58 protein-coding genes (1 of these 58 only partly in view) are annotated in these 55,196 nt (G+C 50.7%); 47 read left to right on the plus strand and 11 right to left on the minus strand.

Features of this window, described 5'->3' with window-relative positions:
- From AC0YOA_RS32905 to AC0YOA_RS32915, 3 genes are all read left to right on the plus strand, one after another.
- On the plus strand, positions 1-730 hold the final stretch of the coding sequence (locus tag AC0YOA_RS32905) for a proline--tRNA ligase (protein WP_475790186.1). 992 nt of this gene lie to the left of the window's left edge; the window shows 730 of its 1,722 coding nt (coding positions 993-1,722); the start codon falls outside the window, past its left edge; the stop codon is at positions 728-730.
- 45 nt (positions 731-775) lie between these two features.
- A complete protein-coding gene (locus AC0YOA_RS32910; protein WP_475790187.1) occupies positions 776-1,141 on the plus strand; it encodes a VOC family protein in 366 nt (121 codons plus the stop codon).
- A gap of 64 nt (positions 1,142-1,205) precedes the next feature.
- Positions 1,206-1,952 carry an SDR family NAD(P)-dependent oxidoreductase gene (locus AC0YOA_RS32915; protein WP_475790188.1) on the plus strand — a complete coding sequence of 249 codons (747 nt, stop codon included), beginning with the start codon at positions 1,206-1,208 and terminating at the stop codon, positions 1,950-1,952.
- Positions 1,953-1,974: 22 nt separating this feature from the next.
- On the opposite strand, the gene AC0YOA_RS32920 is transcribed toward AC0YOA_RS32915, so the two are convergent.
- Complete coding sequence (locus tag AC0YOA_RS32920) at positions 1,975-2,265, minus strand: DUF3817 domain-containing protein (RefSeq protein WP_475767556.1); 291 nt, start codon at positions 2,263-2,265, stop codon at positions 1,975-1,977.
- Positions 2,266-2,371: 106 nt separating this feature from the next.
- On the opposite strand from AC0YOA_RS32920, the gene AC0YOA_RS32925 reads away from it, so the two are divergent.
- The gene (locus AC0YOA_RS32925; protein ID WP_475790189.1) at positions 2,372-2,989 is read left to right on the plus strand and encodes a hypothetical protein; all 618 of its coding nucleotides are present in this window, start codon (positions 2,372-2,374) and stop codon (positions 2,987-2,989) included.
- A 4-nt stretch (positions 2,990-2,993) separates the two neighbouring features.
- Here the strand turns inward: AC0YOA_RS32925 and xerS are convergent, their stop codons facing one another.
- The gene (xerS, locus tag AC0YOA_RS32930; RefSeq protein WP_210039719.1) at positions 2,994-4,079 is read right to left on the minus strand and encodes a tyrosine recombinase XerS; all 1,086 of its coding nucleotides are present in this window, start codon (positions 4,077-4,079) and stop codon (positions 2,994-2,996) included.
- A gap of 219 nt (positions 4,080-4,298) precedes the next feature.
- Here xerS and AC0YOA_RS32935 point away from each other — a divergent pair, with 219 nt between their 5' ends.
- From AC0YOA_RS32935 to AC0YOA_RS32975, 9 genes are all read left to right on the plus strand, one after another.
- Positions 4,299-5,522 (plus strand): FAD-dependent monooxygenase, encoded by a 1,224-nt coding sequence (locus tag AC0YOA_RS32935; RefSeq protein ID WP_475790190.1) that lies wholly within the window; start codon positions 4,299-4,301, stop codon positions 5,520-5,522.
- Between the two features lie 123 nt (positions 5,523-5,645).
- Entirely contained in the window at positions 5,646-6,293 is a 648-nt protein-coding gene (locus AC0YOA_RS32940) for a cell wall hydrolase (RefSeq protein ID WP_475790191.1), read from the plus strand.
- A gap of 155 nt (positions 6,294-6,448) precedes the next feature.
- A complete protein-coding gene (locus AC0YOA_RS32945) occupies positions 6,449-7,006 on the plus strand; it encodes an NUDIX domain-containing protein (protein ID WP_475767547.1) in 558 nt (185 codons plus the stop codon).
- A 38-nt stretch (positions 7,007-7,044) separates the two neighbouring features.
- A complete protein-coding gene (msrA, locus tag AC0YOA_RS32950; protein ID WP_475790192.1) occupies positions 7,045-8,034 on the plus strand; it encodes a peptide-methionine (S)-S-oxide reductase MsrA in 990 nt (329 codons plus the stop codon).
- Between the two features lie 221 nt (positions 8,035-8,255).
- Positions 8,256-9,227, plus strand: a complete 972-nt coding sequence (locus AC0YOA_RS32955) for an aldo/keto reductase (protein ID WP_475790193.1) — start codon at positions 8,256-8,258, stop codon at positions 9,225-9,227.
- Positions 9,228-9,436: 209 nt separating this feature from the next.
- A complete protein-coding gene (locus AC0YOA_RS32960) occupies positions 9,437-10,594 on the plus strand; it encodes a peptidylprolyl isomerase (RefSeq protein WP_475790194.1) in 1,158 nt (385 codons plus the stop codon).
- Between the two features lie 258 nt (positions 10,595-10,852).
- Positions 10,853-12,448 (plus strand): spore germination protein, encoded by a 1,596-nt coding sequence (locus AC0YOA_RS32965; protein WP_475790195.1) that lies wholly within the window; start codon positions 10,853-10,855, stop codon positions 12,446-12,448.
- A gap of 33 nt (positions 12,449-12,481) precedes the next feature.
- Positions 12,482-13,663, plus strand: coding sequence for a Ger(x)C family spore germination protein (locus AC0YOA_RS32970; RefSeq protein WP_475790196.1), 1,182 nt, complete (start codon positions 12,482-12,484; stop codon positions 13,661-13,663).
- Entirely contained in the window at positions 13,660-13,890 is a 231-nt protein-coding gene (locus AC0YOA_RS32975; protein WP_475790197.1) for a hypothetical protein, read from the plus strand. Before AC0YOA_RS32970 ends, AC0YOA_RS32975 begins: the two co-directional genes overlap by 4 nt.
- On the opposite strand, the gene AC0YOA_RS32980 is transcribed toward AC0YOA_RS32975, so the two are convergent.
- Positions 13,879-14,979, minus strand: a complete 1,101-nt coding sequence (locus AC0YOA_RS32980) for a GerAB/ArcD/ProY family transporter (RefSeq protein WP_475790198.1) — start codon at positions 14,977-14,979, stop codon at positions 13,879-13,881. The two genes, AC0YOA_RS32975 and AC0YOA_RS32980, sit on opposite strands and share 12 nt — an antisense overlap.
- A gap of 195 nt (positions 14,980-15,174) precedes the next feature.
- Between AC0YOA_RS32980 and AC0YOA_RS32985 the strand changes: the two genes are divergently transcribed.
- The 9 genes from AC0YOA_RS32985 (at position 15,175) to AC0YOA_RS33025 (ending at position 20,856) form a co-directional block, all read left to right on the plus strand.
- On the plus strand, positions 15,175-15,744 hold the full coding sequence (locus tag AC0YOA_RS32985) for a TetR/AcrR family transcriptional regulator (protein ID WP_475790199.1): 570 nt from the start codon (positions 15,175-15,177) through the stop codon (positions 15,742-15,744).
- 76 nt (positions 15,745-15,820) lie between these two features.
- Complete coding sequence (locus tag AC0YOA_RS32990) at positions 15,821-16,144, plus strand: NIPSNAP family protein (protein WP_475790200.1); 324 nt, start codon at positions 15,821-15,823, stop codon at positions 16,142-16,144.
- 65 nt (positions 16,145-16,209) lie between these two features.
- The gene (gene wrbA / locus AC0YOA_RS32995) at positions 16,210-16,875 is read left to right on the plus strand and encodes an NAD(P)H:quinone oxidoreductase (RefSeq protein ID WP_475790201.1); all 666 of its coding nucleotides are present in this window, start codon (positions 16,210-16,212) and stop codon (positions 16,873-16,875) included.
- Positions 16,876-16,956: 81 nt separating this feature from the next.
- Positions 16,957-17,694 carry an SDR family NAD(P)-dependent oxidoreductase gene (locus AC0YOA_RS33000; protein WP_475790202.1) on the plus strand — a complete coding sequence of 246 codons (738 nt, stop codon included), beginning with the start codon at positions 16,957-16,959 and terminating at the stop codon, positions 17,692-17,694.
- Positions 17,695-17,732: 38 nt separating this feature from the next.
- The gene (locus AC0YOA_RS33005) at positions 17,733-17,969 is read left to right on the plus strand and encodes a tautomerase family protein (RefSeq protein WP_475790203.1); all 237 of its coding nucleotides are present in this window, start codon (positions 17,733-17,735) and stop codon (positions 17,967-17,969) included.
- 409 nt (positions 17,970-18,378) lie between these two features.
- The gene (locus AC0YOA_RS33010; RefSeq protein ID WP_475790204.1) at positions 18,379-18,561 is read left to right on the plus strand and encodes a hypothetical protein; all 183 of its coding nucleotides are present in this window, start codon (positions 18,379-18,381) and stop codon (positions 18,559-18,561) included.
- 117 nt (positions 18,562-18,678) lie between these two features.
- The gene (locus AC0YOA_RS33015; protein ID WP_475790205.1) at positions 18,679-19,242 is read left to right on the plus strand and encodes a TraR/DksA C4-type zinc finger protein; all 564 of its coding nucleotides are present in this window, start codon (positions 18,679-18,681) and stop codon (positions 19,240-19,242) included.
- Between the two features lie 55 nt (positions 19,243-19,297).
- Positions 19,298-19,555 (plus strand): hypothetical protein, encoded by a 258-nt coding sequence (locus AC0YOA_RS33020; protein ID WP_475767520.1) that lies wholly within the window; start codon positions 19,298-19,300, stop codon positions 19,553-19,555.
- Between the two features lie 155 nt (positions 19,556-19,710).
- Entirely contained in the window at positions 19,711-20,856 is a 1,146-nt protein-coding gene (locus tag AC0YOA_RS33025) for a Gfo/Idh/MocA family protein (protein WP_475790206.1), read from the plus strand.
- An 81-nt stretch (positions 20,857-20,937) separates the two neighbouring features.
- Here the strand turns inward: AC0YOA_RS33025 and AC0YOA_RS33030 are convergent, their stop codons facing one another.
- The gene (locus AC0YOA_RS33030; RefSeq protein WP_475790207.1) at positions 20,938-21,873 is read right to left on the minus strand and encodes a DNA-3-methyladenine glycosylase family protein; all 936 of its coding nucleotides are present in this window, start codon (positions 21,871-21,873) and stop codon (positions 20,938-20,940) included.
- Positions 21,874-22,228: 355 nt separating this feature from the next.
- On the opposite strand from AC0YOA_RS33030, the gene AC0YOA_RS33035 reads away from it, so the two are divergent.
- The 11 genes from AC0YOA_RS33035 to AC0YOA_RS33085 all read left to right on the plus strand — a co-directional run bounded on the left by AC0YOA_RS33035 (position 22,229) and on the right by AC0YOA_RS33085 (position 36,318).
- Complete coding sequence (locus AC0YOA_RS33035; protein ID WP_475790208.1) at positions 22,229-24,007, plus strand: sensor histidine kinase; 1,779 nt, start codon at positions 22,229-22,231, stop codon at positions 24,005-24,007.
- 2 nt (positions 24,008-24,009) lie between these two features.
- Positions 24,010-25,611, plus strand: a complete 1,602-nt coding sequence (locus tag AC0YOA_RS33040) for a helix-turn-helix domain-containing protein (protein WP_475790209.1) — start codon at positions 24,010-24,012, stop codon at positions 25,609-25,611.
- A 128-nt stretch (positions 25,612-25,739) separates the two neighbouring features.
- A complete protein-coding gene (locus AC0YOA_RS33045) occupies positions 25,740-27,083 on the plus strand; it encodes an ABC transporter substrate-binding protein (RefSeq protein WP_210039740.1) in 1,344 nt (447 codons plus the stop codon).
- 74 nt (positions 27,084-27,157) lie between these two features.
- Positions 27,158-28,036 carry a carbohydrate ABC transporter permease gene (locus AC0YOA_RS33050; RefSeq protein WP_475790210.1) on the plus strand — a complete coding sequence of 293 codons (879 nt, stop codon included), beginning with the start codon at positions 27,158-27,160 and terminating at the stop codon, positions 28,034-28,036.
- Between the two features lies 1 nt (position 28,037).
- A complete protein-coding gene (locus tag AC0YOA_RS33055) occupies positions 28,038-28,856 on the plus strand; it encodes a carbohydrate ABC transporter permease (RefSeq protein WP_210039742.1) in 819 nt (272 codons plus the stop codon).
- 270 nt (positions 28,857-29,126) lie between these two features.
- Entirely contained in the window at positions 29,127-31,220 is a 2,094-nt protein-coding gene (locus AC0YOA_RS33060) for a transglycosylase domain-containing protein (protein ID WP_475790211.1), read from the plus strand.
- Positions 31,221-31,536: 316 nt separating this feature from the next.
- Positions 31,537-32,487: an alpha/beta fold hydrolase gene (locus tag AC0YOA_RS33065; RefSeq protein WP_475790212.1), complete on the plus strand. Its 951-nt coding sequence runs from the start codon at positions 31,537-31,539 to the stop codon at positions 32,485-32,487.
- A 120-nt stretch (positions 32,488-32,607) separates the two neighbouring features.
- Positions 32,608-33,540: a manganese-dependent inorganic pyrophosphatase gene (locus tag AC0YOA_RS33070; RefSeq protein WP_475790213.1), complete on the plus strand. Its 933-nt coding sequence runs from the start codon at positions 32,608-32,610 to the stop codon at positions 33,538-33,540.
- A gap of 153 nt (positions 33,541-33,693) precedes the next feature.
- Positions 33,694-33,972, plus strand: coding sequence for a hypothetical protein (locus AC0YOA_RS33075; protein ID WP_475790214.1), 279 nt, complete (start codon positions 33,694-33,696; stop codon positions 33,970-33,972).
- Between the two features lie 351 nt (positions 33,973-34,323).
- Positions 34,324-35,349 (plus strand): THUMP domain-containing class I SAM-dependent methyltransferase, encoded by a 1,026-nt coding sequence (locus AC0YOA_RS33080; protein ID WP_475790215.1) that lies wholly within the window; start codon positions 34,324-34,326, stop codon positions 35,347-35,349.
- Positions 35,350-35,382: 33 nt separating this feature from the next.
- On the plus strand, positions 35,383-36,318 hold the full coding sequence (locus AC0YOA_RS33085) for a phosphotransferase family protein (RefSeq protein ID WP_475790216.1): 936 nt from the start codon (positions 35,383-35,385) through the stop codon (positions 36,316-36,318).
- Between the two features lie 133 nt (positions 36,319-36,451).
- On the opposite strand, the gene pdxR is transcribed toward AC0YOA_RS33085, so the two are convergent.
- Positions 36,452-37,894: a MocR-like pyridoxine biosynthesis transcription factor PdxR gene (gene pdxR, locus AC0YOA_RS33090; RefSeq protein ID WP_475790217.1), complete on the minus strand. Its 1,443-nt coding sequence runs from the start codon at positions 37,892-37,894 to the stop codon at positions 36,452-36,454.
- A 250-nt stretch (positions 37,895-38,144) separates the two neighbouring features.
- Here pdxR and AC0YOA_RS33095 point away from each other — a divergent pair, with 250 nt between their 5' ends.
- From AC0YOA_RS33095 to AC0YOA_RS33105, 3 genes are all read left to right on the plus strand, one after another.
- Positions 38,145-39,101: a carbon-nitrogen hydrolase family protein gene (locus AC0YOA_RS33095; RefSeq protein WP_475790218.1), complete on the plus strand. Its 957-nt coding sequence runs from the start codon at positions 38,145-38,147 to the stop codon at positions 39,099-39,101.
- Positions 39,102-39,147: 46 nt separating this feature from the next.
- Entirely contained in the window at positions 39,148-39,288 is a 141-nt protein-coding gene (locus AC0YOA_RS33100; RefSeq protein ID WP_210039751.1) for a hypothetical protein, read from the plus strand.
- Positions 39,289-39,444: 156 nt separating this feature from the next.
- Entirely contained in the window at positions 39,445-39,822 is a 378-nt protein-coding gene (locus AC0YOA_RS33105; RefSeq protein WP_475790219.1) for a VOC family protein, read from the plus strand.
- A 17-nt stretch (positions 39,823-39,839) separates the two neighbouring features.
- On the opposite strand, the gene AC0YOA_RS33110 is transcribed toward AC0YOA_RS33105, so the two are convergent.
- Entirely contained in the window at positions 39,840-41,006 is a 1,167-nt protein-coding gene (locus AC0YOA_RS33110; RefSeq protein WP_475790220.1) for an SGNH/GDSL hydrolase family protein, read from the minus strand.
- 237 nt (positions 41,007-41,243) lie between these two features.
- Here AC0YOA_RS33110 and AC0YOA_RS33115 point away from each other — a divergent pair, with 237 nt between their 5' ends.
- Entirely contained in the window at positions 41,244-41,960 is a 717-nt protein-coding gene (locus AC0YOA_RS33115) for an AAA family ATPase (protein WP_475790221.1), read from the plus strand.
- Between the two features lie 40 nt (positions 41,961-42,000).
- Here the strand turns inward: AC0YOA_RS33115 and AC0YOA_RS33120 are convergent, their stop codons facing one another.
- Positions 42,001-43,503, minus strand: a complete 1,503-nt coding sequence (locus AC0YOA_RS33120) for an MDR family MFS transporter (protein ID WP_475790222.1) — start codon at positions 43,501-43,503, stop codon at positions 42,001-42,003.
- 283 nt (positions 43,504-43,786) lie between these two features.
- Complete coding sequence (locus AC0YOA_RS33125) at positions 43,787-43,984, minus strand: hypothetical protein (protein ID WP_210040028.1); 198 nt, start codon at positions 43,982-43,984, stop codon at positions 43,787-43,789.
- A 189-nt stretch (positions 43,985-44,173) separates the two neighbouring features.
- Here AC0YOA_RS33125 and AC0YOA_RS33130 point away from each other — a divergent pair, with 189 nt between their 5' ends.
- The 6 genes from AC0YOA_RS33130 (at position 44,174) to rpmG (ending at position 49,174) form a co-directional block, all read left to right on the plus strand.
- Complete coding sequence (locus AC0YOA_RS33130; RefSeq protein WP_475767482.1) at positions 44,174-44,611, plus strand: Fur family transcriptional regulator; 438 nt, start codon at positions 44,174-44,176, stop codon at positions 44,609-44,611.
- A gap of 432 nt (positions 44,612-45,043) precedes the next feature.
- The gene (locus AC0YOA_RS33135) at positions 45,044-45,751 is read left to right on the plus strand and encodes a metal ABC transporter ATP-binding protein (RefSeq protein WP_475790223.1); all 708 of its coding nucleotides are present in this window, start codon (positions 45,044-45,046) and stop codon (positions 45,749-45,751) included.
- The gene (locus tag AC0YOA_RS33140) at positions 45,697-46,590 is read left to right on the plus strand and encodes a metal ABC transporter permease (protein WP_475790224.1); all 894 of its coding nucleotides are present in this window, start codon (positions 45,697-45,699) and stop codon (positions 46,588-46,590) included. Before AC0YOA_RS33135 ends, AC0YOA_RS33140 begins: the two co-directional genes overlap by 55 nt.
- 99 nt (positions 46,591-46,689) lie before the next feature.
- Entirely contained in the window at positions 46,690-47,718 is a 1,029-nt protein-coding gene (locus AC0YOA_RS33145; protein ID WP_475790225.1) for a metal ABC transporter substrate-binding protein, read from the plus strand.
- A gap of 59 nt (positions 47,719-47,777) precedes the next feature.
- A complete protein-coding gene (locus AC0YOA_RS33150; RefSeq protein WP_475790226.1) occupies positions 47,778-48,989 on the plus strand; it encodes a GTP-binding protein in 1,212 nt (403 codons plus the stop codon).
- A 35-nt stretch (positions 48,990-49,024) separates the two neighbouring features.
- Complete coding sequence (gene rpmG / locus AC0YOA_RS33155; protein WP_210039760.1) at positions 49,025-49,174, plus strand: 50S ribosomal protein L33; 150 nt, start codon at positions 49,025-49,027, stop codon at positions 49,172-49,174.
- 78 nt (positions 49,175-49,252) lie between these two features.
- Here the strand turns inward: rpmG and AC0YOA_RS33160 are convergent, their stop codons facing one another.
- The gene (locus AC0YOA_RS33160; protein ID WP_475790227.1) at positions 49,253-50,224 is read right to left on the minus strand and encodes a TIGR03943 family putative permease subunit; all 972 of its coding nucleotides are present in this window, start codon (positions 50,222-50,224) and stop codon (positions 49,253-49,255) included.
- A gap of 17 nt (positions 50,225-50,241) precedes the next feature.
- On the minus strand, positions 50,242-51,426 hold the full coding sequence (locus AC0YOA_RS33165) for a permease (protein WP_475790228.1): 1,185 nt from the start codon (positions 51,424-51,426) through the stop codon (positions 50,242-50,244).
- A 322-nt stretch (positions 51,427-51,748) separates the two neighbouring features.
- On the opposite strand from AC0YOA_RS33165, the gene AC0YOA_RS33170 reads away from it, so the two are divergent.
- The 3 genes from AC0YOA_RS33170 to AC0YOA_RS33180 all read left to right on the plus strand — a co-directional run bounded on the left by AC0YOA_RS33170 (position 51,749) and on the right by AC0YOA_RS33180 (position 54,137).
- A complete protein-coding gene (locus tag AC0YOA_RS33170; RefSeq protein ID WP_475790237.1) occupies positions 51,749-53,554 on the plus strand; it encodes an LTA synthase family protein in 1,806 nt (601 codons plus the stop codon).
- A 33-nt stretch (positions 53,555-53,587) separates the two neighbouring features.
- Positions 53,588-53,728: a hypothetical protein gene (locus tag AC0YOA_RS33175; RefSeq protein WP_475790229.1), complete on the plus strand. Its 141-nt coding sequence runs from the start codon at positions 53,588-53,590 to the stop codon at positions 53,726-53,728.
- A 238-nt stretch (positions 53,729-53,966) separates the two neighbouring features.
- Positions 53,967-54,137, plus strand: coding sequence for a hypothetical protein (locus AC0YOA_RS33180; RefSeq protein WP_210039764.1), 171 nt, complete (start codon positions 53,967-53,969; stop codon positions 54,135-54,137).
- A 127-nt stretch (positions 54,138-54,264) separates the two neighbouring features.
- Here the strand turns inward: AC0YOA_RS33180 and AC0YOA_RS33185 are convergent, their stop codons facing one another.
- Positions 54,265-54,531 carry a hypothetical protein gene (locus AC0YOA_RS33185; RefSeq protein ID WP_210039765.1) on the minus strand — a complete coding sequence of 89 codons (267 nt, stop codon included), beginning with the start codon at positions 54,529-54,531 and terminating at the stop codon, positions 54,265-54,267.
- A gap of 198 nt (positions 54,532-54,729) precedes the next feature.
- Here AC0YOA_RS33185 and AC0YOA_RS33190 point away from each other — a divergent pair, with 198 nt between their 5' ends.
- Positions 54,730-55,056 carry a hypothetical protein gene (locus tag AC0YOA_RS33190; protein ID WP_475790230.1) on the plus strand — a complete coding sequence of 109 codons (327 nt, stop codon included), beginning with the start codon at positions 54,730-54,732 and terminating at the stop codon, positions 55,054-55,056.
- The last annotated feature ends 140 nt before the right edge of the window (positions 55,057-55,196 follow it).

Here is a 55,196-nt window from a genome sequence, read left to right on the forward strand (position 1 = left end):
AACCGTTCCTGGCTTTGCGGGTCCGGTTGGACTCGCAGCTTCTATTACCGTTCTGGTCGATCGGGATGTGGCGGAGATGGACGATGCGGTAGCGGGAGCGAACGAAGCGGATTATCATCTGCGGCATCTGCTTCCCGGGCGGGATTTCCCACTTGAGCATGTCGGCGATTTCCGCAATGCGCAGGAGGGGGACCGCTGCCCGCGCTGCTCAGCGGGGCTGGTTATGGAGCGGGGCATCGAGCTCGGACATGTATTTAAACTAGGAACGAAATATAGTGAAGCTTTTGATGCCCGTTTTCTCGATGCGGGCGGCGTGGAACGGCCGATTATTATGGGCTGCTACGGCATTGGCGTCACCCGGCTGCTGGCGGCAATTGTGGAACAGCATCATGATCAGCACGGGATGATCTGGCCCATCGAGACCGCGCCTTATCATGTGCATCTGATTATCGTTTCCCTCCAGGATGAAGCCCAGCTCGCAGCAGCTGAGCTTCTGTACGAACAGCTGAAGCGGGAAGGAATCGAAGTGCTCTACGACGACCGGGAAGAGCGGATGGGCGTGAAGCTGAAGGATGCCGATCTGATCGGACTTCCCATCCGGATTGTGGTCGGTAAAGGAATAGTCCAGGGCTTGGTGGAGTTGAAGGAGCGAACGGGCGAGAGTGCTCAAATCGGGCATGGAGAGGTAATAGACCGTATACGCGCGATACGATCATCTTCGCTGGCATGACTTCAATTTCGAACAGGTTTAGCGACGGGGAAAGGGTGAAACGTTATGATTACCGGCTTCCATCATGCCCAGATTACGATTCCGCCTGGTCAGGAGGATCAGGCAAGAGCTTTTTATTGCGGGGTGCTGCAGTTAAAGGAGATTCCCAAGCCGGGTTCTCTTGCCGGGAGAGGCGGTTTCTGGGTTGAAGTAGGGCCGCTTGCCCTGCATATCGGGACGGAGGACGGCGTGGACCGGACCCGTACCAAGGCCCATTTGGCCTATGAAGTCACAGATTTGAAGCTTATCGAAACAACGCTTGCCCAGCGGGGGATTGGGATTCTGGATGGAATACCCATACCGGGCTATGAGCGGTTTGAATTTCGGGACCCCTTCGGCAACCGCATGGAATGCATTCAGCGTATCCGCTAGCTCCGTCTTGTCAAGCAGCAGCTGAAGTCCATAAATTTTTGCGAAATAAGGAGTTGAATTCCGCATGAAGTATGAAGGAAAAGTAGTTGTGGTGACTGGAGCATCAGGAGGCATTGGCAGTGAATTGTCCAAAGCCTACGCCGAAGCGGGAGCACAGGTAATTATGACGGACATCGAGAACGAGAAGGGGCCAATTCTGGCCCGGAGACTCACGCAAACCGGCGCTCTGGCCCAATTCATTGAAGCGGATTTGAGCCAGCCCGGCCAGATTGTGCAGCTGTTTGAGAGTATCGGGGAATTGTACGGAACGGTCGATATTCTTATTAACAACGCAGGATTCGGCATAACGAAATCCCCTTACGAGCTGTCGGTCGACGAATGGGACAGTGTCGTTCATGTCAATTTGCGCGGCACCTTCCTCTGCTCCCGCGAGGCTGCGAAGCGGATGAAATCCGGCGGCGGCGGCCGGATTGTCAATATTGCCTCTACACGGGCGGCCATGTCCGAGCCTAACAGCGAGGCTTATGCCGCCACGAAGGGAGGCATAGTCGCCATCACTCATTCGCTGGCTGTATCGCTTGGACCCGATCATATTACCGTCAACTGCATCAGTCCGGGATGGATCGAAACAGGCAATTATGCGGAACTGCGTCCGGTTGATCATGAGCAGCATCCCGCAGGACGTGTCGGACATCCCGGCGACATCATCCGTGCTTGCATGTATTTGACGGATCCGGAGAATGATTTTGTGACAGGCTTGAACATGACGGTAGATGGCGGGATGACCCGTAAAATGATCTACGAGCACTAGCAAGCGAATGGGCTGAAGACAGCTAGGCTTCCTTGCGCAGTCTGGCGTCTAGAAAGAAGGTTCCGAGCGGGATAAAGGCGGAAAGAAAAGCGATAAAGACAAACAGGAAGGACCATTTTCTGACGATCCAGGCATGAAGCAGAGCCAGAAGAAACAGCGTGAAGAGCAGTCCATGCAGCGCGCCTGCGATGGTTACGGCAATGGGGATGTCGGCCCAATATTTGAGGGGCATGGCGATGAGCAGCAGTACGAGATAAGAGACGCCTTCCACATTGCCGATCCATCTTAATCGTCCGATTGCAGTTTTGAGCATTGAATTAAAATACCTCCACGTTTCGTATCATGATATGATTCTACTATCTATACGGCTGCGATGGTGATAGGGTCCGCCAATTATGTTACGAAAGGGTGAATGTTGAATGGTGTGGTCCGAACTAAGAGCAATTCCGAACGAATATAATGATCAAATCAAATCAATTGACGAGAAGATGTTGTCTCTTATAAAGGAGAGGAAGGCACTCACCGGAAACCGCAGGTTTTTTCCGCCTTGGGAGCAGGTGCAGGCCTGGGGCGAGCAGTTCCAGATGGCGGACTTGCAGATCAGTTATTTTTTTCAGAATATCCAGGAACGCACCCGGCCTGTTATGCCTGACAGTACCGGTGATTTGAAGGGTGTGGTTCCCATTATGAAGAAGGTGACAAAAGATCATATAGACTATATATTGACGCATGCCATGCAGCATGAGCATGTAAGTGTCGCTTATCTGGAAATAAACAACAGAAGAGAAAATGCCGACAGCAGCAGCCATACGCGCATTAAAGCAAATCTGACACTTGAAATCATAGGAGAGCAGGATTATATCGTAAATCGGAGCAGCATGGGCGGTAACGGAGCACAGACGACAATGACCTTCCATATTGCGCCTGCCCTGCCGGATGACCTGAAGACTGTGGAATTTTCGCTCATACCTTCCCAGGTGTTTCCGGAAACATCTGTTGAGGAAATTATTCTGGACCAGCAGATCGACTTTATTTGAGCAATTAATCGTCGCGCTTCTGGCGGTCGATCGCCTCTGCCATGGTACGGTCCGTGAGATGGGCATAGATCTGTGTCGTTTCCGGCGAAGCGTGGCCAAGCTGCTCCTGGGTCTTGTACAGGTCGTTGCGCAAGTAATAATCGGTTGCAAAGGAATGCCGCAGCTTGTGGACCGAGAGATACGGCTTTCCGAACCGCTTGGCATACTTGATCACCATTTCCTGAATGGCCCGCTTGGTCATGCGTGAGCCCTCGCTTCTGCCGTTGGCGATGGCCAGAAACAGCGCCTTCTCGCGCTTGGGCGCCTTGTATTGCGATTCGCGCTGGGAGAGATACAGCTGCAGATCATGCATGGCTTCCTGACGGAAATAAACCGGCGTCTTGAAGGTGTCATCGTTTTTCCCTTTTCGAAACACATAAAGCAGCTTCTTCTTCATATCGAGATCGTCGGTATTCATATTGACGATCTCAGATACGCGCAGCCCGGAATTGAGGATAAGACTGACAATGCAGGTATCCCGGATCCGGTTGAGCATATAGGAATACATGGCCTGTTTGTTCGCCGCGGCGTCCGAACCGTAATCCTCATGAATATACCGGATAAACTCGTCAATTTCCCGCTCCTGCAGCAGCTTGCCCTCAAGCTTGGCCGCGGTATCCTTGGGCTTGTTCGCCCGTTTGATCGAGACTTTGGCCATGACATTGCGCTTCAAGAGCGGATAAAACTCTTCGTCCTCGGCAATCTGGCTCAAATAATGAAAAAGCGAGCGCAGGGAGGAAAGCTTGCGCGATATGGTTGTCCTGCTGTTGGCATGCTCCCGGCGGGTAGCCAGAAACATCTTGAACTGATCGATGCTGTCCATATGCAGCTTCTCCAGCTCCTCCAATTGCACATCCCGCATGGACGGACCTGCGGCAAGCCCTTCCGCCAGCATCCAGGACAGAAAAGTCTCGTAGTCCCTGACGTATTCAAGCAGGGAGGACGGGGAAAGATCCGGTAATTTATAATTGATGAATTTCTCTATATACCATGGCATGGAAGGCGTTTTGCGGTCCAGTTCCTGCCGGTCCTTCAGCTTGATCACATTCAACTTCATCTCACCTCAGGTTTTCTTAGGATGATTCTTTCAATCCATGATGCAGCTTGCAGCGATATGTATGATGATAGCTTCATTGTAATGCAGGTACTGGTCGATGTAAACCGGAATAGGGAACATTTGATCGCATGACGGATATCGCAATTTAAACCTTCTTTCCAATGTTAGTGAGGAAAAACCGGCGGCGCTAGGTGTCATAAGGGGGACAACGATATGATTGCAGCTGCACCGCCAATCAGCAGAGAGGCAATTGTGATTGGCGCAGGTATTGGCGGATTGAGCGCTGCCATAGCTCTGCGGCAGAACGGCTGGCATGTAAGGTTGTTTGACAAAGCGCATGAATTGGCTGACCTTGGAGCCGGTATTGTGCTTGCGGCCAACGCGATGAAAGCGCTGGACTTGCTCGGTGTGGGTAGAGAGATCCGATTCAGGGGAGCCGCCGTCGGCAAAGCAGAGATCCGCACGCATGACGGCCGGATACTGACCGTTCTACCGGCTGCGGAACAAGCCGTCCGGTATGGAACACCTGGCTATCTGATTCACCGGGCAGCGCTTCAGCATACTCTCTATAATCATCTTGCATCGATGCCGGAGACGGATATACATTTGGGCGTCAAACTTAAGGGGCTGGAGAACCGCAGACATTGCGTCCATGCCGTGTTTGAGAATGGGGAAGAGCATGAGGCGGCTGTGCTGATCGGCTGCGATGGGGTGAATTCCGTCGTCAGGGAGCAGGTCATGGGCTTTGGCGGCAGTCCTCTCCAATATGGAGGCTTCACAGCGCTGAGAGGGATTGCGGAATTCCAGGACAGCCGGTATCCCATTGATATCGGCGGCGGATTCGAGGCCTGGGGCCCAGGCAGGCGCTTTGGATTTTCCCATTTGGGTGAGGGACGCGTCTTCTGGTTTGGAGCCGTCAATGCACCGAGGGGCACGCAGGCTCTGCCGGGAGAGAGGAAAAAGGCGGCTTTAACGTATTTTAAAGGCTGGCATAGTCCGATTGAGGCCGTTATAGCGGCCACGGACGAAGAAGCCATTCTCTCCCATGATCTGTTTGACCGCGAGCCGCTTAAGACCTGGAGCAGCGGGCGTGTTACACTCCTTGGCGACGCTGCTCACCCCATGCTGCCGAACCTTGGTCAAGGAGGCGCGCAGGCTATTGAGGATGCAGTTATACTGGCCTATCATTTAAGGAAGATCTCCATATCCGGGGATGATATCATGTCGGCACTGCGCGCCTACGAGCTGAGCCGAATTCCCCGTACGACACGGATAGTCAGACAGTCCCGCCGCATGGCAAGGATGGTTCAGCTGGAACATCCGGCCGCGCTTGGCCTTCGCAATATGATCCTTCGGGCGCTGCCATCCGGGTTTATGGCCAACCGGCTGGATTGGGTGGCAGGTTATGATATTTCCGGCCATATGAGAGATTTTTAAGATGATTAAAAAAAACTAGCAATAAGCATCTTTTACCATTATCCATGCTACAATTCATCAGCCGAACGTTTCCGCAGGAGATGAACCGGGCAAATTGAATGGAGTATGGAGGAATTATCAGGAATGTTCAAACAAATTTCACTGCTCGTCATATTGTTTACGGCCGCAGCGCTGGCTGCAACCTGCAGTCATTCCGAGGCTGTGGCTCCCAAGACGCTTCAGCTTGGCAGCAAGAGTCAGGATGTGCCGGATTTGCAATTCAGGCTGCAGCTTCTGGATTATTTCAAAGGTGCATTAACGCAGTCCTTTGGTAAAGAGACCTCTCAGGCCGTCATGCGTTTTCAACAAGCTCACGGGCTGAGTAGCGATGGAATCGCAGGACCGGCGACTTGGGCGGCGCTCAGGAAGGTTACGGTCAGCAAGCCGGAGCTTGCGATGCTGGCCCGGGTAATTTATGGCGAAGCCAGAGGAGAAGACTACAAGGGACAGGTTGCGGTCGGCGCCGTTGTGATGAACAGGCTGCATTCTCCCTTGTTTCCGCATTCGGTCTCGGAAGTCATCATGGAGCCTCATGCGTTCTCGGCTGTTGCTGACGGCCAATATTGGCTGATTCCGGACGAGACTGCCTTTAAAGCGGCCCGTGACGCCGTCAGAGGCTCGGATCCCACCCATAATGCGCTTTATTACTATAATCCCGACACCGCCACTTCCAAATGGATCTTTACGCGAAAGGTCCTCGAGAAGATCGGCAGCCATTCCTTTGCCGTCTAGCAGCAAGCATGCCCGAACTTTAAAATCCGCCCTGTCAGGTGCGGATTTTTTTTGATGTTTTTGCTGGGGAACATAATGGTATATAATTAATCTGGCATACGGATATCACAGGGTAACAGTCGCTATATATAAAACACGGACAGGGTGAAGCACTTATGGAGGCAAAATATTGCATGACCTGCGGCAGCGCGATGGAGCTCCGGGATGTGGACGGCACACCCCGCAGCGCATGCACCGCTTGCAGCTTCGTTCATTGGGGTAATTACAGCGTAGGGGTCGGTGCGCTTGTCGTGAAGGAAGACAAGGTGCTGCTCGTGCGGCGCGCCCAGGAGCCGGGCAAAGGATACTGGACCACGCCAGGCGGTTATATCGAACAAAACGAACTGATTCATGAGACGATTTGCCGCGAGGTTCTTGAGGAAACGGGCGTTGAAGCCGTTGTGAAAAGTCTTGTAGCGGTCCGCGATCAGCCAAGCCGGATTCATAATGTTTATATTGCGTTCTCGATGGAATATGTCTCAGGCGAGCCGACTCCCGACCAGTTTGAAGTGGATGCAGCCGGGTTTTACAGTCTTGAAGAAATGGCAACGATGAATGTAGCGGGCTTTACCAAGTGGCTCGTGAAGGTAGCTCTCGACTCTCAGGAAGATGGTCTCAAGATTGATGAACAGCCGATAGTTCCGCTCAATGGCTATGGATTGTTCCGCATATAATCATTCTGGCTCAGCCAGGAAAAAGCGAGGGGATAAAGATGAGTTTGGAAAATGAACAGCAGCTGGATGAAGCAGCGGATCTGTATGAATTGGCAACTTTCGCCGGCGGCTGCTTCTGGTGCATGGTGACTCCATTCGAGGAGACGCCGGGCATTATCAGCGTCGTTTCCGGTTATATGGGCGGACATACCGTCAACCCGACCTATAAAGAGGTGTGCTCCGAAACGACAGGCCATGCCGAGGTGGTTCAAATCGCGTTTGATCCACAGATTTATTCTTATGAGAAGCTGCTGGATACGTATTGGATGCAAATTGATCCCACCGATGCCGGCGGGCAATTTCACGACCGCGGCTCCTCCTACCGGACGGCGATCTTCTATCACACGGAGGAGCAGCGTTTGACGGCGGAGAAATCCAGACTCAAGCTTGAAGAGAGCGGGCGGTTCGACGGACCGATCGTAACGGAGATTGTTCCAGCCAAGCCTTTTTACCCGGCAGAGGATTACCATCAGGATTATCACAAGAAGAATCCGCTGCGGTACCGGATGTACCGCAAGGGCTCCGGCCGCGACGCGTTTATTAAAAGCCGCTGGAATACAGATAAGGATAAAGCCAAACGCAGGGAGCAGCTAACCCCGATTCAATACGAGGTGACGCAAAATAACGGAACCGAGCCTCCTTTCCGCAATGAATTCTGGGATTTTAACGGCGAAGGCCTCTACGTGGATATTGTTTCGGGAGAGCCGCTGTTCAGCTCGCTGGACAAATTCGATTCCAATTGCGGCTGGCCGAGCTTCACCAAGCCTGTCGTCAGCGGACATGTGAAGGAGAAACAGGATCTCACCCATATGATGATCCGCACGGAGGTACGGAGCAAGGAAGCGGATTCCCATCTGGGTCATGTGTTCAATGATGGTCCCGGTCCAAGCGGATTGCGCTACTGCATAAATTCCGCCGCGCTGCGGTTCATTCCCAAGATGGATCTGGAGCAGGAAGGCTACGGGCAATATTTATCTCTGTTCAAATAAATACCCGGCCCTCACCCGCCTGACATCCATTTATCGCATCCCCCTTCATTTTCTGCTGCAGGAAATGAGGGGGATTTGTTTTTTACGTCTTCTTGGTAAACTGAAAGTAAGTAAGTGAATCCTATTTCAGCCCTTACCACAGATTATGGTATTCTCTATAATGAAGATAGACCGGAGCTTGCACGGACTGCCGGTCCAAATGAAATGGAGGCGCAGGATAGATGAACTATAGAACCCTTGGCAAGACCGGACTGAAGGTGTCGGAGATTGGATACGGCGCATGGGGCATTGGCAAGACATCGTGGATCGGGGCATCTGACGAGGAATCCCTGCAAGCATTGAACCGCTCGATTGAGCTCGGTCTTAATTTCATCGATACCGCGCTTGGTTACGGCAACGGGCACAGCGAGAAGCTGGTTGGACAAGTGGTCCGGGAGTCGAAGGAGAAGATCTACGTCGCCACCAAGATTCCGCCGAAGAACTCTCAATGGCCTGCACGCGCAGGTGTTCCCGCCAATGAAACCTTCACAGCCGAGCATGTAATGGCAAGCACCGAGCAGAGCCTGAGCAACCTGGGTCTGGAGCGCATCGACATTCAGCAGTTTCATGTATGGTCGGATGACTGGCTGGAGCAGGGGGATTGGCTCGAGGGTGTCCGCAAGTTGAAGGAGCAGGGCAAAATACGTTTCTTCGGTGTATCGATTAACGACCATCAGCCGGAGAGCGCGATTAAACTGGTGGAATCCGGAATCGTGGATACCGTTCAGGTTATTTATAATATTTTCGATCAAAGTCCGCAGGATCAGCTGCTGCCGGCCTGTGAGAAGCATAATGTAGGCGTTATTGTCCGTGTAGCGCTGGATGAGGGCGGACTGACAGGACGGATCACGCCGGAAACGACCTTCGAAGAGGGAGACTTCCGCAACGGCTATTTCCGCGGCGAACGAAAGCAGCAGGTATTTGACAGAGTACAGCAGATTGCCGCAGATCTGGGCATTGCAGCGGAGGGGATTCCCGAAGCCGCGCTGCGTTTTGTTCTTAGTCATCCGGCCGTCTCGACGGTCATCCCGGGTATGCGTTCGATCCGCAATGTCGAGAGCAACATGAGCTTCGGCGACGGCAATGGATTGCCGAAGGAGCAGGTGGCGAAGCTGGGAGCGCATCGCTGGATCCGCAACTTCTATCAGGCCTGAGAAAGCAGTATGAATTAATGAATTGAACCGCGCCGGAAGGATGGCGCGGTTTTTTTGGTCTTCTGCCGGCAGGCTTGTCGGGCCTTGGAATCCGCTCTTGATATGAACCGGTTCCGCAGGCAAAAAGATTTGCCGCAGCCGCCTATATTTCCATAGTTATAATGCTATAATTATGCAGAGCTCTTTATACCCGAAAGGAGAAATACATAATGAAGAAGTCCATCAGGCCGTTCGTAATCGGCGCGGTTGTCGGTTCATTATTAACCGCTTCCTCAGCCGTTTTTGCCGATGACGGCATTCAGGCGATCAAGGCCATGCTGAACAAAAACACGAAAATTACAGTCAATGGCAAAGCCGCGACCCTGGCCAATCCAACCTTAACCTACGACGGTAAAACTTATGTTTATCTGAAGGATATCGGGAAGCTGGTCGGGGCAAGTGTGAACTGGAATACGAAGCTGAAAACCATCGAGATTAAAAGCGGCGCAGCCGCACCCGGCGCTGTTGTGGAGAAAGTGATCGCTACCTATTCCGGCGGCAAGGTCACCAACACGGAATTTGCGAAATATACCTTATTCTTCAGCATTGTTAACCCGGATACCGCGGCATACTTGAATGATCCGGCGGCCAAAGAGCAGTTCCTCCGTGAATATATCGGCTACAAGCTGCTGTACGGGCCGGTTGCGGGTAAACCGCTGAGTGCGGAAGACCAGAACGGGTTAACCCAGTTCATGGAGCAGTACAATGCCTACATCGCACAAAATGCGGAATTGAAGGCAAGCAACGAGAAGGCAGGGCTGGCCGAGAGCGATGTGAAGAAGTTCTACACGATGATTACTGTTGCACTCGGCAGCATGCAGAAGAAAGTAACGGATGCGCAGATCAAGAGCCGGTTTGACCAGACCAAAAGCGATTATAATATCGTTTCCGTCCGGCACATTCTGGTAACCACGTCCGATCCCCAAACAGGCGAGACCGTACGTACGGATGCGGAAGCACTGGAGCGTGCCAATAAGGTGAAAGGGCTGCTGGATGACGGCGGGGACTGGAATGGGCTGGCCAAGGAATATTCCGATGATCCCGGATCTTCCGGCAATGGCGGTTTATATGAGAATGAGCAGTCCAATGCATGGGTTGCCGAATTCAAGGTTGCAGCCAATACTCAGCCAATCGGCACGGTCGGGGCGCCGGTCAAATCGGATTTCGGCTACCATGTTATCAAGGTGGAGAAGCGTGATACGAAAACCTTCGAGCAGTTGTCTGCCGAGGACAAGCTGGAGATCAAAAAAATGATCGCTGCAGAGGCCATGAGCAATTTTATGAACAAAGAGCTTCCCGGCAAAATAACCAAAATCGACCTGGCATAATCTTTTACTATATAGCAGCAGCTTGCTTCAAACACAATAATGCCCCAGTCGGTTAAATGACTTCATGATTCCAATATAACAGGCCAAATGGAATATTCCCATGCAGGGAACTTATCCATTTGGCCTGTTTGCAGTCTGCCGGATCTTCAGGAGTTCAATAAAAATAGCGTATAACCTTGACCTTCGTGGGCTCAAGAATATTTCTGACGAAAAATGGGAAAATACATGTATCAGTGTTTGCTTTGGGGGGGCTATTCAGTGAAACGGTTTAAGAAGAGAGTACGCATTAAACCCGGGTATCCAAATATACCGGAGGATGACTATTCTGAAGATGAAGAGAACTCCAGGCTAACATCGGATTTAGAGCAAAATGAGTTGATTTTTAAGCGTATATTTCAAAACAGCTCCGATATCGTTTTCCGTAAAGTTCTGCTGGCTGGAGAAAATCAATGGCTTGTCCTATATTTCCCAAGTCTTGTTGATGAAAAGATGATTGACGATCATATATTAAAGCCAATGATTGCTAAATCTACCACTAAAGATGATTTGATAAATGAAAAAGCAGCAGCTCTGGATGATGAGATTATCTCCGTAGGCTCGACGGATATTACATCAGACGTAACTGACATTGTTCGTCATGTGTTAAATGGTCATGCTATCGTTCTTACAAGAGCGGACAGCAATGCCATGATGGTCAAGGTAAATGGCAATAAACAGCGAAGTCTTGAAGAACCTTCTTCAGAACCCGTTATTCGTGGTCCCAGGGATGGATTCATTGAGAACCTTTCGACGAATATAGGATTATTGCGCAGCAGGCTAAAAACATCGCGATTGAAAATGGAATCCAATACGATTGGGGAGCTCTCTCAAACCCAGGTTGTCATCACTTATATCGCGGGTATTGTTCCCGAATCATTAGTAGAGGAAGTTCGAAAAAGGGTAACCCGGATTCAAATTGACGGAATTCTCGACTCAGGCTATGTGGAGGAATTTATCGAGGATTTGCCTTACTCGCCTTTTCCACAAGTACATAGTACGGAACGGCCTGATGTGGTAGCTGCGGAGCTGCTGGAAGGAAAAATAGCTATTCTAGTTGATAATACCCCATTTGTATTAATTGTCCCCATGACGTTCTGGACCGGACTTCAAGCCAGTGAGGATTACTATGATCGCTGGCCCATTGCAACCTTTGTGCGATGGATTCGATTCCTCTTCATATTCATCGCCATATTCGCTCCTCCCCTCTATGTTGCGGTTACGACCTACCATCAGGAAATGATTCCGACTAATCTCGTGCTGAGTATTGCGTCTTCAAGGGAGGCTGTTCCGTTCCCGGCTCTGGTCGAGGCTTTTCTGATGGAAATCACTTTCGAGGCACTGCGGGAAGCGGGAATTCGTTTACCCAAACAGCTTGGTCAAGCGATAAGCATCGTAGGGGCATTGGTTATCGGCCAGGCGGCCGTGCAGGCGGGAATTATATCTGCTCCGGTCGTCATTATCGTATCCATCACCGGTATCGCGGCGTTTACGATTCCACGATATAGTTTTGCCAATGGCATCCGGTTACTGCGCTTTCCGATGCTGTTCTTGGCCGGTACGTTCGGACTTTATGGGATTGTACTTGGATTTCTTGGCATCCTGCTGCATGTTGCTTCCTTGCGTTCGTTCGGCGTCCCTTATTTTACACCAATAGCACCGCTCACTTTCATGAATGTGAAGGATATCTTCATACGGGCACCCGTATGGGCTAAAACCCGCCGTCCACAGGCAGCGGATTTAAACAATCCAGTGCGCGAACCTGCTGGACAGAAACCAAGTCCAACTCGGGGGAAGCGGCCATCCGAGAGCAATTAGGACGTGAAACGCGGTGAGGAAAGGAACTTCAGAATGAAAGTATTCCTATACATCGGCTTACTTTTTACCGTATTGCTGACAAGCGGTTGTTGGGACCGAACGGAGATCAATGACCTTGCGTTCATTTCGGGTACGGCATTTGACTTGACGGATGACGGAGAGTATTTATTGTCGGTACAGATCGCAATCCCATCTTCCGGTCTGGGGGGGGCGGGGAGCGAAGGAGGCGGACAGCAAGAAAAGTTTTTTGTATTGTCCGCCGCGGGAAAGAATGCCGACGATGCATTCCACAAGATTCAGAAAAAAAGCTCCCGCCGGTTATTTACCGCCCATCGCAGCGTTATTTTTATAGGCGAATCCTTAGGCAGACATGGGATCAACGATATTCTTGACGTTTTCAATCACGATCCGCGCCAACGATTAAGAACCTATATCATGATGGTAAAGGGAGGAGAAGGACGAGAAATTCTCGAAGCGAAATACCCCTTTGAACAAGTGCCTGTCGAAGCGGTCAAGGAAATGGAAAGTCTGGAGACCGAACTGGCGATTACCTTGCGTGACTTTTTCATCGCGGCATCAAGCGAAGGCATCAGTCCGGTTATGGGCGTTATCGAAGCCAAGGATTATTCGGAAGGAACAAAAAAAAGCAAAAACGACCTGTTTAAGCTCTCGGGGTCAGCCATTTTAAAGGATTTAAAGGTAGTCGGGTTTTTAGACGAAAATGAGACCAATGGATTTATTTGGGTTACCAATCAGATGAAGAACGGCAGGATCAATGCCTATTTACCGGAAGGCGGCGGAATGGTCGGGATGTTGATAAGTCATGCAGAACGAAGAATTGCCTTCGATATAAACGGGGATAAGATTAAAATGAAGATTCAATTGCATGGGGAAGGAAGTATCGTTGAAAATAACACCCCCCTGGATATCAGTCGGCCGAAGAATCTCCAGCTTGTGCAGCAAGTATTGGAGGCAGCGGTTGAGAAACAAGTTCGGGATGTTTTATTCAAAGTCCAAGGGCGCTATAAAGTAGATAGCGTGGGTTTCGGCCAAGAAATCTACCGCAATAAGCCGAGACAGTGGAAATCGTTGAAGGAACAATGGGATAGGAAGTTTCCTCAGGTAGACATTTCAATTGCTGCAAAGCTGAGTTTAAACGGAGCCGGCATGGGAGGTCCCCCTCTGCAATTGAATGAAAAGGAGATCAAAAAATGATCGTGCAAATAGCGGGTTATGTACTTTTATTGGCGGGATGGTCTTTCGTTCGAATACAATCCTTGCTAAACAAGCAAAAAAACAAAGAAGCAGCCGTATACGGTGGTTTAATGGGAGCAGCCTCTATTATCGGCTCCTTATTAATCGCGCGGGTCGACCTGCCAGGCTTTGCTGTCCCTTTCAAAATTATTTTTGAACCCATCGGGAAAATGCTGTCAGAGCCGTGAATTTTCCACTCTTCTTCTTATCGTGTCTATCACCAGAAGTAACAGCGGTAAGAAACTTTGGTTGAAGAAAGCCAGGAGCGGGAATGTAAAAGCAAGATAATTTAGAAGTTCCGCTCCGTTTTTGAAAATCCAGACTGATCCAATGAGGGACAACAGTGTTATGGGAAATACGATTTCGCGGTAACTTCTCATTCCGAAAAGCTGGCTTATGCAATGGCATAATATAAACAACGATACCGATACCTTCACAAAACACCCCATTACCCACATTGAAACTGCGATTGCTTCCAATCGTTCGAAGGATCCGGCAATACCGATATATTGGATGACGCTTAGAAAAGAAAAGGTCAGTTTACCCGTCAATGGACCGAGGACCATAATTGTAACTATTACAATGATAAAAATAAGCACGACAATACCGGAAAGCGCAATCAGCGAAACCTTGCGGGCCTTTTTCGGTTGATTCAAATAAGGCAGGAGCCATCCGAGAATAAAGAGTTGATTCATATATCCGCCTCCAGGGCTGACTGCACCTTGTAATACAGGCAGAATTCCTTCTCCCAAAATCGGCTTTAGTTGATTGTGATTCGCTTCCCCGATTGTCAGAATCAAGAGCGGAATCAAAAAAAACAGAATGAGTACCGTAATAAACTCACTACATCTTGACATGACCTCAATTCCCGCTTTGGCGGCCAGACCGCATAAGAACAAGAACATCAGACTCGCTACGATGGAAGGGCTTTTTGGCAATAGCAGCGTATTGATAAACCCGGCGTGCTGCATGGTAATAGTTGAAATAGAAATAAACCAATAATAAATGTAATTAATTGCGAAAAGCCTCCCTAACCATTTCCCGAGGATTTTTGAACCATATTGGTTGATCGTCAAACCCGGATAACGATTCGAGAGGGTAATCATCACCCATATGCTCAGTAAGCCTGTTAGAGAAGCAGGGAAAACCGACATCCAGGCATCTTGTTTGCCGAACATGGTCATAATACCGGGAACGGTTAACATGATTGTGGAAATGACAAAGGTAAATAGTAAAAAGCCCAGCTGGGTTCCCGTGATTTTTTCCGTTGTCTCCATCTACGCGCAGCGCTCCCTTCCTCGCAGAGGTGTCTCAAGTATTGACTTATCGCATTCCATTTATACCGCGTGTCCTGATATGTTTGATTATAGCCTGTGGCTGGACGACACCGTTTCCTTTCATAGAGCAGCAGTCGGATTCAATCTGGTAAACCGGGGTTGACAGACTATCTACTAAAAGGTAGAATGACAAACATGAACAAAAACAAAAATACAGCAGAGCTTATTTTGGATGTTGCCCAGTCGATTGTTCAGGAATTCGGGTTCAACGGATTCAGCTATGCGCATATTGCAGAAAAAGTAGGTATACGTACTGCCAGTATTCATTACTATTTCCCTAACAAGGAGGATTTGGGAGAAGCGCTGATAGAACGGTATTACAAAAATTTTATATCTTCAGTCGCTCAAATTGATACCGACACACAGGACAATTTGGAAAAACTGCGCAAATTCATTTTACTTTACGATGCTCCTGTGCAGGTGTATTGTACTTGTTTGAGCGTAATGCTCTCTACTGACCTGGCTACGTTATCAGGCAATGTAAGAGAAGGGGTAGCTCAGTTTTTCGCAGCCAATTTGGAGTGGTTGGAACGAGTGTTGGATCAGGGGCGGGCCGGAGGACATCTGAATTTCGAAGGTACCGCGGAAGTTCAAGCCCATCAGTTTCTTGCATCGCTTCAAGGTGCACAATTACTTGCCAGAAGTTTTCGGGATGTAAGCAGGTTTAACAGAATTGCCGATGGATTGATATCCGCTTTAACTTAAAATAAAGCGGATATTTTTTCAAGTATAATCTACCTTTTAATAGATAGATGAAATAGGAATTGGAGGAGGTGAAAAGATGCTGTATGAGCTGCGAATTTATGATGTTAATCCAGGCAAAATGAAGGTTATCCAAAATAGGTTCAGAGATCACGTCATTCAATTATTCATGAAACACAATATGAAAATCACACAATTCTGGGAAGATTCAGATGAAGCGAATAACCGCCTCTATTATGTTGTTGAACATGCTGATTTGGCAATGCGCAACCTTAATTATGATCGTTTTCGCAACGATCCTGAATGGATTGAATTAAAACGAATTACAGAGCTTGACGGGGCGTTGGTTAACAAACAAGAAAGTATATTTATGAAGAACGTCGCATTTTTCGGGAACAAATGAAAAACAGGAATCATATCGGCGGATATTGGTTTGGCCGACAACAAATAAAGTTTGGAGCGATACCAATGAGTATATTTCAAAAACGAATGAAAAAGGAGATTAAATCGATGTCATCATCAAAAGTGAATTTAGCCGTCATCTATTACAGCTCAAATGGAACTAATTTCCAATTGTCCCAATGGGCAGCGGATGGAGGTCTTCAAGCCGGGGCGGATGTGAAAGTTTTAAAAGTACCGGAAACTGCGCCACAATCGGTTATTGATGGCAGTCCAACCTGGAAAACTCATCTTGAAGCGACCAAACATATCCCTGCCGTGTCTTTGGCAGATCTGGAATGGGCCGATGCGATAATCTTCAGTATGCCGACCCGATTTGGTAATCTTCCAGCTCAAATGAAACAGTTCATCGATACGGCGGGCGGTCTTTGGGCCCAGGGCAAACTGGTGAATAAAGTGGTGAGCGCCATGACTTCCGCCCAAAATCCGAATGCCGGACAGGAACAAACGATACTTCAGTTGTACACGTCAATGTACCATTGGGGTGCGATTGTGGCAGCACCCGGATTTACTGATCCATCGATTTTTGCTGCCGGAGGGAATCCGTATGGCACAAGTGTGACAGTGGATCAAAATGGAGCGATGAAGGAAGACGTGCGCGCTGCTGCCGAACATCAGGCAAAACGCACCGTATCCGTTGCTAAATCCATGAAGATCGGCTTAGAACAATCATAAGAATCATCAATTATTGCGATCCTACATGCAGGCTATTTATCAGGCATAATTAAAATTTCATAAAAAGGAGTAAACTAACACATGGATATTCAGGGAAGAGTAGCAGTCATAACTGGCGGCAGCAGCGGTCTTGGAAAAGCGATGGCCATTGAGCTGGTGAATCGGGGAGCGAATGTAGTTATCAATGGACGTCGTGAACAAGCGCTGGTTGAGGCTGCAAAAGAAATCGATCCTACAGGAAAACAAGTACATTTTGTTGCCGGTGATATTGCAGATTCCGAGATTGCGCTGCGCTTAATCAACGAAGGTTTGGCTCATTTTGGACGCATTGATACTTTGGTTAACAACGCAGGAATCTTCATGGCTAAGCCATTTACGGAGTATTCAGAAGAAGACTTTGCAATGATTTTATCCACTAATGTTGTCGGATTCTTCCACGTTACCCAACGAGCGGTGGTAGAGATGCTGAGACAAGGAACGGGCCATATCATTAACATTACAACGAGTCTGGTTGACCAACCGGTAGCTGGCATTTCTTCCGTACTCGCCTCATTGACGAAGGGAGGTCTGGTCTCGGCAACGAAATCATTAGCGATCGAGTATGCTTCAAGGGGGATCCGCGTGAATGCCGTTTCTCCGGGTCACATCAAAACGCCGATGCATCCCGTCGAATCCCACGATGCCCTGGCCAAGCTTCATCCTATGGGACGCATGGGCGAGCCGCATGATATCGTCGAAGCCGTCTTATATCTGGAGACAGCCAGCTTCGTAACGGGTGAAATTCTTCATGTCGATGGCGGTCAGAATGCCGGTCACTAAGCAAATGCAGCAGTAGATACAAAAGGAGGAGAATATTCATGCCAATCGTTACGATCCAGGTGACCCGCGAGGGCACCGCTCCAGATCGTCAGTCGGTTACGGCGGAGGAAAAGGCTGCGCTCATTAAAGGGGCCAGCGAGCTGCTGCTTAACGTTCTGAACAAGCCGTTAGAAGCTACCTTCGTCGTTATCGAAGAGGTTGACACCGAGAATTGGGGTTGGGGTGGACTGCCTGTGCTGGAGTATCGCCGTCAGCTTGCTGCCAAGATGAAGTGATCACATTGAAGGAGTTCAAAGCTGCTTCGCCACCTTCACTGTGACAGTGCAGGTGGCATATTTCATTCGCTTGTGTCGGGTGGCATGAACTTAGTCTTCTGAATTAATGTCCGCGTAAATGGGGCTGTTGTCAACAGCCCATTTACACGGATTTTTTTAGTTATCTTCGCCGATTATAAGCCTGCGATTGAGTAAGCCAGGCACAGCGGTTAAACTAGTGACAGAGGTGTATACACCGATCCTCAAGACATGGGGAAGATGGCTATTCGCTGCGACTGCCCATGTGCCGATGGCCTGTTCTTGCCGTCCGGATCGTGGACCAAACGGTCCAGAGCTGTTTTGGAGCGGCCATAAAAACTTATGGATCCGGTGACACCAAGGGGTTTTTCGTCAAAGGAGGCCTGGCCTAATGGATGATAATGAGAAATGCGTGATTAGACGCCTAGCGGTTTTTCTGCGGTATGAGGCGGAAATTGCCATTATTGAAGTGGAAGGAAAAGAGATCCGCATTCCGGCGGACAAGATCGGCCCGGATGCTGTCCCCGGCGGTACGCTGGCCTGGACACGGGGCTTATGGCGCCCGGCTGATTGAAGCTTTGGCCTCGTCGATCATCATCAAGCTTGTTAGCCGGCTGCTCTTAACGGGTAAGGAAGAGAACGGCATCCGCCTTGGCGGGATTCCGAATTCCTTATTAGGGGGAAGCCCGATATGACACATTTGAAGCAAAAGCAGCTGGAAGATCTAAAGCATAGGCTTGCGGAGGAAAAGGAAGAGCTGGAGAGCCATTTCAGGCTTGAAGACGCCGATGAGAGGGGCACGATGACGGATTCCACCGGGGAACTGTCCTCTTACGACAATCACCCGGCCGATCTGGGCACGGAAACCTTTGAGCGGGGGCGGGACATGGCTGTTGACGAATCAATGGAGAATAAGCTGCGAGAAGTGAACGAAGCGCTCGTCCGGATGGAGGAAGGGACTTACGGTCAATGCCGTGAATGCGGCGAGACTATTGAGTATGAACGTCTGCAGGCGCTTCCTACCGCACAAACCTGTATCAAAGATGCTTCCAGTCCCGGGATTAATGAAGAGCGGCCGGTGGAAGAGCAGGTTATGACTCCGCCGCCGAAGGGGGCTGGCGCCAACCGTCAGAATCATGCAGGCCGATTCGATAATGCGGATGCCTGGAAGGAAGTGGAGAGCTTCGGCAGCTCGGACGGGACTGTCGACCCGGATTCGGATATTCAGCCGGAAGAAGGTTTGAAGCCGCAATAATGTGGTAATAGAAGGAGGGACAACTTCACCATCTATTATCAGGAGGTAACAATATATGAATAACGCAATGAACCTATGGGATACGCTCCCGGAGAACACAGTCGATGAGAAGGATGCGCTGCAGGAAGTGGAAGATACGCTGGCTGAGCTTGAAATCTACCTCGACCGCTATCCGGAGGATGACATAGCACGCATGCAGTATGAACAATTTTCACAAAAGCGGGAAGCGCTGACCGCTGATTCGATAGCCGGCATTTGCAAAGAGCTGATCTGCCTTGAGAGCATACGTTCTCTGCAGAATGCGGCCATCTGATCATCCGCTGCCAGGATGATGAAGTCAGAAAATAAGGAACCGCTCCTGCCAACTCGCGTGGGTGCGGTTTTTGCTTCTTTCGTGGAGGCTCTGATTATGGGAACAGCGTTGAAATAGAGGGAATTTAGCCTGAGTGGAGATTGGGGTGAACCGTGATGGGAAAAATCAAAATTGGCATTGTTGGGACCGGATTTTCCGCAAGCTTTCATCTGGAGGCGCTCCGGCGGCTGCCGCATGTTGAGGTGGTGGCGATCTCGGGAAGCAATCTGGAGAGGGCCTTGGAAGTGGCTTCACGATATGAAATACCCAGGGCCTACGGCTCCGCGGAAGAGCTTATCCGCGATCAGGAGGTTGAAGCGGTGCACAACTGCACGCCCAATGACCTTCATTATGAAATCAACAAACTGACGCTGCTTGCAGGCAAGCATCTGCTCTCCGAGAAGCCGCTTGCTATGGACAGCAAGGAGTCGGAGGCTCTTGTGGCCCTCGCCAAGGCGACCCCTGTTATTAGCGGCGTATGCTATAATTACCGCCATTATCCGCTGGTCGCGGAGACCAGGCGTCGCATAGCCGAGGGAAGAATCGGCGGGATCCATCTGGTGACAGGCGGGTACTTGCAGGATTGGCTGCTGGAGGAGACAGACAGCAATTGGCGCATGTACCCGGAGCGCGGCGGCGCAACGAGAGCGATTGCCGATATTGGCTCCCATTGGTGCGACCTGGTTCAGCATGTGACCGGGGAGAGGATCATGGAGGTTTTTGCCGATCTGAAAACCATCTATCCGGTCCGCAAGGTGCTGACAGGGGAGAACGGACAGGAGACATACAAGGAGGTGCCGGTTCATACGGAGGATTGCGGGATTGTCATGATCCATATGGAAGGCGGCGCTCAAGGCGTCTTCACGGTCTCGCAGGTAAGCGCCGGGCGGAAAAACAAGCTTTATTTTGAAATTTCCGCCGCATCGGAATCACTGCAGTGGGATCAGGAGCAGCCGAACCGGCTGTGGAGCGGGCGGCGCGGCTCCTCGAATCGGGAAATTGGCAGCGACCGGGAAGAGCTGTCCGATGAGGCTGCTGCCATGGTGCATTATCCCGGAGGCCACGAAGAGGGCTGGCCTGATGGCGTCAAAAATCTGTTTATTGATTTCTATGACGCGGTGGAACGCGCCGGGCAGGGCGAGCCTGCCGCGCAGCCCCGAACATTCGCATCGATGGAGGATGGCCATTACATTATGCTGATCAATGAGGCCATTGTTGAAAGTTACCGGCGCAAGTCATGGGTGAAGGTCAAACAGCCCTAAGCCTTGCGCATAAAACGGACTTTACAGCAGAAAAAAAACCGGAATTCCGCCACAAAGCGGATTTCCGGTTTTTGTGTGTGGCTAATCTATCATCCGCCACAAGTAGAAGGTTGAATAAGATAGCCAATCTCCCCAAGCCGAAGAGAGCTGACTAATCTCTGCAATTGTAGGCTTTTGCTCGAGCTGCATAACATGCTTGATGGCATTATGAAGCCCCACATCGGCAATAGGGAAGGCCGAAGGAATCCGCAGGCAGCGCATCAGCACATAATTAGCCGTCCAGGGGCCAATTCCCCGGATGCCGACCAGTTCTTTCTCGATCGCTTGCAATCCGCCGAGCTCAAGCAGCTTTTCCCTGGATAGCTGTCCGCCGGCAATCAGGGATGCGATACCGATCAGGTATTCGGATTTCCTGCCCGTGAGCTGAAGCGGTGTGAGGTTATCGACGGAGAGACCCGCAATCGTGGATGGCTTGGGAAAAATCCAGTAAGAGCGGCCTTCCCATTCTACGGATTCACCGAAAGTTTCGACGAACTTTTTTTTCAGCGTATAGGCAAAAGCAAGATTGATCTGCTGCCCCATAACTCCCCAGCATAAAGCCTCGAATAAATCGTGGATTCCGATAATCCGCAGTCCGTAATGCTCCATCACGGCCCGATTCAGAAGAGGGTCCCTCTCAGCCATTTCATAGAAGGGAGTCAAATCGCTGTCCAGATCAAACCACTCCCACACGTAAGCGGCGACGGCTTCACGCGCATGAGCCTCCGGAAGCGGAGCATCGCCAAGGAATTCGATGCGTACGGTTGCGTTCTCCTCCCCGGAGATTCGGATGAGCACATGCTCTTCATCCACCGGAACAAGCCGGGTGACCTGTCCGTTTTGGATAGCAAACATGCATTCCTTGGAGGAGCGGCTGAGATAACCGAGTACAGCATCGAAGCTGAACGGCTTCGGAGGATAAAGGAGCATACTGCTTATATGGTCGGACCATTTTATCATGTTCATTTTATTCGTCATTGCAGAAATTCCCGCCTTTCGTATAGCTTTATTAAACCATAAATAATCAAAATATGCGCTGCTGCTATCTTGCTCTTTTATTCGCCGTCCGTTTATTATGGGAAAGGTCTGTTCAAAATGGGCAGCACAGCAGAAATTAAATGTGTATCTGTCAAGATTTTGAACATCCTAAACACAAATTGTTTTATTGTTTCCTCGTTGAGGGAATTGTAGAATGTTGGGAACCGCTTCAAGGGAGGGGCATTTATGGAAGACGGGACAATGAGCATACCTGCCAGGCAGGGCAAAGGTCCGGAACAATTGGCTGCTGCAGGAAGGCTGTGCGGCAGTACGAGGCCGGACAGGGAGAAGGCTCATGTTTAAATGGCTGTTCATCAACAGAAGCATCCGCACCAAAATCGTCTTGAGCAGCGTCCTTATTTCACTGATTCCGATGCTTATTCTTTCTTATCTCTTCTATGAGACGAGCACCCGTTCTCTGGAACGGACGATGCTGCGCAGCTCCGATCAGAATGCTGTCTATTTGTCCAAATATCTGGATCAATACTTTCATAATATCGCGACATCGGCCCTTCAGGTGTACAAGTTCGCCCGGATCATCAATCTGATGGAGCATGGCGTCAACTATGGCGACCCCGATTTCATTAATCTGAAGGACACGCTGCAGAACTATTATTTGCTCATTCAGAACAACAACAAGGACATTATCAGGACGATGATCTACGGCAAGGACAATACATTGAAGGATTCCTGGTCCATTGCCGGAAGCTACGACCAGATTGATTTCAAGAGCATTCCGGGCTACAAGGAGATGCTCGATTTGCCGTTCCAGCAATCGATGATGCTTTCCTATTATGACGAAACCATGAAGCAGAATTTTTTTGTATACGCGATCACGATCTACAATCCTTTCTATAAGGAGAAATACGGCACGCTCGTTTTCTACATCCAGCAGAAGCAGCTGACGAAAATCGTGGAGTCCAACAACCGCCCGCCCAATGTCATTGTCCTGCAAAATGCCAACGGGGAGGCGTTCTATCGGACAAACGATAAGTATGCGGATGTCGTGGCTGCCTTCAAGCGGCCCGCCAACCCGTACGTGAACGACTCTTATGATATTAGCTTCTCCAAAACGCCGAATCTCCTTGTCAGCACGTCCTATCTCGATCATGCGAATATGGGACTTACAATTGTTTATCCGAGCACGGAAATGGCGCAAAACCGTAAAAACACGCTGCATATTACAATCGGAGCCTTCCTGTTCGTGATGCTGGTCATCCTGCTTTGTTCCATCCTGGCGCAGCAGTACATTACCAGGCCGATCCAGCTGCTGGGCAGGGCGATGAAGGATGTCCGCAAAGGCAATTTCCATGTCAGCCTCAAGCCTTACAAGTACCGGGACGACCTGTCCGAGCTGACGCGCAATTTCAATTTTATGACGGAGAAAATCCGCGATCTGATCGAGCAGGATTACCAGATGCAGCTGCGCAGCAAGGAAGCGCAAATCCTCGCGCTGCAGATGCAGATCAATCCGCATTTTCTGTACAATACCCTGCAAACGATAGGCGGCAAGGCAGTTCTGTTGGGTGACTATGAGATCCACGAGATGTGCCGCGCGCTGGGAGATATGTTCCGCTACAGCTTCTATGAGGGCAATATGGAGTCGACGATCAGGCAGGAGCTTACCCATGTGAACAATTATTTATATATCCAGCAGTTCCGGTTTGACGATGCGCTGTCGGCGGATTTTGACGTGCAGCCGGATTTAATGGACTGCTCCATTATCCGCTTCGTGCTCCAGCCAATCATGGAGAATGTGATTGTGCACGTCTGGGACAAAGAGATGAGCGATCAGCTCCGGATCAGTGTCGGTGCCATCCACGAGCGGGATTCCGTTATCATTACGCTTCGAGACAGCGGTCCGGGCATGGCCCCTGACAAGCTGGCCGCGCTGCGGTCCGGACTTGACCGCAAGTCGCTTGATGTGTTCTCCGGCATTTCCATCGGGCTTAAAAATGTCCATGAACGGATCCGGCTCGTATACGGCGGTCCGAATGGACTGGAGATTGACAGCGAGCCCGGATTGGGTACGACAATCCGGATACGAATCCCTTACAGAAAGCGGAGGGCTTGAGCTTGTACAAAGTAATGGTGGTAGACGACGAGACTGTAGGGAGGAAATCCGTCAGCAAGATGATCAGCGAGCTTGGTCTGGATGTCATTGTCATTGCAGAGGCCAAGCATGGGGAAGAAGCGCTTGAATTAATCCGGATCAATAAGCCGCATATCGTGGTGACGGACATGAATATGCCCATTATGGACGGGCAGCTGTTTCTGGAGAACCTGTACAAGCATTATAACGAAATCAAAACGATCGTGATGAGCGGATACTCCCAATTCGAATATTTGAAGGCGGCCTTGACCTATCAGGCATGCGAATATGTGTTGAAGCCCGTATCCGTTGCCGATTTGAGAGATGCGATGGTCAAGGCGATCGAGGCCTGCCGCAACTATTCAAGTCTTCAGCAGCAGAAGAAATCAACGCAGGATATCGTGAAATTGCGCCGTGAAGAGTTCTTGCAGCATGTCGCAGGCGGACGCATCACGAATTTGTCGGATATCCGCAAGCAGGCGGAGGAATTGCAGATATCCCGGACAGCCGGAAGCTACCGGTTGGCCATCTGCATGTTTCGCCAGTTCAATGAGATTTCCGCTACCAAATTCCACGGCAATGCGGACCTCTTCATGTTCAGCGTCGAAAATATATTAAATGAAGTCGTCGCCGGGGCGATGCAAGGCAGCCCGCCTCTGGTGTACAAGTCCGACGACCGGATGAGGATTTGCCTGATCCTCCCCGAGCAAGTCTTTGACGACAATCGGAGCCGGGAACTGGTAGCGGCCTTTCATCATGCCGTGCACTCGATTCTCAAAGCGGATGTTGCTGCCGGGATCAGCTCGGTTTACCGGGAACTGGACAAACTGCCGGAAGCCTTTCGCGAAGCCAAAGACGAGCTGTTCCGGAATCGGTTGAATTATTCCGGGCTGAGTATATCCTCCTTCGCCGATCCTGCCGGGACAACGAACGGGGAACTGCTGTCTTCATTTGACCTGAAAACACTCCATCAGGCCTTCGCTGCAGGCAAAGCGGCGGAGAGCAGCAGGCTTCTGCAGGTTTTTTTGCGCAAGGCTGCTGCTGATCCTGCAATCACGATCCAGGGCATCCACCGGGATCTTCATAAAATACTGGATATCGCCGCTTCGGAGCTGAAGGGCATCGGGGCGGCCCATCCTTCGCTTTTTGATCCAAGGGCTATTGCGGTTATTCTGGATGCGGAGCAGCTCCGGTTGTTTCTGGACCAGCTGGCGGAGGCGCTGGGCCACTACGGGGCAAGTCTGGGCGTATCGGAATCTGTTCATACAATCCGGGAAGTAGTGCAGTTTATGGATGAGCACTATTTTGAGGATGTCAGCCTGATCGATGTGGCAACAAGGTTTCATATGGACCCGAGCTATCTCAGCAAGCTGTTCAAGACCGTGACCAACGAGAATTTTATTGAGTATCTCACGCGCAAGCGGATGGAAAAAGCATGCGAGCTGCTCGGCGGCTCCGACCGCAAGATCAACGAAATCGCCGAGCTTACAGGCTACGAGAACCAGCGTTATTTCAGCCAGGTATTCAAGAAATTCACCGGCCGGACGCCTTCCGAGTACCGCGAGCATCATGCCCCTGGAACATGATGCTCAAAATATTGAACATCGGAAGCACCATTTATTTTATTACCAGCCGTACCAGAGCGGAAGTAAGATAAAGGCAGAACGGGGAATTTCACGTTCAACCCAAACCAAACAAGAGAAGGGGAAACGAAATGAAAAAGTTTTTAAGCCTTGGCATCTGCGCGCTTCTTCTGATGCTTGCGCTGTCCGCATGTGGAAGCGGCAACAATAATCCGCAGCCTGCTGCAGATACCCCGGCAGCACCGGCCAACGGCGCCGGCAATGCCGGAGCGAATGAGCCTGCTGCAAGCGATGAGCCTGTCACCATTTCGTTCATGCACTTCAAGAGCGATGTGACCGACGGCGTCGCCAAAATCGTCGAACAGTTCGAAAGCGAGAACCCGAACATTAAAGTCGATGTTCAGCCTGTCAAATACGATGATTACTACACGCTGCTCAAAACCAAGATGGCCGGCGGCGATATCATTGACGTGTTCACCCTGAACTCCGGCGCCCAAACGAAGCTGTTCGCGGACGGCGGTTATCTGGAGGATTTGACCGGCAAGGACTTTTTGTCAAACTTCGATGACAGCGTACTGAAGGCGCAGGCAACAGACGGCAAAAACTACATTATGCCTGTAAATGCAGGACCAATTGCTGTTTACTATAACAAAAAAATCTTCAGCGATCTGGGTATTGAAATTCCAAGAACCTACGATGCGCTGATGGCGGCAGCCCAGAAAATCAAGGATTCCGGCAAAACGCCTTTCGCATTGGGCTGGAAAGATCTGTGGACCCTTAATATGTGGATTGGACGGGATCTGCCAAGCAACACGGTGCTTGTAGGCAACATCCCCGACTTCTTCGACAAAATCGAGACGGGCGCCGCCAAATTCGCTGACAATCCGGCTATCAAAACCACACTGGCGCATGCGATGCAGCTCTACCAATACGGCAACAAGGACCAGCTCGGCGTAGACTACAACGGCAGCGTGGATCTCTTCGCCAAGGGCGAAGCCGCCATGCTGTACTCCGGCACATGGCCGCTGGCTGATATCCAGAAGAAAAATCCCGATTTGTACAATAGCGGAATGGGCGTATTCCCTTACCCGTTCAGCAATGACGAAAGCCTGAACAAGCTGGAATTCAATCCGGATGCGTCGCTCGCGGTCAACAGCAAGTCCGAGCATAAGGAAGCAGCGCTGAAATTTCTGGCCTTCATGGCAAGCAAAGAAGGCGGCGACGCATGGGTGAAGAACATCAACTCCCTGAGCTATGTAAAAGGCTCTTCGACTGATATTGCGCCGGCCATCAACGATTTGAAGCCTTACTTCGATAATGGCGAAACCTATGATTCTCAAGGTTATATGGCACGTACGACAATCGACTGGCTGACTCCGCTCGGTCAGGATATGCAGAATCTGTTCTTCGGCAAGGAAACCGAGGATCAGGTCATCAAGAATATTGACGACTGGATTGCCAAGAACCATAAATAACAGATGAAACAGCAGCTGACGGCATAGGCGCGAGATGCCTATGCCGTCAGCTTTAAGGAAGGGAACTTTGGCCTATGGGAAACCTGAAACGAATGATACGCGGCGAGGCATGGTATTTGCTGTTCCTTGTGCCGGGAATCTGTTTATTTTTGATCGCGGTGTTTATTCCGCTGCTGCTCGGAGTCCGCTATTCCTTTACAAGCTGGGACGGAATATCACCCAAGCTTACTTATATCGGCTGGGACAATTACGTGCAAGCTCTTCAGGATTCCGATCTGTGGAGAGTACTCGGAAACACGTTCAAATATGCATTTATCCTCACCATTCTTGTTAATGTTCTATCGCTGCTGCTCGCCCTGCTGCTTGATTCCTATTTGAAATTCCGGAATCTGTTCCGGACGATCTTCTTCCTGCCAAGCGTTATATCCGTCGTCTTGTCGGGATTCGTATGGAACTACAATTACAGCAACGGCTTTCCCAAGCTGCTTGCCTATTTTGGGCTGGACGTCACCAGTCCGCTGGGCAATCCCGATTATGCCTTGTTTGGGCTGATCGTGGTCGCCGTCTGGCAGGGCATCGGCTCTCCGATGATCATTTATATCGCTGGGCTGCAGGGCATCCCGGGCGAATTGATCGAGAGCGCGAAGATTGACGGGGCGGGCGCATTCCGCACGTTCAGAAGCGTGACACTGCCCCTCCTGGCGCCTTCGGTCACCATCAATTTGCTGCTGGTGCTGACAGGAGCGCTCAAAGTGTTTGATCTTGTATTCGTCACTACAAACAGCGGACCGGGCTTTGCCACCGATGTGATGACGACCTTCATCTACAGAACCTCGTTCGCCAATTTCAAAGCTGGATACGGAATGGCGCTGTCGATGATTTTCTTCCTCATCCTGGTCATCGTTACGATTGTCCAGCTGGGCATCTTTAGAAGACGGGAAGTGGAATTCTGATATGAAAGCATCCCGAATAACGGTCTTCATCCTCGTCGCGATTCTCGCGGTTGTGTTCCTGTTCCCGCTTTATGTCGCGCTGCTTATGTCACTGAAAACCTCACAGCAGACGTTCGTTTCCTTTTACGCGCTGCCGTCGAGTTTGAACCTGTCCAATTTCGTGCATGCCTGGGATACATCGAAATATCCGACCGCCATCTCCAACAGCTTGATCGTAACCGCCATCTCCGTCGCCTTGATTATCATTTCTTCGGCGCTGGCCGGGTATTCGATCGCCAGAAGGAACAAGCCGTTCTACAATGCGATCTTTGTCATTCTGCTCTCGGGAATGATGGTGCCTTTCCAGGTGACGATGCTGCCGCTGTACAAAATGGGCAAGACGCTCCATCTGATCAATACGCACTGGGGAATCACGCTTATCTACGGAGGTCTCGGCGTACAGATGGGAGTGCTGTTCTATACCGGATTCATCCGCGGCATCTCCAGGGAAATCGAGGAGGCGGCCCGTATTGACGGCTGCTCGACGCCGGGTATCTTCATCAAGGTCATTATGCCGCTGCTCAAGCCGGTCACCGCGACTGTCATTGTGCTGAATGCGCTGTATATCTGGAATGACTTCCTGCTTCCGCTGCTGTTTCTGCAGGACAAGGCGTACCGTACGATTCCGCTGCAGCAGTATTTTTTCTTTGGCCAATACAGCAGCGATCTGAATCTGGCCTTCGCTTATGCCGTAATGGGGATGATTCCGATCATCGTGTTCTTCCTGTTCATGCAGAGATATATTATAAAAGGTATTGCTGCCGGCGCAATCAAGGGCTAACTTTGATCTTCACGCGCTACAAGTAAACAGCAATCCAGTCCGCCCCATACACCTGATGTCATCTACGCGATGGCATCGGGTGTATTTCATTTGCGCCCTGTGCAGGCAGCAGAGCGCTGTGCGGCGGTGCATTCCGGGGGATAACCACATCCTCAAGCCGCATGCATGAATGCCATGCACGTCGATAACAACCTGAACGTACTGAAAATGGCGGATTCCTGCGAATCTTTATAGGAACGGCATAAGGGACATCAAGGTTGGAGGCAGCATATGAATCCGGTTATGAAGAACAAGACGAAGCATACACATTGGAAAGTGATAATGATTGCATTTGTGATCGTATGTATTTTGGCGGCGGCTGGTTGGGAGATCTTCCGCATGATGGTTGCGAAGCAGGATATTTCAAAGCTGGCTGAGCCGCTGCCTGCGGCGACTATTCTATATGAAGCGAGCGGCAAGGAGGCCAGCCGGATCGCGCTGGGCACCATCGAAGCCGTCCGTTACGAAAGCTTGCCCAAGTCATTCATCGATGCTGTGGTGGCGGTCGAGGACAAGCGTTTCTTCGAGCATGACGGCATGGATATTTGGGGGATCGGCCGGGCGCTCTATACCAATCTCACGTCCGGAGAAACCAGACAGGGCGCAAGCACCATCACACAGCAGCTGGCCAAGAATGTGTTCCTGTCCCAGGAGCGGACATGGTCCCGCAAGTGGAACGAGGTGCTGCTCGCCAAGAAGATAGAGGAGAATTATAATAAATCCGACATTCTGGAGATGTATGTCAACCAGATTTATTACGGAGAAGGGGCATGGGGGATCAAGCATGCCTCGGAAACCTATTTTGGCAAATCCCCCTCGGAACTGACAGTATCGGAGTCTGCACTGCTGGCAGGCCTTGTCAAGGCCCCATCTGCGCTTACCCCCTACAAAAAACCGGATCAGGCCAAAGCCCGGCGCAATGTCGTGCTCCAGCTTATGAAGGACCAGGGCCGGATTACGGAGGAGGTTTACAGTCAAGCGGTCAAAGAAGCGATCATACTGCGGAATCCTGCATCCAAGCAGGATACGGCATTGAAGTATCCGTATTATGTCGATCAGATTATCCGCGAGGCATCCGCCAAATACGGATTGACAGAGAGTGAAATTCTGCATGGCGGTCTGCGGATCTATACGACGCTGGATGCGCGTATGCAGCAGGCGGCTGAACAAGTCTATGCGCAGGAGGAGCTGTTCCCCCCAAGCGCGGCGGATCAATTGATCCAGAGCGGAGCCGTATTGGTTGATCCCCGCGATGGCGGTATCAAGGCGCTTATCGGCGGCAGGGGCAAGCAGCCGTTCCGCGGCTTCAACCGCGCCGTTCAGTTGAAGCGGCAGCCGGGATCAGCCATGAAGCCGATATCGGTCTATACGCCGGCCTTCGAGAAGGGTTACCGCCCGGAAGACAAAATCGTCGACGAACCGGTTAATTACGGGGGGTACCAGCCGCAGAATGCGGGAGGGGCTTACCATGGCGAGGTGACGATTCATGAGGCGATTTCCGAGTCCTATAATATTCCTGCGGTCCGGCTGCTTAACGATATGGGCATCGATGCGGGGATGGATGCGGCGGCCCGGTTCGGGCTTGAGCTGACGGATGCCGACCGTACGCTGGGACTTGCCTTGGGCGGTCTGCAGGAAGGCGTATCCCCGCTTGAGATGGCCGAAGCCTTCGGGGTATTTGCCAACGACGGTACCCGTATGCCGGCACATTCGATTATCCGGATCGAGACCGCGAGCGGCGAGGTTCTCGCTGATGCAGGAGATATAACCGGAGAGAAGACGACCGATCCGGCTATCGCCCGTATGATGACAGCAGAGCTCGAAGGGGTCGTGCAGGATGGAACCGGGAAAGCCGCCGCACTGGCTGGCCGTCCGGCTGCCGGGAAGACGGGGACGACGGAGATGCCGGGAACCGGAGGGGCGGGAGCCAAGGACAATTGGTTCGTCGGTTACACGCCTCAATTGGTGGGAGCGGTATGGCTCGGATACGATCATACGGACGCCGATCATTATTTAACCACAAGCTCCAAAGCCGCGGCTGCCGTATTTCAGGTCCTGATGAATGAAGCGCTGCAGGGCGAGCCGGTCATGGAGTTCCCGGATCCGCCGGGCACATCCAGCGGCAATGCGCATGGCGGTCACGTCGATGACAACGCTGAGAATCAGGATCAGAAGGGACACAAGAACCCGGATAAGGATCAGAAGGAACCAAAATGGCATAACCCGTGGGGTAAAAAAGATGATGATCATCCCCGTGACCGGGAGCATGGTGGACATAAGAAAGACGACAGACATAAAGATGATGACGATGACGATGACGATTGAATAGTGGAGAAAACTGCTTCTGAAGAATTTTCTGCCTGCTCTCCGGTTAATCACCGGCCTCTTGCGTTTTATATAGATAAACGGGATGTCGCCGCTAAACACGGGTGACATCTTTTTTTGTTCCGGAAGCTTGATTTGTGCGTCACGCACGCGATAAATTTAAGGGGGGTTAGCATGAAGCGGGCATACCGGATACCCGGGATCAAGATCCTGGTCTTTTTCTTTGGCAGCTGAATAGGAGTTGATTATTCAGACTGAAATGTTGAAAATAACGGCAAAATAAAGACGGAGTACTTTAAGAACGGAGGAATTCTGCATGAGAAGCACTCATCATCAATTGCCGGGAGAAGCTATTCATCTGTACAAGTGGGAGCCGGATGAAGGCGAAGAGATCACGGGCTTGATTCATTTAATCCATGGCTCCTGCGAGCATGCGAGGCGCTATGAGCATTTTGCCAGATATTTGACGGCACGGGGGCTGGTTGTTTATGCCAGCGATCTGCGTGGTCATGGCTGGTCGGTGGGGAAGCGGGAGGAGCTCGGCTTCTTCGGAGAACGGAACGGCTGGGCGGGCATGGTGAGCGATCTGAGGCGTGTGACAGCCCTGGCCAGATCCGAGCATCCGGATTTGAAGCTGACGCTGGTCGGGCACAGCATGGGGTCCTTTCTCGCCAGGCATTATGCCATTATAGCCGGTGAGGAGCTGGACGGTATGATTTTGATCGGAACGGCGCATCAGCCCAGGGTGCTGCTTCATCTGGGGAGAGGGATTGCGGCATGGGAGATCATGACCAAGGGCTGCATGTACCGCAGTCATTTTCTCAATAAGCTGACCTATAAATCCTTCAACCGCCGGATTAAACCGGCAAGAACGCTCCAGGACTGGCTCACCCGCGACGAAGCGGAGGTGGATCGTTTTATTGATGACGAGCAGTGCGGATTTGTTTTTACAGCCGCCGGCTTTCGGGATATGTTTGACGGACTGCTCTACATTACGAAGAAATCCAACATCCGGCACATGCCGCGCAATCTGCCCATTGTCATGCTCTCCGGTCAGGATGACCCTGTTGGCGCCTACGGCAAAACCGTGAAAAGAGCCTACCGTTCTTTCGGTAAAGCTGGGGTAATGCAGCTGGGGATGACCTTGTATGAAGGCATGCGGCATGAAATCCTCAATGAAATTGGCCGTGAGCAGGTATATGGCGATGTTCTCAAATGGATTTACAGGACCGTAATAAAACCGGCGAAACAGACCGCGCATTCATAATCGTCTGAAGTGTGAACAAACCGCTTCTTCAATTTCTTACATAAAGCATAGGAATAAGGCGAATAATTCGTTATAATATAAGGGATCTCGTCAAAAATTTCATTATTAAGGAGAACAACCATGGAAAAAATACTTATTTTCGGACACAAAAACCCGGATACGGACACCATTTGTTCCGCAATCGCTTACGCCGATCTGAAAACTCAGCTGGGTCTGAATGTTGAAGCCGTTCGCCTCGGTGAAGTGAACGGAGAAACGCAATATGCGTTGACACAGTTCAACACCGCAGCACCCCGTCTTATGGAGACGGTTGCCGGTGAAGCTTCCAGCGTTATCCTGGTTGACCATAACGAACGCCAGCAAAGCGCTGCCGATATTGATCAGGTTCGCGTTGTGGAGGTTATCGACCATCACCGTATTGCCAATTTCGAGACAAGTCAGCCCTTATACTACCGCGCTGAGCCGGTTGGCTGTACAGCGACGATTCTCAATAAAATGTACAAGGAAAACGGCTTGAAAATCGGCAAAGAGATTGCCGGTCTGATGCTCTCCGCCATCATATCCGATTCCCTGCTGTTCAAATCCCCGACCTGCACGGAGCAGGATATTGCGGCAGCCCGCGAGCTTGCCGAGATCGCCGGCGTGGACACTGACAGCTACGGACTGGAAATGCTCAAAGCGGGAGCAGACCTTAGCGACAAGACGATCGCTCAACTGATCTCCCTTGATGCCAAGGAGTTTACGATGGGCAGCTATAAAGTGGAAATCGCTCAAGTAAACGCTGTGGATACCAATGATGTGATTTCCCGTCAAGCCGAGCTTGAAGATGCACTGAGCGGTATTATCGCCGATAAAGGACTCGACCTGTTCCTGCTGGTCGTGACCGATATTCTCAATAACGATTCCGTTGCACTTGCGCTTGGCAAAGTATCCGGTGCTGTTGAAAAAGCTTATAACGTCAAGCTTGCCGACAACAAAGCAATCCTCAAGGGCGTTGTGTCGCGCAAATCGCAAATCGTCCCTATTCTGACGGATACGTTGAACAACTGGTAATTCTAATCGATTCAGAGAGTAGCCGCCGGCCTTTGCGCCTGCGGCTTTTTTATTTCCAATTTTAGTAATTTTCATAATGGATATCAAAGGCCCTAATATATGGTATTATGTGAAAAGTGAACTTTTGGCATCTGCGTAAAGGAGTTGGGGGAATTGATCAGGACCATTCTGCAAAGCCTGCTGGCAGGGGCTGCGCTCGCCGTTATTTATTTGGCGGTGCAGATTGGACAAGGCGTCTACATGACCATCAAATATGTGCCTGACATTGCCGAGGCGTATAAAACGGTGGAGCCGGCTGCAAGCGAGGTTTCTTTTGGCCGGGTGGAGAGTCCGAATCAAGAGATCTACATGTTCATATTTATTGTCCTGGCAGGAAGTGTCCTGTTTATTTTGGGAAAGCTTGGCTATAGGCGTTATCTCAAAAAATCTTGATTGCTGCAAGCGTTTCCTATAGAATAAAAAGTATGTTGAAGCAGGAGGTAGTTTGCCGTGATGATGATGACCGTATTCTTGACAGCTGTTCAGTCCTAATAAACTGAATAGACGGTATTTCCAAATTGAGATGAGAAGATTCGGTCGGGTGGCCGGATTGATTTTTCATGGCTTGATTGGGATACCGGAAATGTCTTGAACATTACGGTCAATCGGTTGCTCCTGCAAATAAACAGGGTTATTTCAGTTATTACCCGTTGTATGCCTGAGCTGTGAATGGACATTTGTTCATTTGCGGCTTTTTTTGCGTTCAGCCGGTTTTCCGATTTTCCATTATCGGAGGAACCCAGCATGAATAGAATTCATTATATGGCCACGGTGCTCCCCGGAATAGAAGCCGTCCTGGCTGATGAAATGACCCGTAAAATTCCGGAGGCGCAAATCAAGTCGATTAAACGAGGAAAAATCTTTTTTGAAACGGCTTTGCCCGCCCGCGATCTTCTGTCCTTGCGCACCGCAGATAATATATACCGTGTAATCTGCTGCTTTTCCGTTGGGCTGCACCGCTCGGACCTGCCCAGTCTGCTGAAGAATATCGCGGCATGCGATTTATCTTTTGCAGATACCGCCGGCTTGCGCCAGGGAGGATTCGTGGTCAATGCCAGCCGGAAGGGTGCGCACAGCTACAGCCGGTTTGAGGCGGCTGAGGCGGCCATGTGCGGCATCGGGAGGCATTATCGCGGGTGGAGAAAGGGAAGCCCTGAGAGTCACAGCTGCGAATTTCGCCTGGATATTGATGATGATGCGGCTGTTTTTTCATTCCGTATGACGGATTCTACCTTTAGATACCGCTCCAGGGACCGCATCTTCACTCCCGGTGCTCTTCGCCCAACCGTTGCCCACTCGCTTGTGTGGCTGTCATCGCCGCAGCCTGCCGACCGCATCATCGACCCGTGCTGCGGATCCGGAACTTTAGTAGGCGAACGCCTGGCTTATCCTCTTCGGGAAATCAGGGGAGGGGATTGTTCCGCGAATGCGGTTCAGGCCAGCAGGCATAATTTGCCCGAGAGGTTCCCGGCAGCTATTCATCAATGGGATGCAAGGAATCTGCCGATTGACAAAGGCTGGGCCAGCACGATTATCAGCAACCTGGCGTTCGGCAGGCAAATAGGCCAGCGCGAGTCATTACAGGAGCTGTATGGCGCTCTGCTCAGGGAAATGTCCAGGCTGCTTGACTCGGCGGGCAGAGCTGTTCTTCTTGCGGAAGACGGCGCACTGCTTCGCCCGGCAGCGGAGCAATACGGGCTTGACTGTACGGAGCTGATGAGGATCAGTCTGAAAGGGATTCAACCCGCGATCTACCGTTTAACCAAATAGCTGACATTTAATAAAAAGAGAAGAGGGATTTATATGTCTGTCATCAAGTCTGATATAGACGGCCAGTCCGCCGCTGCTTTTCTGCAGGATTATTGGGGAGAGCCTGTTTCAGGATTGGAGGCTATTGAACAGGGAGAGGTCAACCGCGCATATTTCTTCCGGTTCAGGGAGCAGGATTATGTTGTTCGTTTTAATGCCCAGGAGAGCGGATTTCAAAAAGAGCGTTACCTCTCCGACCATTTCGCTTCAGATGAGCTGCCAATTCCGGCAATTATTGAAATCGGGCCAGTTAACGGGATGTACTTCGCGATCTCCAAGCGCGCTGCGGGAAAGACCCTGGTTCAATATGATGCGGATCAGCTGCCCCTGCTCCAATCCATGCTGATTAAGCTTTTTGCCGGGATAAACAAGCTGAATGTGGGGGAGACACAGGGGTTCGGATGGATTCTGCCTTCCGGCAATGGCAGCCAAGCAAGCTGGCAGGCGCATCTGGAATCGTCCTTCGATGAGAAAGAGCCGGGATTCTGGCAGGGCTGGCATGGTTTGTTTGAGGGGAGTTTCCTGGATAAAGGACTGTTCGATGCCTTATACGGCAGGATGATGAGGCTGGCTGCGTACAGCCAGGAGGAACGTTATCTGGTTCATGGCGATTTTCATACGGGAAATCTGATCGCAGACGGGCCGCACTTGACCGGCGTGATTGACTGGGAAATGGCGATGTATGGCGATTATATGTTCGACCTGGCCACCTTTGATTTGTGGTCGCCGCATGTCAGGCTTCCCGAACTTTATTATAAGCATTGTCAAGCTGAAGGCAAAGAGATGAGGCATTTTGAAGAGAGGTTTCTCTCGGCTCTGCTGTGCAAGGGTCTTGATGCTCTGCGGTTCTATGCCAGAACCAATGACGAGCATGCCTATGTATATGTAAGGGACGATCTGCTCCGCCGTATTGCCGGGAATAAGATATAATGAATCACCCCTTCATTTCTATGGCCTTTCGGAAGCAGTTCCGAAAGGCTTATTTGAAATATAAGTAAGCGTTTATTTGGCTAAGCTTTGCTTATTTCGGAGGGAGGAAAATACCGGTTGTTACTGAAGGAGCTCAGCGGACAGCTGACTGTCCAAGCAGCGCATGGGCCAAAGCCCTGATCCCCGGTTCTATATCCTCAAGCCTGGGCTTGGCGTAGCTGAGCCGGATATAACCTTCCTCTGATCCATACACGGTTCCGGGGACGAATACGACTCCGCTGCGGATTCCTTCCTCCAGCAGACGGCTGTCATTTACCTTCCGGTTGATTTTGCACCACAGGTTCAGACCGCCATGCGGAAGGTCGAAGGTGACGGCATCCGGCAAATATTTGTTCAGGGCGTCGATCATCTCGTCCCGCTTCTGCTGCAGCGCCATCTGCAAATGGATAATATGGTCATCAAAACGTCCGGAGCGCATCAGTTGTTCCGCCAGCCATTCCGATACGATGCTGAGCCCAAAATCCATTTGCTGCCTGGCATCCGCGAGCCGGCTGACGACAGATTGCGGGGCAGCAAGCCAGCCAATCCGCAGGCCGGAGGCGGCAATTTTGGATAAGGAGCCGATATACATCACGATGCCGTCCTTGTCCAGTGCTTTCAATGTCTGCGGAGGCTCCGGCAGCATCGAGGTGAGGCTGAAAGGATCGTCCTCGACAATGGGAATCCTGAGTTCTGCGGCGATTTCCAGAAGACGTCTCCTCTTCGTCAGACTGAGAATACTCCCGGTGGGATTCTGGAAATTGGGATTCAGAAAGACCATTCGAATCCGGTGCTCGCGGTACAGCCTGGCGACATCCTCCGGATCAATGCCGTCCTTGTAAACTGGAAGCCGGCAGATGCGAAGGCCTGCAGACTGGAACATCGGCAAGGAGTAGCAGTAGGAGGGATCCTCAATCGCTACCGCATCTCCCGGTGATAACAGGCATTGGGTGATCAAGTACAGGGACTGCTGGGAACCCGATGTAATCAATATGGAGGATTCCGTGGCGGCTATCCCGTGCCGGCGGCCAAGAAACCTTGCCAGGGTCGTGCGCAGCGCCGGGCTGCCCTGGGGATGATCGTAGCCCAGATGCTCCGTAAAGGGCTGCTCCCGCAGCAGTTCCTGGACGAGTTTATTGGGAAACAAATCGGCCGATAGCTCGCCGCTTGCCATATCGATCAAATTCGCGTCATGACGGACGACTTCGCGGATACGCCGCATCAGCGGGAGATTGGGAAGGAAAGCTCCTCCCTCCGTATACTGCCGCCAATTTGGCGTATGGGATGGAGTGAGTCCCCATTTGGTGCGGCTGACGCTGGTGCCTCTGCCTACAGCACTTTCCAGCAATCCGGATGCGCGCAGCTCTTCATAGGCCTGAACAATGGTGCTGCGGTTCACATCCAGCTGCTCCGCCATTTTCCGCTCGGACGGAAGCAGACTGCCCGGAGGAAGCTCGCCGCATGCAATACTCCGCTCCAAATGCTCCACGATTTGCCGGTATATCGGCTGTTTCGAATGCCGGTCAGGTTTCCACATCTAGAAGTCACACCTTTGACAAATAAAATACAGGCTTGAACGGTACAAACGTATCATAACCGGTTCAAGCTATCATACAGCCTGCCGATTGGATTTGCAATTGACCATCCAATTCATCATTTCACCTCAAATGGATGGGTTTATTCTAATCCAATTGGCTGGTTACAAGGGGGTCATTTGCTTCTATGATAGGGGCATATCGAACAGAATTGCATCTTCAACAGAGATGAATTAGGGCTTGCAGGAGAGGATGGTCAGGATGGGGCAAAATGTACGGATTGCAGTCGTTCAAGCGGCGCCGGTTCTATTTGACAAGGAGTCGGCACTGGAGCGTATCGCCGATTACGCATCGCAAGCGCAATCTCAAGATGCCCGTCTGCTTGTGTTTCCAGAGGTTTTTGTCGCCGGCTATCCGAGAGGGCTTTCCTTCGGCGCCCGGGTTGGCAGCAGAACGATGGAAGGCCGCAAGGACTTCGCAAGATACTGGGAGAGCGCTGTCGATATTCCGGGCAAGGATACGCGTCGTCTAGGCGAGATTGCCCGTGAGACCGGTCTTTATCTGGTTATCGGAGTGGTTGAGCGCGACGGGGAATTCAGCGGCGGTACACTTTACAACACCATCCTGTATATAGGGCCGGACGGGGAAGTGCTGGGCAAGCATCGGAAGCTGATGCCGACAGGAGCCGAAAGGCTGCTGTGGGGGCAGGGGGACGGCAGCACCTTGACGGTGATCGACACGCCTTTTGGCCGTATTGGCGGTTTGATCTGCTGGGAGAATTATATGCCCTTGGCGAGAACGGCCATGTACGCCAAAGGTATCGATATTCTGGTCACGCCCACTGCGGATGCCCGCGATACATGGCAGGCTACCCTCCGGCATATTGCCTGCGAAGGACGCTGCTACGTCATTTCCAGCAATCAATACGCAACAAAATCGACCTATCCCGAGGATTTATACGGCTATGACAATATCGCAGGCGATCCGGAGGTGCTGTGCCGTGGCGGCAGCGCGGTTGTAGGGCCGCTGGGCGAATATGTCGCCCAGCCTTTGTATGATGAAGAAGGCCTTATTATGGCCGAGCTGGACATGGCGCTGGTAACGCAGAGCCGGTTTGACTTTGACGCAGTCGGCCATTACAGCCGTCCTGATGTGTTCCAGCTGACTGTTAACGAGTCGAAGCAGAGCATTGTTCGCTTTAACGTATAGGACCTGGCGGCAGCCTGCTTCACAATAGATAAGGGAGGTGGACAAAATGGGTGTACCTGCTTTTGTATGGATTTGTGCGATTATTATTGCCATTATCGTAACCTGGATAACCATTTGGGTAACGAACAAAGCCTATTCCCGCAGATGGGAGGACAGGACCAGCGAGATCGACCGGACAGACAATTAGCATAGGGCAGCCTCCTCTTTAAGGCCGGCAAGGCCGCTTCTTGCCATGTAAGATTTTTGAAAGGGTTATTTTCAGATTATTGCCAAATATGGTATGATTGCAATAATCTGTACTGCCCTGTCAAAGGGGTATGAAGCGGCTGGGGAGGGGAATTTCTTGCGCACTCATTACATCCAGGGAGTAGACCATGTTCAATTGCCCGTCAATGATTTGAAGAAAGCGACACAGTGGTATTCCGAGGTGCTCGGACTCGAGGTTAAATCTGTACATAAGCATGCAGCATGGCTGCGTTTTGCCAAAGGCCCCTTTTTGATGCTCCACCACAGCAATAAGGAAACGAAGGTTCAATGGCTGTCGGAGGAGGATATTCCAATGCCGGCTTTTATGTTCATTACGGAGAATATGGTTCAATTGAAGCAGCAGCTCGACAAAAATAATACCTTCATCCGTATGTATCAGGATGAAGGCTTCGGTTGGGTAATCAAATTCGTCGATCCGTTCGGCAATGAGCTTGGTGCATATCGGCCGAACTGAACAGTTTTTTGCTTTTTTTATGACTTGTCATCGCTGGTAATTAGATTAAGCAGTCTGATCGTCGTCCCTGCGGACTCTTTCTTTTTGTTCTCGGTGACGACCAGCTTAAATGAATGCGTGCCCGATGTCAGACCGCCGGTTATGAACATCTTTTTTGTCGTGGAGACTTTGGAATAGGCATCCACCAGGCCTGCGAACTTTCCGTCTATATATACTTTGCCGATTCCGCCGCTGCTTGAAGTCTCGACATTGAGACCCAGCACGTTCCCTTCGAAGGAACTGCTGATATAGTCCCCCGGGCGGCTGCCTGTATAGCGGTTGTTGTTTTCAACAAATCCTTGCGAGCTCATGTCAGAAGGGGAAATCATCGTTTCATTTCCTGTATGGAACAGCTCCGAATCAGGAAAAAGAGGCGATTCGGGAATCGCTGTTATGGCTTTGCCAGCGTTCAGATTGGCTTCCAGGGCTTGCATAATTTGGCCGGTGTACAGCTCATATCCGCGGCTATTGGGAAGAGTGCCGTCATCCGTCAGGTTTTCTTTTTGGTTGGAGAGGAATTCGTTTCTGGTCTCGATTGCGGTGAGCCCGTAATAGGCACTCAGTTTTTTGAGTATATCGGGGTAAGCGTTATTCTTCACGGTGTTTTCGATAAACAGCAGAATTTCAGCTTTTGGATTACGGTTCTTGATATTGCGGATCAAGCTCTCGTTGATCGCACCGTATGTTTGCGGGTCCAGTGCAGCCTGATCATTCTGGCCGAAGCTGATAATGGCCAGGTCATATTTGGCATTGACGTTCAAGAGCTTCCAGTAGTCAGACCATCCTCCGAAAACAGTACCTGCGGGATTGGTGACCAGCGTTCGCAGCGCCGTCACCTGGCGGGTTGTTTTCATCTGATCCTCGAACCGGTAAAACCACTTGTCCCGCTTGCGGCCAGTCCCGTCACTTTGACCGATAGCATCTCCGATCACCAGATAGTTGATGAATGAGCCTGTCTTCATTTTGTCGTACACATTCGAGGAATTTGGCTGAATCTGTAGGGAAGCGGCATTTACTGTCGAGGTCATCCTGATTTTGTTCTGCAAATTTTGACTGCCTAAAAATAATGTGAAAAGAAGAATGATGACTAGAAACCCTGCTGGCAGAATCGGTTTTATTAAGAATAATTTAATCATTCTCTTCAATATCACCAGCTCCTACTATTTAGTTTTGTTTATTACGATACAAATCGTATCATTTACAATGATTAATGTAAATAATAACAGAACCTTTTCATAAAAAATTTATTTATGAACTGCACAAAATTTATATTTTTTACAATTATTTACTCGTGTCCTGGCTGGATGTAGGTTATTCTGAGACGGATATCGGGTCGAAATGTGACGAGTTGCTCAATCCGGTCTAACGAAGGGAAGCTAACGATGCTGCTTGAAGTGAGTACGCTTAAAGAAAAGATACCTGCGGGAAACAGGTATCCGTTCAATATTCCTTCCATTAAGTCTCTGGATCGGCTGCGCTTTGGCAAGAATGTAACCTTTCTGGTCGGAGAGAATGGATCGGGCAAATCAACGCTGCTGGAGGCGATCGCTTATCAATGCCATTTCAACACAGCAGGAGGCGGACGCAACAATCAATATGAGCTGGCCTCCTCCGGAGCACAGCTCGGTGATTATATCCGGCTATCGTGGATGCCCAAATTGACCAATGGTTTTTTTCTGCGGGCGGAATCCTTTTATAATTTTGCCAACCATATTGACGACATCGCCAGGGAGCACGCATCCGTTTATGATGCTTACGGCGGCAAATCGCTGCATGAGCAGTCGCACGGCGAATCCTTCCTCTCCCTGTTCAAGAACAGGTTCGGGCAGCGGGGAATTTATCTGCTTGATGAGCCCGAGGCTGCGCTGTCTCCGGCAAGACAGCTGGTGTTCCTCAGCATGATTCATGAGCTGCAGCGTTATGCGCAGCTTATTATTGCCACCCACTCCCCGATTCTTCTGGGCTATCCGAACGCCGATATTTACAGCTTTGACGAAAAGCCGCCGGCAATGATCCGTTATGAGGATACCGATCATTATCAGATCACCCGAAGATTTCTGGAAAACAGGAAAAGCTATCTAAATGAGCTGATTGACTGATCCTTGTCTGCTGCGGGATAAGCTTGTTGTGAGCATGCGCTTATTCAGTAAGGGAAGCCGGCTGCTCGGCAGGCGGGCTGGTGCGGATGGGCCGCTGGACAAGCCGCGCATTGCCCATGAAGAAGCTCGCCGCGAGCGCAATCAGGACGAGCACGCTGCCGATTGCAAACAGATGATCCAGAGCGCTGCTGAATAACTGCTGAAGCTCCAGCAGTTCGTTGCCGGAGAGCTTGCTCCGGGAATCACTATCCAGCAGCTGCTGCGGATCGAGAGTCATCCGCTGTGCCAGCAGACTGCCAAACACGCTGACTCCGATTGTCCCGCCGATCGAACGGAAAAACTGCGAGGATGAGGTGGCGGCTCCCCGGTTATTGAAATCCACGGCGCTCATGGCGGCCGTTCCAAGGACAGGAAAAACGGCGCCTATGCCAAGGCCGGTCACAATCATATAGAGAATAATTTGCGCCAGGGTTGTCTCTGCGGTCATAGTGCTCAGCAGCAGGAGACCGCCGGCCATCATGGCCAGGCTTGGCAGAAGCAGGGTCCGGAAGGATACCTTGCTCATGAGCCGTCCGCCATAGGTTGAAGTGATAACGACAGACAGCATCAGAGGGGTTAGGACATATCCGGCTACAGAAGGACTCACGCCAATAACGCCTTGAATATACAAGGGAATGTAGGCAATAGCTCCGAACATGGCCGCACTCATGAAGAATCCGGCGATGTTGCCGAACGCGATTTCCCGCAGCTTGAACAGCTGTAGAGGGATAATCGGTTCATGGGTCCGCGTTTCAATCCATAGAAACAATCCCAGCAGCAAGGCGCTGGCTGCGAATAGGCTCACGATTTGCCAGGAGTCCCATCCCAAATGAGTCCCGTCCTCCTGTCCTCCGCCTGCCAGCACCAGAGCGAGCAGAACGGAAACGACCGCACCGCTCAGCGTGACCGCCCCATACCAGTCGATGGAGCGTTTCTCCGCGCCTTTGCTCTCCTTCATGGCGATCAGAATAATAAGTACCGCAGCGATCCCGATAGGCAGATTAATCAGGAAAATCCATCCCCAATGCCAATAATTGACGATGATTCCGCTGAGCGTGGGGCCGAGGGTGCTGGTCAGCGCAAAAACGCCGCCAAACAATCCCTGAAATTTTCCCCGCCGCTCAGGCGGATACAGATCGCCGACAATGGTGAAGGCAATGGGCATTAAAGCGCCTGCACCCAGGCCTTGAACGGCTCTGAATATTATGAGCTCCGTCATCGTTCCGGACATGGCGCACAGAGCAGAGCCTGCCAGAAATACCAGTAAGCCGGTCATATACACTTTTTTGCGTCCGAACAGGTCGGCTAGCTTTCCATAGATGGGAATAGTCGTAGTGGAGGCCAGCATGTAGATCGCGAATACCCAGCTGTATAGATGAAGTCCCGATAAATCTTTAACAATTGTCGGCATTGCAGTGGACACGATGGTCTGATCGAGTGAAGCTAGTACCAAGCCAAGCAGCAGCCCGGCTGTAATCCATTTGATATGGGCATGTTGTTTCAATATCGCACACTCCGTCTCTCAGGAAGTCCCTTTATCTTGCCGTCAGGAAGTCCCGGAAATATTGGTGCTGTTTGCAGGCCTGCGAAAGCAGCATAAAAAATATAACGGAAAAATCGAAAAAAGAGTAGACTTTTTCTTTCCGGTAAGTTAACTTATTGATATAGTGCGCCCCAAACAGGGTGCTCTTTTTTTATGTTTATTCCGCTTCTTTATAATGCCGCAGCAGACAAGGGAAGCCCCCATGTTGAAGAGCTTCCCGGCTGCTCGACTTGCGATGGCAAGATTATTTTTGTTCTTCCTCAATATCGTCTTCAAGTTTGCTGATGTATTCGTTTGGTATTTCATCCCCCTGGGGATTGTTATTCTTGAACATGCTTTTTCGTCCATTGCGAAACTCGCCGCCATGCACCTCGGATTGGCTTTGCCCGTTATTATCGCTTCCGCCGTGGCGGTTCCGATCCTTGTTCACATTATTGGACACTGTCAGTTGCCTCCTCATTCATATTGCCGATCGCTCTCGGCACGGGGTTAGCTTTTGCAAATTGGGTTTGAATATACAGTCCTTCCTGCATCTGGCTCATGTTGGCGCGTGTAAACGTTCATAGTCTTGACATATCTTCATAAAGTGCGGCATGATGAAATGAAGACTCAAGTTGAAAGGATTGCTACTATGGCTGAACAAAATAGGATGCAGCAGATTATTGATGTTATGGTGAAGAACGGCTGGAGAATAACGGAGCAGCGCCGCATGATGGCGGAGATTTTTACGAAGCGTGAAGGCTATTTGTCCCCAAAAGACGTTTATGATCTGATGACTGTCCAATATCCGAGCCTCAGCTTTGATACGGTATACCGCAATTTGCGGCTGCTTAGCGAGATGGGAGCGCTGGAGCAGTTTTATTTTATGGACGGCGGGCTCAAATTCAGGGGCAGCTGCACCGCGCATCACCATCACCATCTCATTTGCGTCAACTGCGAGAAAACGTTGACCTTTGATTATTGTCCCATGGAAAATTCCCTGCAGCTGCCGGGTAATTTCAAAATCATTAATCATCGCTTCGAGGTTTACGGGATATGTGAAACCTGCCAGGTGGAAGCATCGGCCTGATCCCCTTGCTGCAGCAAGGAATCGGTTTAAAATAAAGGACGGCAAGCGGTTAAGGGGTTGATTTCCACGCGGGAATCGGCCCTTTTTATTTTTTTGAGGTTCATACTGGAGAGGCAGAACGGCTTGCATCGCCACGGATAAGGGAATAAAAGGCGGCTGGTCTGCGGCATTGACTAATGCTGCGTTAGCTGGTAAACTTCATTGAGTAAATATTACGATTAAGGAAAACGGAGGACGGCAGGAGCCGTTTCTTCTAAAAATATAAGAAAATATCAACTACCTCGATACTTTGCTTATATTTCTGTTGGAGGAAATGAACTGCGCCGCCAAAGGACGGCGGAACCCGTTTCTTCCTGCATGTCTCAAAATCGTAAAACTTACATATAAATAGAATGGATTTGTGCTATCAGAGAAAGGAAGGGGGGTTCAAGCATGCTGCTTGCCGAAATGCAAGGCGTTGAGTTCGGATACCGGGATGTGCCCTGTCTGGAAGACGTAAGTCTGGAGATCCACTCGGATGAGTTTGTTGCCGTGACCGGACCCAATGGCGCCTCCAAGACAACACTGCTGAAGCTGGTGCTGGGCCTGCTGGATCCGTGGAAGGGGGACGTCCGTTTATCCCCCATGAATGCCACAGGAAACAAGCTTGTCATCGGTTATGTTCCGCAGCAAATTGCCGCTTTCAACAGCGGATTTCCAAGTACGATCGCAGAATTTGTGCGGTCCGGACGGTATGTTCACGGTTCATGGCTGCGCCGGTTGAAAGCCAAGGATCATGACAGCACCGAGCAGGCTCTCCGCCAGGTCGGCATGTGGGATTTGCGGCACCTCAGGATCGGGGAGCTCTCAGGCGGGCAGAAGCAGCGTATCTGTATTGCCCGGGCGCTGGCGCAGGAGCCGGATCTGCTTGTGCTCGATGAGCCTACGACCGGTATGGATCAGGCGAGCCGATTCGGCCTCTATGAGCTCATGCGGCATCAGGTGAAGGAGTACGGAAGGACTGTTATTATGGTGACCCATGGATTATCGGAGGTCAGTCCTTATCTGGACCGGGTGATCGAGCTCGTTCGGAAGGAGGATGGCGGATGGAAATGCTGCACTACGACTTCATGCAGCGGGCATTTTATGCCGGTGGGCTGATTGCGCTGGTGGCCTCGGTGCTTGGCGTTTATTTGATGCTGCGCCGGCAGGCGCTCATGGCAGACATGCTCTCTCACGTTTCGCTTGCAGGCGTTGCGGGCGGCGCTTATCTTCATATCAATCCGACATTGACCGGATTTGCGGTTGCCATTATTGGCGCAATAGCAGTGGAATATGTCAGACGCTCTTATAAAACCTACAGCGAGATTTCCATTGCCATTATTATGGTCGGCGGCTTGTCCAGCGCGGTTGTGCTGATGAGTCTTAACCAAAGCGTGAACAAAAGCTTCTCCTCCTATCTGTTCGGGTCGGTCGTTGCTGTGAGCAGTACGGAATTGAAATTAATGGCCGCGGTGGCAATCGCCGGAGGATTATTTTTCTTTCTCTGCCGGAGGCCCCTCTATCAAATTACGTTTGACGAGGAGACAGCCAGAACAAGCGGGCTGCCCGTAAAATGGATATCGCTTGGCTTCAGCGTACTGACGGGCATGATTGTGGCGGCGGCCATGCCGATTGTCGGCGTGCTGCTTGTTTCCTCGCTCATCATTCTTCCGGCGGCGCTCGCGATCCGGATTGCACCAAGCTTCACGGCGGCGCTGATTTACGCGATGATCATCGGATTGATTGGCGTCTTCTCCGGCTTGACCGCTTCTTATCAATTCAGCACACCACCCGGCGGTACGATTGCATTGCTGCTGCTGTTCATTCTGATCGCCGGCATCGGCGTCAAGAAATTCGCGGCATGGCTGATTAGAAGCAGGAGCAAAACCAGGAAGGAACCGGAGGCGGCCGTTATAGGGCAGCTGCCCCGATTTTCTAAAGATTCATCGCTTCATTAAGCAGTATAAAGAGAACAAGCCGGCCTGAAGGCCCGAAAGGGGATATGGATGCCGAATCGGGCGCCTTCAGGCTGGTAAAGATCACAAGGAGGAAGAGCAATGAAATTCGGGTTGAGCAAATCTTTGGCAGTGGTGGCTGCTTCAGCGGTATTGATCGCGGGCTGCGGAGGAAATACGAATAATGCGGGCAATACAACAAGCACAGGCAATAACAATGCAGCGGCTGCAAACAGCACAACTGCTTCGAATGGGGCAAACGGCAGCACAAATGCGGATAGCGGCAAGAAGCTGAAAATCGTCGCCAGCTTTTATCCAATGGTGGAATTCAGCAAACAGGTGGCCGGCGATCACGCCGATGTCGTTGGACTGATCCCTTCCGGTACGGAGCCCCATGATTGGGAGCCAAGCGCCAAGGATATGGTTCAAGTGCAGGAAGCCGATGTATTTGTTTACAACGGAATCGTTGAAGGCTGGGCGAACGACGCGATAAGCAGCACAACCAATGACAAACGGATTGTCGTTGAAGCCAGTAAGGGCCTTGCTCTGATGGAAGGAACGGCGGAGGAGGAAGAAGGGGAAGAGGCGCCAGCGGATGCCGGTCCCGTTCTTGATCCCCATGTATGGCTTGACCCGGCGCTTGCCCAGAAGGAAGTGGCTGCCATCCAGGCTGCGCTCATTCAGGCGGATCCTGCCAATGAAGCGGATTACATGAAGAATGGCGAAGCTTATATTGACAAGCTCCAGGAGCTGGATGATGCCTATAAGACAGGTCTTGCCAATACGAAACGAAAAGGATTTGTGACCCAGCATGCGGCTTTTGGATACATGGCCAAGGAATATGGAATCACCCAGATTCCGATTGCCGGATTGTCGCCGGAGGAAGAGCCGTCTCCGGAAAAAATGGCTGAAATAGTGGAGTTCGCCAAACAAAACGAAGTGAAAACCATTTTCTTCGAAACACTGGTTGACCCGAAAGTCGCCCAAACCATCGCGGATGAAATAGGAGCCAAAACGGATGTGCTTAATCCTCTGGAAGGGCTGACTGAAGAAGAAATCAGCAAAAATCTGGATTATATCGCCGTTATGAAATCCAATCTTGAAGGTCTGGAGAAAGCGTTGAATGAATAGTGCTTTTAATTTCCGGTCATTATCGTAATAATTACGTAATTGAAGGGACGTTGTGATTCATGAATACGACCAAAATTCCCGTAACCGTATTGAGCGGTTATTTGGGAGCAGGCAAAACCACGGTATTGAATCATGTTCTGAGCAACCGGAGCGGCTTGAAGGTTGCGGTAATCGTGAACGATCTCAGCGAGGTCAACATTGACGCGGATCTGATCAAGGACGGCGGAGGCCTTTCCCGGACCGATGAGAAGCTGGTGGAGATGTCCAACGGCTGTATCTGCTGCACGCTCCGCGAGGATCTGCTCAAGGAAGTGGAAAAGCTGGCCAGGGATAACCGGTTCGATTATATTCTCATCGAATCGACGGGCGTCGGCGAGCCGCTTCCGGTCGCCCAGACCTTCACCTACATCGATGAGGAGCATGGAATCGATTTGACTGCGTTTTGCCGTCTGGACTGCATGGTGACCGTTGTCGATGCCTACCGGTTCTGGCATGACTTCTCCTCGGGCGATACGCTGCTGGAGCGCAGTCAGGCGGTGGGCGACGACGATCACCGCGATGTCGTCGATCTGCTCATCGATCAGATTGAATTCTGCGATGTGCTTATTCTGAACAAATGCGATCTGGTGGATGAAGAGGATTTGACGGAGCTGGAAGGCGTGGTGCGCAAGCTGCAGCCGAGCGCCAGGCTGATCCGCAGCAGTCAAGGGATGATTGACCCGGCGGAAATACTGAACACCGGATTATTCGACTTCGACGTGGCGAGCACGTCGGCAGGCTGGATGAAGGAAATGGCCAAGCCTGTTCATGTGCCGGAAACCGAAGAATATGGCATCTCGTCATTTGTCTACGAGCGTCATAGACCGTTCCATCCCGGACGCCTGCTGCAGTGGATGGAGAACTGGCCGGTTGACATTGTCCGCGCGAAGGGGATGATGTGGCTGTCCTCGCGTCATGATATGGCCCAGAATATCAGTCAGGCAGGCCCATCCATCCAGTTTGGACCAGCTGGCTACTGGGTTGCCGCACTGCCCGAGGATGAGAGGCAGGCTGTTCTGCTTGAGGATCAGGAGCTGCTCACCGACTGGGATGAAGTGCATGGGGACCGGATTAACAAGATTGTATTCATCGGCATCGAGATGGACGGACCGCAGATCATCTCTACCCTGGACGATTGCTTGCTGTCGGATGAGGAGCTTGAGCAAGATTGGAGCAGCTTCCAGGATGATCTGCCGAATCCGGTTCAGGAAGAGGAAGCAGTGCTTCATTAAAATCAAATCATTAAAACCAAGAAAGGTTGATAACCATGAGAGTCGTTGTTACACTTGCCTGCACGGAAACCGGAGACCGCAACTATACGACAACCAAGAACAAACGCAACCATCCCGAGCGGCTGGAGCTGCGCAAATACAGTCCGCGCCTGAAAAAATTCACGATTCACCGGGAAACGAGATAATCGCTATAATGCGCAGGTAAAAGCCGGGCTGCTGCTGCAGCGCGGCTTTTACCTGCGGATAAACACGAGCAAGCATGACTATAGGCCAAAATCATAGTCCGGATATACATAGGGATCATCGGAAGGCTTGATTTTCTCGGATTTGCCGGCTGTAAAGAGGATGACGTCTGTGCCGTTATACTGGGTTTTATTAATGGTCCCGGTCATTCTTAGCCAGGTATCGTTCTTATACCCGCCGGCATCTGCCGCATTGACCAGCACGCCGTAGGGGAGAGCATCCGCCGTACAGCACTGGACGGCGAAGCGGCCCAGAATGAATTGATTGGCAGCAAGCGTTTCGTCGCGGTATACGAAGCCCTCCATGGTCAATTTCTTCCCTATAAAGTTATCCAGATACAAATCGATAGTCGTAAGGATTTCCATATAATTCTTCTCGGTGACGGTAATGAGCGGCTTCTGGTAGAGCTCCATGCCGTATTTGGAATATGCCTCGGTGAACTCATCTGCCGGGAACAGCTTCGCAAGCTCCGACTGGGGACCGTCAGCGGATGGGGCATCTTCCGGGCTGCCGGGCGTTGATTGCGGAGCAGAGGCGGCTTGAGCGTTTGCGTCAGCCGATGGCAGCGATGGATCGGCAGCGGTGTTTTTTTCTTTCATCTTGATGCTTCCCGATGTGCTCAAGGTCATGCCCTTCTGGGCGGCCATCGCGCTGCCGATGGTTGTGTCCGGGGTGAAAATGAAGACGGCAAGCGGGACGATGAACAGGCCGTATACGAGTATATTGCGTAAGAGAGAAGGCGAAGGCGGATGCTCGCAGCCGCAGTCGTCTTCTTTGCCGTTCCACAGCTTGAAAGCCTGGTAGATCTGTACAACGGCTACGCCGTAAACAGCAATTGCAGCGAGCTTGACGTAAATCGTCATACGCGGGGCGATATACAAGGTCAGATGCCCCGTCAGCTGCAGCCGGGCAATATAGAACGCGATACCTCCCAGTATAACCGCACGGATGATCGGATGGATGACCTGGCGTCCAACGGATTGTTCTTCCATGGCTTGCGCCTCCTTGATTATGGATTTGGCCAAAGCTGTCCGGCAACGATAGACAGGATCAATACGACAGCTGTAATCAGGACAATGAGCCCAAACACAAAACGCGAGCGGAAAACCGCCAGCATCATGAGCGTATTTTTAAAATCAACCATCGGTCCGAAGACCAGAAAAGCAAGCAGGGCTCCTTTGGGAAATACCCCATTGAAGGAAGCGGCGATAAAAGCATCGGAGGTTGAGCATAACGAGATCAGGAAGGCAAAAGCCATCATCAGAGCATGCGCGCCGAGATCGCCTCCGCTGAGCGAAACGAGATAATCCCGGCTGACAAAGGTTTGGATCAGGGCTGTCAGGAAAGCGCCGAGCATCAGAAATTTGCCCATTTCAAAAAATTCATCCGCGGCATGCGTGAATACGGAGAGGAATTTGCCTCCCGATGCATGGCTGTGATCATGGTCGTGATCATGCGCATGTCCATGCCCGTGGATATGATGATCATGCATATGCGCCTGATGATGACTGCCGCTGACATGTTCATGGGCGCCATGCCAAAGCGCGGAATCACTATGAATTGGAACTTGCGAATAGCGGTCATGCGGACGGCCGGAAAGGCCGGCAGCAGATTCGCCCGCTTCCAGGGAAGCGGCGGCAAATTTAAGCGGGCTGGTTTTCACCCGGTGATACAGCACCAGCCCGACTATGGCAGAAACGGCGAAGGCGAGTCCCATCCGGAAATATACCATGTCCGTATTCAGCCGGAAGGCCATATAGGTCGCTGCGAAAGTGACGGGATTGATGATCGGGGCAGCCAATATGTAAGTAATTCCGATATAGACAGGCATGCCTTTGCTGATCAGCCGGCGCACAATGGGAATCATGCCGCATTCGCATACGGGAAGCAGAATCCCCAGCAGGCAGGCATATACAACACCCAGCAGCGGATTCTTGGGGATAAATCTGCGCATTCGCTCCTCGGAAATATACAGGTTCATGAAGGAAGAAACGAGCACGCCAAGCAGAATGAAGGGCAGCGCCTCCAGAAAAATACTGACGAAAACCGTCTTCAGGCTCTGCCACTGGGCTGCCGAAATATCAGGTAACAGATCCGCCGATAGCATACGATGTCCTGTGAAGACCAGCAGCAGAGCGGCCAATATCCCGACCGTGACAATGTTCAGGCTCCAGCGGTAAATCGAATTGGGCATATTGGACCGACCTTTCGTAACTAGTAAGGATTACGATTAAGTATAAAAGATTTATCCCTTTTGGTAAATAGATCAAACCAAGTGTCTATTTTTTGTCAATCTTGCAGATTGGGGGCATATGGCGCATGATTGGGCCGGATCATATAGAAGAGCCTGTCCGTAAATGTTATACTGGAGGACATGAATAAATGAATAGGAAAGGATCTGGATTTTCGTGGAAAATGCTTTATTCAGAAAACAACGATATACGCTGTCCTTCCAGGATGAGAAGCGGCGCCGTATTCCTCTCTTTTATATCACATTCCTGCTGCTGCTTCTGAAAATGATTCTGCTGCGCAGCTTTTTCTTTCATGATATTGCCTGGAGCCGCCTGACGACAGACGCCGCCGCATTACTGGTTATTTTGAGCCTGTTCGAGCTCGCTCTGCCGCTTAAGGTGAAGTCCATCGTATTCTGGCTGTTTAATTTCATCTATTCGCTCACCTTGTTTGCAGCCACCTTATATTTTTCGCATTTTGGCTCGGTGCCGACCTATACGGCGCTTTATAATCTGGATCAGGTGCTGCAAATCAAATCAAGCGTTCAGTCCACGGTTGAGTTAAGCAATTATCTCTATTTTATCGATATCGTTATTGCCATCATAGGCTGGCTTGTTCTCAGAATCATCGGAGTGCGCCTGCCGGCCAACCGTTCCATCTGGAAAATAGGCGTGCTCATCACTTTCGTCGTCTGCATCGCGATATCCGCCAGATACATCCAGCTGGGCATGCCCATTGAGAATGAGCTGGTGGCGGCCGAGACCGATGGATTCCTAAATTATCAGGTAGCCTCGGCCATCAAGGCCGTGAAGGATAACAGCATAGCAGCGGAAGGCAATACGGATGAGATCGCCCAGGAAATTAGTGACCTTCAGGCATCCTATGCATATAAGGATCAGCCGGGGGAAGCGCCTGCTTTTTTCGGGGAAGCCAAAGGAAAGAACGTTATCGTCATCCAGATGGAGGCGTTTCAGAATTTTCCGATCCATCTATCGCTGGACGGGAAGGAGCTGACGCCTGTCCTGAACGGATTGGCTGATCAGGGCATGTACTTCCCGCATGTCTTCCAGCAAATCGGACAGGGCAACACCTCCGATGCCGAGTTTATGTCGAACACGTCCATCTATCCAACGGGGAAAATAGCGATGTCGACAGGCTACGGGGACCGCATGCTGCCGAGTATGCCAAGACTGCTGCAGGAACGCAATTACGAAGCGGATACGTTCCATGTCAATGATGTGGGCTTCTGGGACAGGAGCAAGCTCTATCCGGCGCTTAATTTCAATCATTATTACGATAAACCGTTTTATACCAATGATCATTTCAACAGCTTCGGCGCTTCCGATGAGGAGCTGTACCGCGTCGGGGTAGAGAAGCTTTCGGAGCTCAGCAAGCAGGGCAGGCCGTTCTACGCCCAATTCGTCACCGTATCCAGCCACTTCCCGTTCGAGGTGCCGGAGGATCGTTTGAAAATGAAAATACCGGAGGCGCTGAAAGGCACGCAGCTTGGGAGCTATCTGGCCGCCGTCAACTATACGGATTATGCGGTCGGTACGCTCATTGACCGCTTGAAGCAAAACGGCATGTGGGATAACACGGTGCTGGTTCTGTACGGGGATCACTTCGGCCTGCAGCCCGATCAAATTGATCCCGCTGTTATCAGCTCAGAGCTTGGCATCACGTATGATCCGCAGGTTTCCCGGTTTAACATCCCGCTCATTATCCACATGCCCGGAGAGACGGACGGCAAGGTTGTAAACACAGTTGGAGGACAGCTTGATATCATGCCGACGATTGCCAATCTGCTTGGAGTCTCCCTAAGCGAAGAGAAATTTACAGCGTTTGGCCACGATCTGCTGAATATCGATCACAATGTGTTTGGCATGCGCTATTATTTGCCGACGGGCTCATTTTTCAACAATGACATCCTGTTTGTTCCCGGCAAAGGATTCGAGGACGGTAAAGCAACATCATTGTCAACGCTGAAGCCCGTGACTGATTTCTCCGCTTACCGCAAAGACTACGATTACGTGCTTAAGTTGATGGAGCTTTCGGACCAATATGTCCGTTCTCTCCCAAATCGAAAATAGATACCATTATACCAACAATAAAGGAGGATCAGCATGGGGGTACCGGCAGGCGTCTGGATTGGAGCAATTGTTATTGGGGTCATTGTAGTCTGGCTGACCATTTGGGTAACCAATAAGGCGTATTCGAAGAGATGGGAAGATCATGAGGAAAAAAATCAGGAAAAAAAAGAATAACAGCTTTAACCCTGGAGCCGGCAGCCTAGTCTGTACGGTTCTTTTTTTGCAATTATATTCGGGGAGAAATTTGCTTGCCGCTAAAGGACGGCGAATTCGTTTCTTTTAATTGACAATGATAATCATTATCAATTAAAATGAATACAGCCGCATATACATAGAAAAAGCATGTGCCGGCGAATGCAGCCATTGTTCCAGGCCAGGCAGGCAATAAGGCAGCGAGACAGGAGGCGACCGAATGGGAATTTTGTATGAAATCATAAACCGTACGAATCCGGATCAGAATAAAGAGGAGAATAAGCTGGAGCGGCCATGCGCGGATGAGCTTGTGCGTCAAAGCTATTACAGGGCGGATAAGAAGCTGAGAGAGAATTTGCTGCATGCGGACAAAGGACTGAATAAAGCATAGCGGAAGAGCGGCTGAAATGCGAATCCGCATACGTTTGGACCCGTATGATTTGATCGTAAAGCCTAAGACAGAAATTCATCAAATCAAACGGATCGAAGCGTTTAGCGAGTCGACAGGGAATGAAGGGTTAGATCTTGATCAGCCCTTTTTCTTTGATTTCATTCTCAAACTCGGAAGCGTGCTTGGACATACAGTTGCAATAGTAGTCTTTACGGCAAATCGGGCATGGAACGGTAAGCAGGCGGTTAACGCCGATTAACTCCCAATCCGGTTTCTTGCTGTAAATAAGCCGGCATTTGGTGTTGTCCGTCAGTGTGGCAACAAAATGGTAAAGTCCTTCTGCTTCATTGCTGTCCACCACTACAAGGTTTTTGATATGAATTTTAAGCGCCATGTTTATCTCCTGTTCACATATTTGATTTTTATTTGCATAAGCGTGTGCTTAGTAATACTAATTGGATTATACCACTTTTGTCAAAGTGAAATTACCCCTTTGCTATATTTATTATACGATTATGGTTAATTGTGAAGCAATGTGTGTAATAAGGAATACGGCAAGCCGAAAACAAACTGAATCAAGGCGGTGAATGACATGACGGTCCGATATCTTGTGAACTGCTATAACACAACCATTACGGTGAAGCAGGAAGATGACAGCATTGGGCAATATGATGTCAACATTCAAAGCAATAACAGTCCTTTCGGTTCCGGCAACACGCTGTATTCCGCGCATTCGGAAGAGCAGGCCGTTCGGATTGCCAATCAGCTGTGTGCTTTTTACTCCATGGCAAGGGAGAACGGGTACTACCTGCAGGGGAAGAAGTTTATGAAGCCTGACAGGCGGGATATCCATGCGGAAGAAGTGCTGAGCTTTGAAAGAAGCGACGAAGATATGCACGCGTTACTAACCGGAGCTTAAATAAAAACATATACGAACCCATATAAGGGACTGGTCAAGCCCCAAATTTGTAGACAATGAAAAAAGCCCTAGGCTATGAGCTGGCGTCGGTACTCAACCGGCGTCAGTTTGTTTAATTTTAATTGAATCCGTTCTTCGTT

This window comes from Paenibacillus sp. JT22N12, from assembly GCF_056269365.1.

What these genes read in the sequence shown, in the direction of transcription:
- AC0YOA_RS33015 (WP_475790205.1), top strand. Translation starts at nt 18,679, where the DNA reads ATGACACATTTGAAGCAAAAGCAGCTGGAAGATCTAAAGCATAGGCTT.
- AC0YOA_RS33085 (WP_475790216.1), top strand. Translation starts at nt 35,383, where the DNA reads ATGTCTGTCATCAAGTCTGATATAGACGGCCAGTCCGCCGCTGCTTTT.
- pdxR (WP_475790217.1), bottom strand. Translation starts at nt 37,894, where the DNA reads ATGTGGAAACCTGACCGGCATTCGAAACAGCCGATATACCGGCAAATC.
- AC0YOA_RS33130 (WP_475767482.1), top strand. Translation starts at nt 44,174, where the DNA reads ATGGCTGAACAAAATAGGATGCAGCAGATTATTGATGTTATGGTGAAG.
- AC0YOA_RS33140 (WP_475790224.1), top strand. Translation starts at nt 45,697, where the DNA reads ATGGAAATGCTGCACTACGACTTCATGCAGCGGGCATTTTATGCCGGT.
- AC0YOA_RS33145 (WP_475790225.1), top strand. Translation starts at nt 46,690, where the DNA reads ATGAAATTCGGGTTGAGCAAATCTTTGGCAGTGGTGGCTGCTTCAGCG.
- AC0YOA_RS33070 (WP_475790213.1), top strand. Translation starts at nt 32,608, where the DNA reads ATGGAAAAAATACTTATTTTCGGACACAAAAACCCGGATACGGACACC.
- AC0YOA_RS33080 (WP_475790215.1), top strand. Translation starts at nt 34,324, where the DNA reads ATGAATAGAATTCATTATATGGCCACGGTGCTCCCCGGAATAGAAGCC.
- AC0YOA_RS32955 (WP_475790193.1), top strand. Translation starts at nt 8,256, where the DNA reads ATGAACTATAGAACCCTTGGCAAGACCGGACTGAAGGTGTCGGAGATT.
- AC0YOA_RS32960 (WP_475790194.1), top strand. Translation starts at nt 9,437, where the DNA reads ATGAAGAAGTCCATCAGGCCGTTCGTAATCGGCGCGGTTGTCGGTTCA.
- AC0YOA_RS33035 (WP_475790208.1), top strand. Translation starts at nt 22,229, where the DNA reads ATGTTTAAATGGCTGTTCATCAACAGAAGCATCCGCACCAAAATCGTC.
- msrA (WP_475790192.1), top strand. Translation starts at nt 7,045, where the DNA reads ATGAGTTTGGAAAATGAACAGCAGCTGGATGAAGCAGCGGATCTGTAT.
- AC0YOA_RS33030 (WP_475790207.1), bottom strand. Translation starts at nt 21,873, where the DNA reads ATGACGAATAAAATGAACATGATAAAATGGTCCGACCATATAAGCAGT.
- AC0YOA_RS33055 (WP_210039742.1), top strand. Translation starts at nt 28,038, where the DNA reads ATGAAAGCATCCCGAATAACGGTCTTCATCCTCGTCGCGATTCTCGCG.
- AC0YOA_RS32985 (WP_475790199.1), top strand. Translation starts at nt 15,175, where the DNA reads ATGAACAAAAACAAAAATACAGCAGAGCTTATTTTGGATGTTGCCCAG.
- AC0YOA_RS32910 (WP_475790187.1), top strand. Translation starts at nt 776, where the DNA reads ATGATTACCGGCTTCCATCATGCCCAGATTACGATTCCGCCTGGTCAG.
- AC0YOA_RS33060 (WP_475790211.1), top strand. Translation starts at nt 29,127, where the DNA reads ATGAATCCGGTTATGAAGAACAAGACGAAGCATACACATTGGAAAGTG.
- AC0YOA_RS33190 (WP_475790230.1), top strand. Translation starts at nt 54,730, where the DNA reads ATGACGGTCCGATATCTTGTGAACTGCTATAACACAACCATTACGGTG.
- AC0YOA_RS33175 (WP_475790229.1), top strand. Translation starts at nt 53,588, where the DNA reads ATGGGGGTACCGGCAGGCGTCTGGATTGGAGCAATTGTTATTGGGGTC.
- AC0YOA_RS33045 (WP_210039740.1), top strand. Translation starts at nt 25,740, where the DNA reads ATGAAAAAGTTTTTAAGCCTTGGCATCTGCGCGCTTCTTCTGATGCTT.
- AC0YOA_RS33165 (WP_475790228.1), bottom strand. Translation starts at nt 51,426, where the DNA reads ATGCCCAATTCGATTTACCGCTGGAGCCTGAACATTGTCACGGTCGGG.
- wrbA (WP_475790201.1), top strand. Translation starts at nt 16,210, where the DNA reads ATGAGTATATTTCAAAAACGAATGAAAAAGGAGATTAAATCGATGTCA.
- AC0YOA_RS32990 (WP_475790200.1), top strand. Translation starts at nt 15,821, where the DNA reads ATGCTGTATGAGCTGCGAATTTATGATGTTAATCCAGGCAAAATGAAG.
- AC0YOA_RS33050 (WP_475790210.1), top strand. Translation starts at nt 27,158, where the DNA reads ATGGGAAACCTGAAACGAATGATACGCGGCGAGGCATGGTATTTGCTG.
- AC0YOA_RS33115 (WP_475790221.1), top strand. Translation starts at nt 41,244, where the DNA reads ATGCTGCTTGAAGTGAGTACGCTTAAAGAAAAGATACCTGCGGGAAAC.
- AC0YOA_RS32970 (WP_475790196.1), top strand. Translation starts at nt 12,482, where the DNA reads ATGAAAGTATTCCTATACATCGGCTTACTTTTTACCGTATTGCTGACA.
- AC0YOA_RS33170 (WP_475790237.1), top strand. Translation starts at nt 51,749, where the DNA reads ATGATTCTGCTGCGCAGCTTTTTCTTTCATGATATTGCCTGGAGCCGC.
- AC0YOA_RS32940 (WP_475790191.1), top strand. Translation starts at nt 5,646, where the DNA reads ATGTTCAAACAAATTTCACTGCTCGTCATATTGTTTACGGCCGCAGCG.
- AC0YOA_RS33160 (WP_475790227.1), bottom strand. Translation starts at nt 50,224, where the DNA reads ATGGAAGAACAATCCGTTGGACGCCAGGTCATCCATCCGATCATCCGT.
- AC0YOA_RS32975 (WP_475790197.1), top strand. Translation starts at nt 13,660, where the DNA reads ATGATCGTGCAAATAGCGGGTTATGTACTTTTATTGGCGGGATGGTCT.
- AC0YOA_RS33150 (WP_475790226.1), top strand. Translation starts at nt 47,778, where the DNA reads ATGAATACGACCAAAATTCCCGTAACCGTATTGAGCGGTTATTTGGGA.
- AC0YOA_RS33100 (WP_210039751.1), top strand. Translation starts at nt 39,148, where the DNA reads ATGGGTGTACCTGCTTTTGTATGGATTTGTGCGATTATTATTGCCATT.
- AC0YOA_RS33025 (WP_475790206.1), top strand. Translation starts at nt 19,711, where the DNA reads ATGGGAAAAATCAAAATTGGCATTGTTGGGACCGGATTTTCCGCAAGC.
- rpmG (WP_210039760.1), top strand. Translation starts at nt 49,025, where the DNA reads ATGAGAGTCGTTGTTACACTTGCCTGCACGGAAACCGGAGACCGCAAC.
- AC0YOA_RS32925 (WP_475790189.1), top strand. Translation starts at nt 2,372, where the DNA reads ATGGTGTGGTCCGAACTAAGAGCAATTCCGAACGAATATAATGATCAA.
- AC0YOA_RS32935 (WP_475790190.1), top strand. Translation starts at nt 4,299, where the DNA reads ATGATTGCAGCTGCACCGCCAATCAGCAGAGAGGCAATTGTGATTGGC.
- AC0YOA_RS33135 (WP_475790223.1), top strand. Translation starts at nt 45,044, where the DNA reads ATGCTGCTTGCCGAAATGCAAGGCGTTGAGTTCGGATACCGGGATGTG.
- AC0YOA_RS33000 (WP_475790202.1), top strand. Translation starts at nt 16,957, where the DNA reads ATGGATATTCAGGGAAGAGTAGCAGTCATAACTGGCGGCAGCAGCGGT.
- AC0YOA_RS33180 (WP_210039764.1), top strand. Translation starts at nt 53,967, where the DNA reads ATGGGAATTTTGTATGAAATCATAAACCGTACGAATCCGGATCAGAAT.
- AC0YOA_RS33010 (WP_475790204.1), top strand. Translation starts at nt 18,379, where the DNA reads ATGGATGATAATGAGAAATGCGTGATTAGACGCCTAGCGGTTTTTCTG.
- AC0YOA_RS33005 (WP_475790203.1), top strand. Translation starts at nt 17,733, where the DNA reads ATGCCAATCGTTACGATCCAGGTGACCCGCGAGGGCACCGCTCCAGAT.
- AC0YOA_RS33065 (WP_475790212.1), top strand. Translation starts at nt 31,537, where the DNA reads ATGAGAAGCACTCATCATCAATTGCCGGGAGAAGCTATTCATCTGTAC.
- AC0YOA_RS33185 (WP_210039765.1), bottom strand. Translation starts at nt 54,531, where the DNA reads ATGGCGCTTAAAATTCATATCAAAAACCTTGTAGTGGTGGACAGCAAT.
- AC0YOA_RS33020 (WP_475767520.1), top strand. Translation starts at nt 19,298, where the DNA reads ATGAATAACGCAATGAACCTATGGGATACGCTCCCGGAGAACACAGTC.
- AC0YOA_RS32920 (WP_475767556.1), bottom strand. Translation starts at nt 2,265, where the DNA reads ATGCTCAAAACTGCAATCGGACGATTAAGATGGATCGGCAATGTGGAA.
- AC0YOA_RS33095 (WP_475790218.1), top strand. Translation starts at nt 38,145, where the DNA reads ATGGTCAGGATGGGGCAAAATGTACGGATTGCAGTCGTTCAAGCGGCG.
- AC0YOA_RS32945 (WP_475767547.1), top strand. Translation starts at nt 6,449, where the DNA reads ATGGAGGCAAAATATTGCATGACCTGCGGCAGCGCGATGGAGCTCCGG.
- AC0YOA_RS32980 (WP_475790198.1), bottom strand. Translation starts at nt 14,979, where the DNA reads ATGGAGACAACGGAAAAAATCACGGGAACCCAGCTGGGCTTTTTACTA.
- AC0YOA_RS32915 (WP_475790188.1), top strand. Translation starts at nt 1,206, where the DNA reads ATGAAGTATGAAGGAAAAGTAGTTGTGGTGACTGGAGCATCAGGAGGC.